Source organism: Acinetobacter qingfengensis (assembly GCF_008693185.1).
Classification (GTDB): Bacteria; Pseudomonadota; Gammaproteobacteria; order Pseudomonadales; family Moraxellaceae; genus Acinetobacter; species Acinetobacter qingfengensis.
On sequence record NZ_VXKN01000012.1, the window covers coordinates 1 to 57,671 of the forward strand.

The following is a 57,671-nucleotide window of genomic DNA, read 5'->3' on the forward strand; positions in this document are numbered from 1 at the left end:
GAACATTGTATTTATTACCAGTTGAAACTTTACCAAAACCAGATAAGTAGTATTGGACAACCTCAAGTTTAAATTCTTGAGAATATTTAGCCATAGAAAAGCACCTTTTCAAATTAGAACAAGTGTCTAACTTTTAGGGTGCAGTTCAAATTTCAATATGGGCTTTTGCCATAACAAGATGAGTTTTTCATCTTCTTACCGTTTAACTAAAGCATTTTATTTATGCATCAATATCTGCATTCAAGGCGTTTTCTTCAATAAAGGCACGGCGTGGTTCAACATCATCCCCCATCAAACAAGAAAACATACGATCTGCCTCAATCGCATCATCAATCGTTACTTGCAACATATTACGGTTTTCAGGATCCATTGTCGTTTCCCACAATTGCTCAGCATTCATTTCACCTAACCCTTTATAGCGCTGAATCATCATACCGCGACGGGAATCTTGAATAATTTGTTGCCAAACCTGATGGAAATCATTGACCAAAATTTTGCGTTCACCTTTTTGCAAATATGCTCCAAATTCCAGCAAACCAAACCAGCTTTTGGCACTTTTTAATAAACGTGCATATTCAGCCGACTGTAACAAAGTTGCATCCAATAAATAATGATGCGGTAAATTATGTACATACACCGTTACACGAGGGTAATACATGATTTTATGCTGTCCATCCATTTCCACCTCAAATTGTTCAAGTGAGATTTCAGGACGTAGACTTGGTTGCAAACGAGTTATAATTGTCTGTAATTGTTCAGCCCAAAGCTGAACATAAGATTGATCAAATTTTTGTTCAGCTTTAAACACATCAACTTCCAGTAAAGCATCCAGAATTGTGGCTGGATAACGCTGCGTCAAACGTGTAATACTTTTTTGTGAATGTTGATAATCTTTGATCAATTGTTCCAGCGCTGCACCAGTAATTGCAGGTGCATTTGCACTGATATGTAAAGCCAATTCATCAATCGCATTGGAAATCAAATAAGTTTCCAATGCATCATTATCTTTAAGATATTGTTCTTGTTTACCTTTTTTCAGTTTATACAATGGTGGTTGAGCAATATAAATATAACCACGCTCCACCAGTTCAGGCATTTGACGGAAAAAGAAAGTTAACAATAAAGTACGGATATGTGAGCCATCGACATCGGCATCGGTCATGATAATAATTTTATGATAGCGTAATTTTTCAGGATTATATTCTTCCCGACCAATCCCACATCCCAACGCAGTAATAAGTGTTCCGACTTCCTGACTGGAAATCATTTTATCAAAACGAGCCCGTTCAACATTCAGAATTTTACCTTTAAGCGGTAAAATCGCCTGCATTTTACGGTTCCGTCCCTGTTTTGCAGAACCACCTGCCGAGTCACCTTCGACTAAATATAATTCTGATAGTGCTGGATCTTTTTCCTGACAATCCGCAAGTTTACCCGGCAAACCAGCAATATCCAGTGCACTCTTACGGCGTGTCATTTCACGGGCTTTACGCGCTGCATCACGAGCACGGGCTGCATCAATAATCTTACCAGCAATTGACTTTGCCGCTTGCGGATTTTCCAGTAAATACGCTGAAAACTCCTTATTCATGGCTTGTTCAACGGCTGGTTTGACTTCACTGGATACCAGTTTTTCCTTGGTTTGTGAAGAGAATTTTGGATCAGGCACTTTCACCGAAATAATAGCTGTCAACCCTTCCCGCGCATCATCACCAGAAACATTCACTTTTTCTTTTTTCAGTAAGTTTTCATTTTCCATATAGCTATTTAAGCCACGTGTTAAAGCTGCACGAAAACCTGCCAAATGCGTTCCACCATCTTTCTGCGGAATATTATTGGTAAAACATAAAACATTTTCCTGATACGTATCGTTCCATTGCAATGCAACTTCGACACCAATCCCATTATCTGCATCAACAGTAAAATGAAAAATTTCATTTAAATGGGTCTTACCCTGATTGATATATTTTACAAATTCAGATAAACCACCTGCATAGTCAAACACTTGCTCAGAATTAACGCGCTCATCACGTAATACAATACGTACCCCTGCATTCAGGAATGATAATTCACGTAAACGTCTGGCTAAAATATCAACATTAAAAATAGTTTGGGTAAATGTTTCACCACTTGGCAAAAAGCGGACAGTCGTACCAGTTTCTGTTGTTTTACCGATTTCACGTAACGGATATTGCGGATCGCCATGACGGTATTCTTGTTCAAAAAGTTTACCTGCACGTTTAATATTTAAAAATAATTGGCTAGATAACGCATTGACGACTGAAACACCTACACCATGTAAACCACCGGAAACCTTATAACTGTTATCATCAAACTTACCACCCGCATGTAGAATGGTTAAAATAACTTCCGCTGCAGAAACACCTTCTTCAGGATGAATGTCTGTAGGAATTCCACGACCGTTATCAGAAACACTCACCGATTCATCCTCATGAATGGTGACAATAATTTCATCGCAATGTCCGGCTAAGGCTTCATCAATCGCATTATCTACAACTTCAAATACCATATGGTGCAAACCTGTACCATCATCAGTATCACCAATGTACATACCCGGACGTTTCCGAACTGCATCTAAACCACGTAAAACCTTAATGCTAGAAGAATCATAAGCTTTCTCTGTCGCTTGTTCATTGTTAGAGGTAGCTTGTTGTTCTGAACTCATGATTACTCCCTAGAGATGGAAAAATAACATAAAAATTTAACGATCAACCGGACAAACCTGTCCAGATTCCACAGCATAAAATTGGCATACAAATTCTGTCTGTTTCAGACAAGATTGCACAGCCTGCTGATCCAGTGTGGTCAAAAAAACCTGACTACCTAACTGATGCAAACGCTTAATTAATCGCTGTTGCGCCTGCGTATCAAGCTCTGCTGTCAAATCATCTAATAATACCACAGTTTCCTTATTAGACCTATGTAACATGGCAATTTGCGCAAGTTTTAGCGCAATAATCAGTAGTTTTTTTTGCCCTCTGGATAATACATCATCAGCATACCCAAACCCTGTTTTCAAACGTAAGTCTGCTCGATGTACGCCGTGCTGTGTAGTTTTACGTTCAATATCTTTTTGTAATTCTTGCTGTAGTTGCTGTGCCAATCCTATTTCTGTAGAAAATCCGGAAAAATACTCTAATTCAATGTTCATATCTGGCAATAAAATCTGTAATTCTGTCTGTACATCCTGTTGCCAACGATCAACGATTAATTCCCGCAATAAATGAATCCGTTCACCTTCTTGTGCCAAAATTTGATCCCATGCTTGAATTTGCTCTCTTGGTACAGGATAAAGTTTTAATAGGCGATTTCGTTGTTTTAAAGCTCGGGAGTAGTTTTGCCAAATCGGAAAAAAATCGGGTTCCACGTGAAACATCAGCCAGTCCAGCATTTGTCGTCTTGGTTTTGCCCCATGATCAATAATATCTGTACTTTGAGGTTCAATCACTTGTACCGGCAACAATTTTGCCAATTGTCCCTGTGTTGCCACACTATCCCCATTGACTTTCATCACTTGATCACCAGACTGAAATTTTTGCAAACCAATACGATAATCATAAGATTGAGCAAAAACCAATGTATCCTGCTGTTGGTACTGGATATAATGTCTGGGAACGTAGGTGCGGAAAGAACGTCCTGTCGCAAGCAAATGTATGGCTTCTAAAATGGAAGTTTTACCTGAACCATTTTTGCCATAAAAGACATTAAACGGCTGCAACTCATTGAGTGCAACCGTTTTTAAGTTACGTAATCGCTCAATACGCAGCTTTTGCAGCAGCATGATTAAACACGCATTGGCATAACAACATAAGTCTGACTTGGTTGATTAGGATCCTGCATCAATACAGACTGATTGGCTTCCGTCATTTGCATTTGCACATCATCACCATCCAGTGCATTTAAAATATCCAGAATATATTGGGCATTAAAAGACATTTCTAAAGTTTCACCCTGATATTGCATGGCAAAATCTTCAACAGCTTCATCTTGTTCCGGATTATTGGCACGTAACTGCAAAGAATCATCATTAAAATTCAAAAATACACCACGTAATTTTTCATTACTTAAAATTGCAACGCGTTGTAGGGATTGCTTAAATGCATCATGTGCCAGCGTTGCAATTTTATCACCACCCCGTGGCACAACACGGCGATAATCAGGGAATTTACCGTCAATCAGCTTAGTGGTGAAACGAACAATAATCGCAGTTTCTTTTTCTCTTGCAGGCAATTCAATGGTAACGTTGAGTAGTTCTCGTCCAATCAAAACATTTAATGGTAAATCTTCTACCGTAAGCAGACGCTGCAACTCTCCCACTGCCTTACGTGGAATAATAGCCTGTACTGCCTGCTGGGCAGTTGATTGTGCTTCTGCGTGACACAAAGCTAGACGATGGCCATCTGTAGTCACAGCACGTAATTGATTTTGTTCAATTTCTAGTAATGTACCTGTGAGATAAAAACGTACGTCCTGTACAGCCATAGCAAATGAAGTTTTTTCAAATAAGCGCTTTAATTCCCTTTGAGATACAACAACCTGCATTCCATTCACCTGCTCAGTTGCCAACAATGGATAATCTTCTGCAGGTAAAGTACCTAATACAAAACGACTTTGTCCAGATACAATAATACAGCGTTGATCATCAGTTACCTGTAGATCAATAATCGCTGCATTTGGTAATGATTTACAAATATCCATAAGTTTACGTGCAGGTACGGTACTTTCACCACTTTGCAAACATGCACCTGCTTCCAGCACAGCGCTGGCAACCAATTCAACTTCTAGATCCGACCCAGTGATTGTTAACTGACTTTCCAAAACCTGAATTTTAACATTTGAAAGGATATTTAGCGTGTGACGACGTTCAACTGCGCCCATAACATGTGAAAGTACATTCAATAACGTTTCTTTAGCAATCTTTAATCGCACTGCTTTACCCTCTTTCAAAATGACAAATTTGATCCTATTCTACCTGAATTTATCCAGAAGATATGCTGAAATTCTTATCAAAAAACAGGCTGCAAAACGCCAGCCTGTTTTTTCTTTGAGATCGTTGCAAGTTCAACAACTTTTGTCATAAAGATTACTGATTCAATAAAATAATGCCAATCTCAATTTTAATTGATCATTTTTGTTCAATATATATACTCAAATAGATATAGATGTATACATTTTAATCTTTTCAAGAATCAAACTCGCCCTTATATCCCATTGCAACTCGCCTTGAGTAGCTTGAAGAGGTTACTTCACTCCCAAACGCCTCCTACAATTTTTTGTTGGCCTAGCTGACAAAAAATTGTTAAATAATTATCAAACCATACAACAACCAATGCATATTTTGTTACCCTGCTAACGATAAACTGACAACAAAAATAGTCGCTTTTATTAAAAAACTTGCAATCGAATTTAGTCATCAGATGACTTAACTTTGCAACAATCGCAATAGATTTTTATAATCTTCATTAAATGCTGGATCTTCAGCACACAGGCTTTGAACCTTTTCACAGGCATGCATCACTGTACTATGATCCCGCCCACCAAAAGCCATGCCAATTTCAGGAAAACTATCTCCGGTTAATTCACGTGCCAATCCCATAGCCAATTGGCGTGGTCGGGCGTAAATTCGAGTACGTTTTGGCCCAACTAATTCTTTTAATGGAATACGAAAGTATTCACTGACCACACGTTGAATATTCTCTACGCTGATGGTACGGGCACGAATTGCCAACACATCCTTTAAGGATTCTCTCACCACATCCAAATCAATGGATGTTCCCTTGAATCTTGCAATTGCCACAACTTTATTCAATGCACCTTCTAATTCACGAACATTGGCAACCACCTGTTGAGCAATAAACAAAGCACAGTTACGAGGTAAATCGATATGATTACTTTCTGCTTTTTTCAATAAAATTTCGATACGGGTTTCAATATCTGGTGGTTCGATACCAACTGATAATCCCCATGAGAAACGTGAAACTAAACGTGGATCGAGTTCTGTTAATTCTTTTGGATAACGATCAGAAGTTAAAATAATTTGCTTAGATTCATCCAGCAAGGCATTAAAAGTATAAAAAAACTCAACCAGGCTCGCCTCTTTACCCGCCAATAGATGAATATCATCCACCAACATTAGATCCAGAGAACGACAATTCTTTTTAAATTCTTCAACTTTACCACGCTGCAATGAACTAACAAAATCCTGCACAAAGCTTTCTGCCGTCATATACATAACACGAGCATTTGGTCTGACTTGCAATAACGCATTCCCCACAGCCTGCATCAAGTGCGTTTTCCCCAAACCTGTAGGACCATATAAAAACAATGGATTATGTTGCGGCGCTCCTAACTGAGTGAGAACTTTACGACAAGTTTCTGCAGCCATCTGGTTTGAACGACCTTCTACAAACAGGGAAAACGTAAATAATGGATTAAGCTGGCGTTTTTTTGATTGTTTACTGGGTGTATCTGTAATTGTGCTTTTATTCACTACCGGACTAGGCATTACAGGCGTAGCACTGAGTGCTGCTGTCGTTGTTGCTGGTGTGGTATCTGCAGTTACAATTGCCCCAGGGCGAGAATCAACCAAAACTTCCACCTGACGAACCTCTCCTTGAGAAATTTGTTCCGCCAAAATAGAAATAAGTTCAAGATGATGTTCCTGAATATATCGTGTCCAGTAAGGATTAGGTGCAAATAGCTTTAAGATACTGCCATCTTGTTCAGCATGTAGGGGACGAATCCACATCGCAAAGACGTTCTCAGACAATTCTTGCCGCAAACGTGCTAAGCATTCAGCCCAAAGCATAGCTTTATCCCCTATCTGGTTTCACATCATTTAAATTCAAATTACCCTCACCATTTGGTAAGGGGTGGTCATTCTACCCAAGTTATCAACAACTGTCATATAAAGTCACGCTTAATCGCACAAATTATCCACAAGAGAACCACAAATTTAAATTTAAAACGCCTGTGGATAATTTCTCAAATAACCTGTGGATAAAATATTATGATAAGTTATCCACAATCCAGCACTCCAAATCCAACACACTTACCCACATGATAAGTTATTAATAAATTTCAAAAATATTACAAAATCCACAAATATTTAACACCCTAATAATAATAAATTTAAATTCTAAATTTATAAATTTATTTATATGAAGTTAACTTTTGTGGATAACCAGAATAATATGAATTTAAATTCAAAAGAAAGCACAATAATGTATTTTTTGAATTTAACCCCTGTTTTGTTATACACATATAATTCTAAATTTCACAAGTTATCAAAGCAAATAACAGTTATAAAAGTCACATTATCCACAAAAGTAAGCATATTTATAAACTTCGTTTAATTTTAACTCATTAATAAAAAAATAAATTTTAAGAAAATTTCAACTGTTTGTTACCTTCAATAAAAGTTAATAAGTTATTCTTAGGGTGAGAGCATAAAACACACATTTAAATTTAAACCTATTCAATTTCAAAATTAGATGTGGATATTTTTAAATTTAAAAAGCGGCACAAATGATTTGGTGGGTTTTTGAATTTAAAATTACTCACAGTTAAGGGGTGAAATGAATTTAAAACTCGAATTTTGAATTTAAAGTTCAAAAAACGGTAGTTTTATAATGTTTAAGGTGTTTTATCTGTGTTTTTGCATTGACACTTTGTATATAGACGACTAAAATTGCGCACCTTTATAGAAGATGATTGATTAGGAGTTTCACGATGAAACGTACCTTCCAACCAAGTGAGTTAAAACGCAAACGCGTTCACGGTTTCCGCGCTCGTATGGCAACTAAAGCTGGTCGTCAAGTGCTTGCACGTCGTCGTGCTAAAGGTCGTCACAGCTTAACAGTATAATTTTATACTGTTAATGTTGTACTGACACAGGTTGTATGGCACTTTATTCTTTTGGCAAAGACGTGCGTTTACGTTGCGCCAAAGATTATCAAGGCGTGTTTACTCATACTTTATTTAAAGTGCACCAACCTCACTTTTTAATTTTAGCCAGTTTGGCTACAGATATGCAAAGTCATCGCATAGGTGTAGTTGTGGCGAAGAAAAAAGTACGACGAGCACACGAGCGTAATCGTATTAAACGTATTAGCCGAGAAAGTTTTCGTCTAAACCAGCATCAATTGTCAGGTTTTGATATTGTTGTCATGCCGAAAATTGGTATTGAAAAAATATCTAATGCAGAATTGCATCAACAGTTAGACATGACATGGACGAAATTAAAACGTCTACTGACCAAATATAAGCTTCAACAAAATAAAGTTTTATCTACCAACTGACCAGTAGAGTAAAGCCAATGCAAAAACTATTACATTGGTGTATCCGCTTTTATCAAATTGTGATTAGTCCACTACTTGGACCACGTTGTCGTTATATTCCAACCTGTTCTCAATATGCAATCGAAGCGTTACGTGTGCATGGTACGATTAAGGGTGTATATTTAAGCAGCAAACGTTTATGTCGTTGTCATCCTTGGGGAGGATATGGTTATGATCCTGTGCCACCCAAAGCTGTAAAATTTATTTCGTTTAAATTTTTTGATTCTCAAATCTCTTACGTTTATGTACCCTTGCGTGAACGTCAACACGATTTAACCTCTAGTGAACATTTAGGGTAAAAGACTATGCAACAATGGGCCAGGTTTGCGATCCTCGGTGCTATGTTTGTGACAGCGTATTTGCTGATATTGGCCTGGCAAAAAGACTATGGCCAGAAAGCAGCAGATCATGTTGAACCACCAGCAGTGGTGGCACAAGCAGGTAATAATTCTGCCGATCTTCCAACTCAACAATCGAATTCAGCTGCAACAGATGTACCCCAGGCAAATAATACTGCTCAGGCGGCAACATCATCTGCGCAAACAACACAACATGGTTTAATTTCGGTCAAAACAGACTTATATAATGTTTGGATTGATCCTAAGGGTGGGGATATTGTTCGCCTTGAATTACTTTCCCATGAAAAAAGTAAAGACAGCAAACAACCATTTGTGATGTTGCAAAATGATAAAAATATCTATGTTGCACAGTCTGGTCTGGTTGGTCCGAATGGCCCAGATCAAAACAGCACAGGACGGCCATTGTATGAAACAGCTAAAACAGCTTATAGTTTAGCCGATGGTAAAGTCGAAACAGACAAAGAAGGTCAAACACATAAAGTCCTTGAAGTACCGATGGTATTTAAAATGGCCAATGGTGTTGAAGTCTTCAAAACCTATCGTTTTACTGAGGGCGCTTATCCAATTGGTTTAAAACAGACCGTGGTTAACCGCAGTAATGCAAATTGGCAAGGTCAATTGTTTGCACAATTAAAACGAGATGATGCGATTGATCCGGGTAAATCTAGTCAAGGTATTTTTACTTTGGGAACTTATTTAGGCGGTGCATGGGGAACGCCTGATGAGCATTATAACAAATTAAAATTTGCGAATTTTGATGATGAAAAACTAAATCAGCAAGCAAAAGGCGGCTGGATTGGTATTGTTCAGCATTATTTCGTTTCAGCCTGGATTCCTGATGTAGGATATACTGCACACTTGGAATCACGTAATAGTGGTAAGGATCATATTATCGGTTTCCGTTCACCAATGGTGGATGTGCCTGCTGGTAAACAATATGAATTCAAGGCAACGTTATACTCTGGTCCAAAAATTCAGTCAGAACTTAAAGATCTTGCAGTTGGTCTGAACCAGACTGTGGACTATGGCTGGTTATGGCCAATTGCCAAGCTTTTATTTGTTGGTTTGCAATTTTTCCACGGTATTGTTGGTAACTGGGGCTGGTCAATTATTTTATTGACAATTCTAGTAAAACTTATCCTTTGGCCATTATCTGCAAAAAGTTATCGTTCAATGGCAAAAATGCGAGTCATTGCACCGGAAATGCAACGGATGAAAGAAGAGTTCGGTGAAGACCGTATGCGCTTCTCTCAAGAAATGATGGCATTGTACAAACGTGAACAGGTAAATCCATTATCTGGTTGTTTGCCTTTGCTATTACAAATGCCGATTTTCCTTGCCTTGTATTGGGTATTGATGGAAAGTGTGGAATTACGACATGCACCGTGGATCCTATGGATTCAGGATTTGTCAGCAATGGATCCATGGTTTATTTTGCCATTAATTATGGGCGTGACCATGTTTATTCAGCAAATGTTGAACCCACAACCGGCTGATCCAATGCAAGCCAAAGTATTCCGCTTAATGCCGATTATCTTTACAGTATTTATGCTGTTCTTCCCGGCGGGTCTGGTTTTATACTGGGTGATCAATAACTCGATTACGATTTTCCAGCAATGGTTTATCAATAAAAACATTGAAAAGCAGCGCGCAAAAACTGCCGAGTAATTGTTAAAATATACTGAATCGAACCGCATAAGGTGATACCCTTATGCGGTTTTTTTATGGTGTGAATTTGTTTGAAATAGGGCGTAAATATGCTGATGACCAATACAACAATTGCTGCAATTGCAACACCTATAGGTCGGGGTGGTGTTGGGGTAATTCGTTTATCAGGCCCAAAAGCGTTTCATATTGCGGAAGTACTTACCCGTAAAAAACTGCCACAACTAAGAATGGCTGGATTTCGGCAATTTCTTGATCAGGATGACACCATTTTAGATGAAGGGTTATTACTGTGTTTTGCTCATCCAAATTCGTTTACTGGCGAAGATGTTGTAGAAATTCAGGGGCATGGTGGCCCCGTGATTTTAAATACTTTGTTGGCAAGAGTTTTACAACTAGGAGCAATTGCGGCTCAAGCTGGCGAGTTTTCAATGCGAGCTTTTGAAAATGGCAAAATGGATCTGGTGCAGGCTGAAGCCATCGCAGATTTGATTGATGCCAGCTCGCAGGCTGCCGCACGTTCAGCAGTACGTTCTTTACAAGGGGCTTTTTCTCAAAGAATTAATGCTGTATTGGAAAAACTCATTCATTTGCGGTTGCATGTTGAAGCTGCAATTGACTTTCCGGAAGAAGAAATTGACTTTTTAGCCGATGGTAAAATTCTCGCCTTATTGGATGATGTACATGATTCTGTACATCAGGTACAGCAATCTGCACGTCAGGGACAATTGTTAAGAGAAGGGCTACAGGTTGTGATTGCCGGGAAACCTAATGCTGGAAAATCCAGCTTACTCAATGCATTAGCTGGCGTAGATCGAGCCATTGTGACTGATATTGCTGGTACAACCCGTGATGTACTGCATGAAAAAATAACTTTAAATGGTTTGCCATTAACCCTTACGGATACAGCCGGATTACGTGATACAGGCGATGTCGTCGAAAAAGAAGGCATTCGGCGAGCTTATCAGGCGATTGAGCAGGCAGATTTATTACTTTTTGTTTATGATTTGAGTCAGGAAAGTCAACCATTAGCAATTGCTCAGCAATTTTTTGCTCAATATATGGATCCTAAGCGTCTTATCATGATTGCCAATAAGGTTGATCTCACTGATCAGACGATACAAGTTGATCAGTTTGAAGGATATCAGCGAGTTATTTTATCTGCCAGACAAGAGCAGGGCATTACTCAATTGATAGACGTTATTACGCGTTATGCCGGTTTTCAGCCAGAAGAAGATAGTTTTATTGCAAGGACACGTCATCTGGATGCCATGCAGCGTACACAAAACTATTTGTCCGAAGCACGTATTCAACTGGTAGATTATCATGCAGGTGAATTGGTTGCGGAGTCTTTACGCCTTGCACAAAATGCTTTGGGTGAAATTACTGGCGAATTTAGTGCAGATGATTTATTAGGTAAAATCTTTGGTAGTTTTTGTATTGGAAAATAATCATTTAGCCTGAAAGTTTTCTTGTTTTACTAAATTGATTGTGATAAATATATAAAAAACAATATTATGGAAGACTGGAAATGTCTTTTCAATTGGTTCCTTATCAATATCAGGCAACTTGGCAAGAAGCTTTATCGATTTATCTTTATGTAAAGATTTACATCAATCATGTGATTGTCAAAGATGTGACTATTCAGAATTATCCATCTTTTGAATTATATGATCATCATGTTAAAAAGTATACGATATGGTATCAAAATTCTAATCGCAAAGAGGATAAGATTAAACGATGGATTATGACTCATCATGCAGAAATTGCATATTTTCAGGAAAATTTTGGTCAAATCTTTCAGGCGAAAGTTGAATTTTGGCAGGATCGTAAAAAAACAGAATACTATAAAACAAAATTACAGCAGGCCTTTGAATTTGAAAATTTTATTGCCCATAAATTACAACAGGAATATGGTATTAATATAGAGCCCTATTTGACACCACAAGGGCAGTATGATTTGGGGGAAAACAAATTGGGAATAGAAATAAAAAATGATCAACTGATTAAAAAATATAAAAATATTTATATTGAGTATGCAGAAAAAGCCAGAGCTTCTAATGCAAACTATATTCCGTCAGGGATTTTAAAAAAAGATAATACTCGTTTTTTCTTGATTGGTGATGAACAAAAATTCTGGATTTTTAGAAAAAGTAGATTGCTGGAAATCTATTATGAAGAAATAAGATATCAACAACAGCAACAACGTTCTCGAAGAAAGATTCAATTTAAACAAAAAGAGACATCTAAAGGTTTTGTGTATCCGGTAATTGCTGCACAACATGAAGCAATCAGTTTCGAACAAATGGTGCAAGAGTTATTCTAAAAAACAGCCATGAAATCTGGCTGTTTATGATGTTGTTTCACGTGGAACAGAATGTAAAATGCTTATTTAACCAAGGCAAGAGCAGTTGTCAGTAATTTCCAGCATTTTGCAACGGTATCTACTTTAACACGCTCTCCAGGCGCATGTGCGCCTTGAATATCTGGTCCAAAAGATACCATTTGAAGCCCAGGATAGTGTTCAGCAATAATACCGCACTCCAGACCGGCATGAATAACTTTTAATTCAGGATGAATATCAAATGCCTTTTGATAAGCTTGTTCTAGGCATTTTAAGGCAGCAGATTGCGGATCGGGGGTCCAACCGGAAACTAGATGTGATAATTGTGCATTGATTGAAAATTTTGCAAAATGTTGTTGAATTTGTACTGCAAAATTTTTGACATCCTCATTTGCCATAGCGCGTACCATAATTTGAATTTGTGCCTGTTCTGTATCCAGACGTACCACGCCAATATTATTGGAGGTTTGTACAACATCAGGTAATGTTTGGCTCATGCTTGCAACCCCAAAAGGACAGTTGGCTAGAGCTTGGATCAAATCGTACTGTTGTTGTGGGTCAATGATGTGTTGAACTGGCTGGAGATGACGCTGTATTTCTAGGGTCAGATGATCATCAACATTTTTGAGCTTTTTACGCCAAATATCTTCAAAATCTTGGAGACATTGTTTGAGAGCGTGGGTATATTTTTCAGGGATGCCGATGGTTGCAATCGCTTCACGTGGCAAAGCATTTCGTGCTGTTCCACCACTAAATTTAACCAAATGACCCTGAAATTCATTTAAATATTGAGATAAAAATTGACTCAATATCACATTGGCATTGCCACGTCCCAAATGAATATCTACACCTGAATGCCCACCTTTTAAACCAGTAAGTTGTATATCGAAATATTGTAAATCCTGTGGTGGTCGGCAAACAGCAGTAGCTTGATAAATTTCTACATCCAGACTAGCAGCACAGCCTAAATAGAGTTGTCCCCATTCTTCGGTATCAATATTTAATAACCATTGACCAGTTAATAAATTTGGCTCAAGGTTTCTGGCACCACTCATGCCAGCTTCTTCATCAATGGTCAATAGCACTTCAATTGGCCCGTGTACAATATCCTGACTTTCCAGAACGGCAAGCGCCAATGCCACACCAATCCCGTTATCTGCACCAAGTGTAGTATTTTCAGCAATAAGCCAGCCATCTTTGAAAACCGGGCGAATAGGATCTTTCAAAAAATCATGATTTGTCTGACGATTGGCTTGTGTCACCATATCGAGGTGACCTTGCAAAATGACGCCAACTTTAGTTTCCATACCTTGGGTAGCAGGTTTACGGATAATTAAGTTGCCAATTTGATCGACTTGTGTGCTTAAACCAAGCTGAGTTGCCCACTTGATCAGGTGTTGTCTGAGTTGATGTTCCTGTTTTGAGGGTCTGGGAATTTCACAAAGTGTTTGAAAATGTTTCCAGACGATATGCGGTTCTAGGTAGGAGAAGTCATTGTTTTGCATTGTTATGATCCTGCAAATATTTTTGTCATCATAAAACAATCATATTGTATTGCACAGTTATAATGCTGTTGTAAGCTTAAGATTACACAAAATGCTGAAAATGTCGTATTGGATTATCCGGTAATTCTGAATACACTACAAAACATCAAGACATGACAGGATGTCAGTTAAAATCAAGCTTGCTGAGAAGCAGCAGTGTGAAAGGATTTCACCTGAAATAAGCTTGATATCAGGAAACAGGATGTTTCTTACTAAAGATTGCTGAGAAGCACAAAGCGAATGGATGTCGTAACAATCACAACCGCTCTAAAAGGAAAAGCCTGAGAGAATATCTTTCAGGCTTTTTTCTTGGGCAAAGCACCTATCTGCTAAGATGCTTATGGTTTACCAGATTTTTGTTATGCTTTAAGCTGTGATGATTCCTGATTGATCTGTTGTGAAGCCTGTCTCATGAATTTAAATCCATTACATTCTACCACTTTAGAAACTCCTGATTATGTACATTGGTTTCGTCATGCTGCGCCTTATATCAACACGCATCGTGGCAAAACATTTGTGTTGATGTTTGGTGGTGAGGCATTATTGGAAGAGAATTTTCAGCATATTATTCATGATGTTGCTTTACTACATGCTCTGGGTATTCATTTGGTGCTGGTACATGGCGCACGACCACAAATTAATGAAAATTTAAAGCAATTGGGTTTGGAAACGCCATTTTATCAATACCGCCGTATTACCACTCGTGTATCATTAAAAGCGGTATTGAATGCAGCAGGTTCTATTCGATTGCAAATTGAAGCATTACTTTCCATGGGATTAGCCAATTCTCCAATGTATGGTGCCAGAATTGATGTGGTATCCGGTAACTTTGTGACGGCCAAGCCGTATGGTATTCGTGATGGTATTGATTTTCAATTGACTGGTGATGTACGGTCTGTCGATTGTGAGGCTATTCAACGTAATCTTGATAATAATAATATCGTATTACTAGGACCAGCTGGTTATTCCACTACAGGAGAAGTGTTTAATCTGCGTGCTGAGGACGTTGCCATGCGGGTTGCTTGTGATTTAAAAGCAGATAAATTGATTTTTCTGGGAGAAAATACGGGTATTTTAGATCAAAAACAGCATTTGATTCGTGAATTATGGCCGCAACAAGCAGAACAATATTTAGCGCATACAGATCCGGATGCCACAGGATATTTGCATGTGATGAATGCTTTGTATGCATGCAAACATGGGGTAAATCGCTGTCATTTACTATCTTATCGGGATGATGGTGCTTTACTTGGTGAGTTGTTTACTCGTGATGGTGCCGGGACATTGATTACTGATGCACATTATGAGGAAGTTCGACAAGCAACTATTCATGATGTTGGCGGATTACTTAATTTATTACGTCCATTAGAACAGCAGGGTATTCTGGTTTATCGCTCTAGGGAGCGTCTGGAAAGTGAAATTGGATATTTTGCGGTAATTGAGCGTGATGGTACTATTTTGGCATGTGCTGCCTTATATCCCATTCCAATGACGGGACAAGAGCAAAAATCCGCAGAAATTGCTTGTGTAGCAGTACATCCTGATTATCGAAAATCTAATCGTGGTGCTAAAGTGCTGGAATTTTTACAATTACAAGCCAGACAGCAGCAGATTAAACGATTATTTTTGCTCACAACACATACAGGACACTGGTTTTTGGAGCAGGGTTTTGAAAAAGTGACTATTGAGGATTTACCGGCAGCCCGACAGGCTTTTTATAATTTTCAGCGTAACTCTCAGGTGTATTGTAAGATACTGGATGATTAACAGATTTTAATATGGTTTATTCATAAAAATGGCAATTTTCCCATGAAACATTGGACGAAAATAATTGTCTAAAAACGCAACGTAACACGAACACCGGAATTTATGGCACAATAGCCAAAATTTCATTGAGCGTGATTGTCATAAGCCATGAAGCTGCTACGTTTGCATGCACTTACTCCACATCATCAAATCCCACCAACAGCGGTGACGATTGGTAATTTTGATGGGATCCATTTGGGTCATCAAGCCATGATTCGGCAATTGATTAACGTGGCACAAGCTGAACAGCTGAAAGTATTGGTGATGATTTTTGAGCCACAGCCACTGGAATATTTTCAGGGTTATGATGCACCACCTCGAATTACTTCTTTACGGGAAAAGGTCGAATTACTGGCTGAGCTAGGCGTAGATTATGTTGTGGTGGCAAAATTTGATGATGCTTTTCGTAGCATGAGTGCCACACAATTTGCCAATATATTAAAACAGCAATTGAATGCCAAAACCTTGATACTTGGTGATGATTTTCATTTTGGTAAAAATCGTAGTGGGGATAGTGATTTCTTACGTCAATATGGGTTTGATGTGATCAATCTGGATACCATTAGTTTTGATCAACAACGTGTGAGTTCAACCCGTATTCGTCAGGTTTTACAACAGGGTGATTTAGCTTTGGCCGCACAATTACTTGGACGTCCTTACAGTATTACCGGACGAGTATTACATGGTGATAAAATTGGTCGTACATTGGATTTTCCAACCATTAATGTTGCTTTACATCGACATAAACCCTGTTTAAGCGGTATTTATGCTGTCGATGTGCAATGTATGGAATTGCCTTTAACTGAAAAAATTCAGCAGGCTGACTCAGGGCAAATGGGTATTCAAGGGTATTTATCTGAGAGTTTATTTGGCGCAGGACATATTGGAACGCGTCCCGCCATTCAACAAGATCGTCCAGAATGGCGATTAGAAGTACACTTTCCTGATGTTTCTGCTAATCTGTATGGCTTGTTAATGCGAGTGACATTTTTGCACTATTTGCATGGTGAAAGAAATTATCCATCGCTGCAAGCTTTAAAAGACGGTATTGCAGATGATGTTATCCAGTTACGGCAATACCGACTGGATACACCCCGATTTCCGTTTTAGCATAATAATGCAAAAACACAGGTTTCTAAATTGAAATAGTATTGTGTGAAAGATTGAATTTCTATATTTCGATCCCGCTATTTTAATGTTAGATGTTGATTAAATTTGAACGAGAACTGTCAGCTCCCGCTGATTAAATTGTGGAAGACAACGTGCATGAGCGATAAGCAAACTTCTGAAAATGCAGTGGATTATAAAGCCACGCTTAACCTTCCGAACACAGATTTTGCCATGAAGGCAAACCTTGCTGTTCGTGAAGCAAAATGGTTAGACGACTGGTATGCCGATAACATTTATCAGAAGATCCGTGCATCACGAATTGGCAAGAAAAAATATATTTTGCATGATGGTCCTCCTTATGCGAACGGCTCGATTCACTTGGGACATGCTGTTAATAAAGTGCTCAAGGACATTATTGTCAAAAGCCGTACACTGGATGGTTTTGATGCACCTTATGTACCGGGTTGGGACTGTCATGGGTTACCGATTGAACTTAAAGTTGAAGAAAAAATCGGTAAAGTGGGGCAAAAAGTCGATGCAGCGACATTCCGTAAAGCATGTCGTGAGTATGCATTAACCCAGATTGAACTACAGAAAAAAGATTTTAAACGTTTGGGTGTATTTGGTGACTGGGATAATCCATATTTGACCATGAATTTTAAACAGGAAGCCGACATTGTCCGTGCTTTAGGGGCAATTCAGAAAAATGGTCATATTCAACCGGGCCTGAAACCGGTCAACTGGTGTCTGGATTGCGGTTCCGCGCTGGCAGAAGCCGAAGTGGAATATGAAGACAAAAAATCAGATGCCATTGATGTCGGATTTAGTGTTGTTGATTTGTCGGACTTGTCTGCACGTTTGAATATTACGGTTAATCACCCAACAGATATTGTGATTTGGACGACCACACCGTGGACTTTACCTGCGAACCAAGCTGTTGCATTACATGCCGAAATTGATTATCAACTGGTACAAGTACAGACTGAGCGTGGTATACAAAATCTGATTCTCGCCAAAGATTTGGTCGCATCAGCCTGTGAACGTTATCAATTGGATAATCCGGCTGTTCTTGCTGATTTTACCGGTGCCAAACTGGAAAAACTCAGCTTACAGCATCCATTAATTGTGCAGCGTCAAGTTCCTGTGATTCTAGGTGAGCATGTGATTGCCACCAGCGGTACCGGAGCCGTACATACTGCACCGGGACATGGTGTGGACGACTATAAAGTTGGTTTACAGTATAATTTGAAAGTAGATAATCCGGTTGGTGGGAATGGTGTATATCTGCCAACTTCACCAATTTTTGCCGGTGAACATATCTATAAAGCCAATCCAAAAATTATTGAAAGTTTGCAGGCAGGTGGTCGTTTATGGGCACATGAGGTCATTAAACATAGCTACCCACATTGTTGGCGTCACAAAACACCGATTATCTTTCGTGCGACACCACAATGGTTTATCAGCATGGAGCAAAAAGAATTGCGTCAACGCTCTTTGGAGGCGATTGAGCATGAAATTGAATTTATCCCGGACTGGGGTAAAAACCGAATGCAATCTATGGTTGAAGGTCGTCCGGATTGGTGTATTTCACGTCAGCGTACATGGGGTGTACCAATAACTTTCTTTGTACATAAAGATACAAATGAATTGCATCCACGTACTCAGGAACTCATTGAAGATGTTGCTAGACTGATTGAACAGGAAGGTATTGATGCATGGTTTAATCGTGATGCATCAGATTTTTTACCTGAGGATGAAGCAACACAATATAACTGTGTGCGAGATACCTTAGATGTCTGGTTTGACTCAGGTACAACACATTATGCTGTATTGGATCAACGTGAAGAATTACAACGTCCTGCCGATTTATATCTGGAAGGTTCTGATCAGCATCGTGGCTGGTTCCAGACATCACTATTGGCCAGTGTAGCAATCAATCATACAGCACCTTATAAAGCCTTGCTTACACATGGATTTACTGTTGACGAAAATGGCCGTAAATTATCCAAATCTCTGGGTAACTATATTCCATTAGATGACATCATCAAACAATTGGGTGCTGATGGTTTGCGTCTATATGTGGCTTCTAGTGACTATCGTTATGAGATTGCAGCATCCAAGGAAATCTTTAATCGTGTGTCGGATAGTTATCGCCGTATTCGTAATACATTACGTTTCTTGCTGGCCAATTTAAACGGTTTTATCCCTAGTCGTGATTGTATGCCAGTTGATGAATTGATTGCTCTGGATCAATATATTTTGCAACGTGCCAGTGACGTACAAAATACAATTATCAATGCCTATAATGACATGAGCTTCCATGTGGTCGTGAGTAGCTTAACCAGTTTCTGTATTAACGATCTGGGTGGTTTTTATCTGGACATTATCAAGGATCGCCAATATACCACCAAAGCTGATTCTCAGGCACGCCATTCAGCGCAAACAGCACTGTATCATCTGGTTCAGGCTTTTGTACGCTGGATGAGCCCAATCCTAAGTTTTACTGCGCAGGAAGCTTGGGCATTGATACCTGAGCAATCTGAAGATTATGTGTTTACTTCCGAATGGTACACAATTCCTGTATCAACACAGACCAATGCGCTCAGTGAAGCTGATTGGCAAGCATTGTTACAGGTGAAATCCGCAGTAAATAAACAAATTGAAGTGGCTCGTAATGCCAAATTGGTGGGTTCTAATTTATCTGCAAAAGTCGAGCTTTGGGCAACAGATGAATTAAAAACCATTCTGGATCGTTTGGGTGATGAGTTGCGTTTTGTATTGATTACTTCACAGGTAATTGTTCGCCAGTTTGATGCTGCACAAGGTGAAGCAACTGATGTAGATGGTTTGCAGGTTCAGATCTCTGCGGCAGATGGTGAAAAATGTGCTCGCTGCTGGCATGTGTTACCTGATGTTAATACACATGCAGATCATGCAGGTTTATGCTCACGCTGTATCATTAATTTACCATCTGGTACAGGTGAAGTGAGAAAATATGCATAAAAAATCATCAGGCTGGCTGAAAATTTATCCTCATAATTTTATCTGGTTAGCACTTGCTGTGCTCACTGTGATTTTGGATCAAATCACCAAGCACATTGCCTTATCAAAGTTGATCTTTGAGGGCAATACTGTCAATGTGTTGCCTGTATTTAGCTGGACATTGGCTTACAATCCGGGTGCAGCCTTTAGTTTTCTATCTGATGCAGGGGGATGGCAGCGTTATTTCTTTACTTCGTTAGCAGGGATTGTATCGCTACTCTTTGTGTGCTGGCTGTTGCGTATGCCGAAACGACTCAAAGTCTTGCCTGCAGCGATTGCATTGATTTTAGGTGGGGCAATTGGCAATCTGATTGATCGTTTGACCACCCAACTTGTGAACTGGCAAGGTGAACAGGTACATGGTGTCGTTATTGATTTTCTACACGTACATTATGGTACTTGGCATTTTCCAATTTTTAATCTGGCGGATTGTGCCATAACCTTAGGTACAATCCTGTTATTGATCGACACTTTTTTCCTTGAGAAGAAACGCCAGCAAGTCACACATTGAGTAAATGGCATAATGACAGAAATTATTAACCCAAATGATGAAACCCGTATTGAAGACGGCGCACGTGTTGAATTGCACTTTTCTGTTGCCATTGAAGACGGAGTAGAAATTGATAATACCCGTAGCCGAATCGAACCAGTAAATCTGGTGATTGGTGATGGAAATTTATTGCCAGGTTTTGAAAAAGCATTATTCGGCTTACGTGCCGGCGATCGTAGAACCGTTCATTTACCACCTTCGGAAGCTTTTGGTGAATGGAATATGGAAAATGTACAGCGCTTTGATACGGTTAAATTTGAGCAGCGTCCGGAAGTTGGTCAGATGATTGAATTTGAAGATAAATCCAAATCGAGTTTATTTGGTGTAGTAAAGTCGATTGACGATAACATTACAGAAATCGACTTTAATCATCCACTGGCAGGTAAAAACATTACATTTGAAGTGGAAATTTTTAAAGTCACTCCTGTTGGTCAACAAGGGATTAAATTAATGTAACCAAAGCTGCTTCGGCAGCTTTTTTATTTCTTTTATTTTTAATTATTGAGTTTTATTACTTACATGGTATACCAACATTTTGTTTGAGCTAACCATGAATGAATATACGTCACCCATAAGATGATGATTTATCCTTTGTCACGATGACTTGAATCTGTTGCAATCTTTATTCGTGTATTGCTCAGCAATAAAAATTGAAATGATTAATCGCAATATAAGGGAAATTTGAACAATGTTGATTACAGATAAAACACGAGAACAGTGGTGGATACAAGATCGTTTGATCAGACGTTTGCAAGAACTTCAGCCAAGTGCATGGTTTAATCCAAACATTGCCAAAGTTGCAAGTGCATTGTCTGATGTGGGACTAACTCAGGTTGATGTTGATGCTGCGGAAGCAAGACTAAAACGTTTTGCAGCGTTTATTGCTCAGGTTTTTCCAGAAACTGCATGTAGTGATGGTCTGATTGAATCTCCGATTCAGGCTGTGCCGACATTGTATCAAGCGCTTTCCCAATATTATCAAATTGAGCAAATTGGTGAATTATGGTTGAAATTAGATAGTCATTTGCCGATTTCTGGTTCAATTAAAGCCCGTGGTGGAATTTATGAGGTTCTCAAACATGCAGAAACTTTGGCCATCAATGCAGGCCTATTGAGTGAACAGGATGATTATGCCAAATTAGCTACACCATCATTTAAGGCATTTTTTAATTGCTATAAAATTGCTGTAGGTTCAACAGGAAATCTTGGTTTATCTATAGGTATTATGGGTGCAACACTGGGATTTCAGGTGACTGTTCACATGTCATCTGATGCAAGACAATGGAAAAAAGATAAATTACGTGTGCATGGTGTACAGGTGATCGAATATGCATCCGATTATAGTCAAGCTGTGGCAGAGGGTCGTCGACAGGCTGAACAGGATCCATGTTGTTATTTTATTGATGATGAAAATTCTACCAATTTATTTTTAGGTTATGCAGTGGCTGCATTGCGTTTAAAGCAGCAATTTGCAGTACAAAACATTCCAGTTGATGCACAACATCCTTTGTTTGTGTATTTGCCCTGTGGTGTAGGTGGCGGTCCAGGTGGTGTGGCTTTTGGGTTAAAGCTGGTTTTTGGTGATCATGTGCATTGTATATTTGCCGAGCCAACCCATTCTCCATCTATGTTACTTGGCGTATATACAGGGTTACATGATAAAATTTCGGTACAAGATATTGGTATTGATAACATTACTGCTGCAGATGGTCTGGCAGTGGGACGTCCATCAGGTTTTGTCGGTAAAGCCATGCAGAGATTGATCGATGGTTATTTTACAATGCAGGATGAGTCACTTTATGCAATGTTAGCTTTGCTGGATCAGACAGAAGATATACAACTTGAACCTTCTGCGGTAGCAGGCATGTTGGGAATAAACCATGTACTTTCTATTGAACAACAGGATTATCGCGATAAGTTAGGACTATCATCACAATTACTGAAAAATGCACATCATTTGGTCTGGGCAACAGGAGGAAGTATGGTTCCTTTTGCTGAAATGCAAAATTATCTGGCCAAAGGAAGAAAAATTCTAAAGTAATAAATCTGTGGAGAAATTGACATGCCTGACTCAAACAAACTTCATCATCATTTAAATGCGTCACAATTTGCAAATTTGCATACTTTCTTTGTGGTTGCACGTTTTTTGAGTTTTAAAAAGGCTGCTGATTTTTTATGCCTTACATCGAGTGCAGTGAGTCATCGTATTCACCGTTTGGAAAATTCACTAGGTATTAAGTTATTTCAACGGCTTACTCGAAGTATTGTATTAACCCATGATGGTGAAAGAATTTTTAAAATATTATCCAAATCCATGATAGATCTGGATGAAGCCATGCAACCTGTCACAGAGGATAATATAGAAGGTCGTATCAGTGTCTATGCACCACCATCTTTTGCTCAATGTTGGTTGATTCCTCACTTTACGGAATTTTCTGAACGTTACCCTGGTTTATCCATAGATTTACGCGTGGGTAATGACACTATAGATTTTCGTGTACATAATATTGATCTTGCAATTGAGTATGCAATTGGTGACTTCATTGGTTTAAATAGTGAAAAAATTATGAGTGAACGGATTACACCTGTGTGTAGTCCGGCTTATGCTGAACAATATCATTTGCATAATCAACCGGAGAACTTATCCCAATGTGTATTGTTACATGATTCGTTTGCTTGGCCTCATGCCGCTTATGACTCAGAATGGAATGCATGGTTAAAACATATGCATTATGATATTCAATTGTCAGAAAAGTGTTTTAGTTTTGATCGATCCGATTTATGTGCAGTTGCAGCCATTCACCATGCAGGTATTGCAATCGGGCGTGAACAACTGGTACAGAAATATATCGAAAATGGTCAATTAATCGCACCGTTTGGTACCTTTAAAAAATTATCATCATACGGGTACTATATGGTTCATTCACAAATGAATCGATTACCATTAAAAACCCGAATATTTAAAAAGTTTTTATTAGAAAAAGCAGTATTACAGATCCATTAAAAAGCAGTAGTTGATGAGAGGTATGTGAGTATGATCATAAAAAATTACTATAATCAAAAAAATGTTCATTATTTATGTATTACAAAGCGTATGGTAATCTGAATTTTTGCGCTATGAGCCTTGTAAATTTTCACATAGCCCTTATATGGAATATGATAAACTTTAGTATTCCTCCTATCTTTTATGGAAATCGCTATGACTGCCGAAGCCCTGAATTTAACTGACAATGCTGCAAAAAAAGTACGTCAATTAAGAGATAGCGAAGGCAACCCATCTTTGATGTTACGTGTTTACGTTACAGGTGGTGGTTGTTCTGGTTTCTCTTATGGATTTAATTTTGCAGAAGCAAGTAATGAAGATGATGCAGAATTTCATAATGGTGATGTAAAAATGGTCGTTGACTCACTGAGCTATCAATATCTCATTGGCTCAACTGTTGACTATATTGAAGGTTTGGAAGGTTCACGATTTGTTGTACAAAATCCAAATGCAACAACAACTTGTGGTTGCGGTTCATCCTTTTCAATTTAATCCAGTCATATTTTTTTGTATAAAACCCCAAAATGGAACAGTATTTGGGGTTTTTTATTAACTTTAACGTTTCGCCTGCAAATAAAGTGGCATGACTTTAGGTAGTAAGGCTTCAATATTTTTAATCCGATTTTCAGGATTAGGGTGAGTACTTAATAGTTGTGATCCACCGGCTCCATTGGCAGCAATCATTTTCTTCCACAATGAAACCGCAGCCTGAGGGTTATAACCTGCACGTGCCATCAACTCCAGACCTAGCACATCTGCTTCGGATTCCTGTGTACGGTTATTGGGTAAACCAATGCCGATTTGACCTACAAGATTGGCAACTTGTGCCTGTCCTTCACTCATTCCCGTTGCAGCAGCAAGAATGCCTAGACCTGCCTGTTGTGCATAAGCACGAGATACATTTTCACGGCCATGTTCACGTAAGGCATGTGCCATTTCATGCCCCATAATGGCTGCAATTTCATCATCTGTAAGTTTTAGGCGATCAATAATCCCTGTGTAGAACATAATTTTTCCACCTGGGGCACAAAAGGCATTCAACTCATCACTTTTGATTAAATTGACTTGCCACTGCCAAGAAGCAGCTTCTGGACGTAATGTCTTTGCTTGCGGAATCAGTCGATTTGCAATACGTTGTAACCGTGCTTTTTGGGTACTATTGGTGTTCAATACCCCTTTGGATTTTGCTTGTGAAACCAATTGATTATAGTTTTGTGCCGATAATGCATTCACTTCAGATTCTGAAACTAAAAGTAATTGCTTACGGTCTACACCAGTGGTACTAGTTAGTGTTGTACTGGAACAACCTGAAAGTATAAGTGCAGCCGTTAATGTGGTGGTTGCTAAAACTCGCATATAAAATTCCTTTAACCCTTTATTTTATGCTTTACATAAAGTTTAAATAGAAACGAAATTAAATTTCGTAAAGAAATGCAAAAATGCAGATTATTTATTCACTTGATTGAAAAGCTTAAAAAAAGCTTGCAAGCATATATGAATACGTTATTATATGCGGCATGCGGGAATAGCTCAGTTGGTAGAGCACAACCTTGCCAAGGTTGGGGTCGCGAGTTCGAGTCTCGTTTCCCGCTCCAAATTCTTAAGAGGCCTTATCAGTTGATAAGGTCTTTTTTTATGGGTAGAATATATTATATACTCCGACACTATAATTTTTTATTAATATTTATTGTCTTCATCAAATTTAATACTTTAAACATTATTTTATGGGCCTATGGTCATTGTTAGTGTGTATATTTAAAGCACATTTATGCTACAAATTATTTTGTCATGATTAAATTTGAGAATGATGGCAAAGACAAATTTTGCATGCTATCGCATTAGTTTTAGGTTGTTTTTTTGTAGATCGTGATTTTTTTATTCTTAAATTTATTATTTTATGTAAATAATCACTTATATATTCTTACTTGAAGGAAATGTTAAATGCTATCCGGGCAGCAAGTTTTATTAAAATTAAGAAAAATGATTATTTCAGGTGAGTTGGTCGGAGGCATGCGTATTGCAGAAATTCCAACTGCTGAATTACTTGGTGTATCAAGACAACCAATTCGGGTGGCATTTCGTCTGTTAGAACAAGAAGGTTTGCTGATTAAAAATTCCACGCGTGGTTATATTGTGCGTGAAATTTCAAATGAACTGATTAGTCAGGCTTTGGAAGTAAGGGGCGTATTAGAAGGCCTTGCAGCAAAAACACTTGCTGAAAAAGGTATGTCTATAGAACAGCAAGCCACTTTATTAAAATGTATACATGATTCGGAAAAATTATTTGAAAAGGGAGAATTTGGGGAAGAAGAACTGGAAAAATATCATCAATATAATGAGATTTTTCACAGTACGATTATTCAGGGCGCACAAAATATTGCAATTATTCAAGCGCTCAATAAAAATAATCAATTGCCTTTGGCATCAGCAAATGCATTGACCTTCGATCATCAACATGCCCTATCAGAATATCGCCGTTTACAATTTGCGCATCTTCAGCATTGTTCGATTTATGAAGCCTTACTGCATCGACAAGCCGGACGTGCTGAAATTCTTATGCGTGAGCATAGTCGAGTTGTGATTTTTGCTTCAACTGTACAACCAATTTTAAATCCACAAACCGAAGAAAAAAGATAGCTTCTCGATCAGTTTATAACTTCTTTATAATTCAATCACTAATTTTGCAGTTTTCGCACGTGAACAACAGGGTGTAAATTGTGTATTTGCAGCATGTTCTGCATCTGTCATAAATAAATCACGATGTTCTGGAATACCTTCTATAACGTTTAATATGCATGTACCACAGATACCTTGCTCGCATGATAGCGGAATATCAAAACCATGTGTTATTAATGCTGTGGCAACAGTTTGATGTGCAGGGACTTCTATTGGTGTGTCATAACCTTTGATCTCGATTGTAAAGGCCTGATCACCTGATGTATCTATTTTTTCAGCAATAAAATGTTCTTGATGAATTTGTGCATTTTGCCATTCTGTTTGTCGTGCGGACTGGATGACAAAATCCATAAAACCATTTGGACCACATACATAGAGATGGCGTGTATCAGCGCGTTGTGCCAAGATTTCTGCCATATTTGCTTTGCTTTCAGGTTCTTCATTAATATGAAAATAAATCTGATCAGCAAAATGTGCGGTTAGATTGCCATAAAAAGCAATTTGCTCACGACTACGGACAAAATAGTGTAGTTCAAAAGAGATATTGTTACGTTTAAAATGATATGCCATTGCCAATATTGGGGTAATGCCAATACCTCCTGCAAATAGCACGGCACTTTCTGTTTCAGGATGTATCTCGAATAAATTGCGTGGCTGGCCAATTGATAAGATATCACCTTCATGATATTGCTCATGCATACATGCAGAGCCACCTCTAGAATTTGCATCATGCAAAACGGCAATCACATAACGATGTTGTTCACTGCAACAATTTGATAAGGAATATTGTCGTGTTAAACCATTTTTTAAAAATACATCAACATGTGATCCCGCACTAAAAGGAGTTAATGCGGTTGAATCAGTTGCAATTAACTCGAATGCACGAATTGTTGGTGTGAGTTGATGAATTTTATCAATAATGACATCCATGTCATGACTCCTTATATAATGCGAATATTGGGAAATTGCCGTGTTTGACCTGACGTTGGCAGTGTTGGCTTTTCGGCATCGAGTAAACGATCAATAATTTTGCGGGATTGCACACCGCCTGCATCAATATTCAGCATCAATAGTTTACGATTTGGATAATTGAGAATATTTTGTTGTTGGCGTTCAAGCATTTCCAGATCTTCAGTAAAAATTTTGCCTTGACCTTCACGAATACTACTGGTTAACTCTGGATTATCTGGCTGGAAATTACGTGCCATTCCCCAAAAATACCAATGTGACGTTTCTGTTTCTGGCGTAATAAAATCTACGACAACAGCAGATACTTTTTTATTTTTCGGTGCATCATAGCCACCATGACCAGCCAATGCCACCCCAACTTCGATATGTACATTACTTGGTGCATAAAAATGGCAACGTTGCCAACGATCAATTAAAGCCTCATCAGGCAAATAATTACCTCTTAATGCCATTTGCCAAAATGGGGGGGCATAAATATTCTCCATATAGCGTTCAGTAATGACATGATCACCTTCCACTTTGGTTGTAGGGGCAGCTTCATCAATTTCTTTTTGTCCGATACTGCTTGCATGTACATAGGTTTCGTGGGTCAAATCCATTAAATTGTCGATCATTAATTTATAATCACAGTGGATATGGAATAAACCGCCACCATAGCCCCACTCGGGATTATCGGCCCATTCAAGTTCGGGTAATGCGTTAACATCAGCCTCATCTTTATTTCCCGGCCAAATCCAGATAAATCCAAATTTTTCAATCACGGCAAATGTTTTATTGCATGGAAAACCATTGACTCTTTGACCTGGCATGGAAACAGTTTTTCCTTCACAGCCCATGACTAAGCCATGATAACCACAGACCAATTCACCATTTTCGACATAACCTAAAGAAAGTGGTGCACCGCGATGTGGGCAAAAATCCTCGACTGCAAATACCTGTTGATGATGACCACGGTAAAAAACAATATTTTCACCGCAAATTTTTCGTCCTAAAGGTTTATCTTGTACTTCTTCGGGGCGGCAAGCGACGTACCAAGCATTTTTGATAAACATTGTGATGACTCCTTATCACTTATTGGATCCAATTTATTGGATTTAATCGGTATTGGTCAAGTGATTTTTGTTTAAAATAAAGAAAGACACAAAATAACAGTTTATTATTAAAATTAAATATAGATTTATGTAGATATAATTCAGAAGCTTATAAAAATTAGATGGTAATTTATCTCTATTATATATTTTGATCTGTTGCTTTTTTGGATCCAATATTCTAATTTTATAAGATGAAATAGGAATTTCAGTTAAAAATCATTTTTTAGGCAATTATGGATATGGATATACATAATCACCCAATATTTCACCATGTATGGTGCAAAACGTGTGCTTCCGATCCAGATTGGGAGTACCTTTATGTCAAGTAATACAATTTTAACGCATATCAACCAACAGCCGATGACAATGTATCAATGGTTTGTGATCGGGATCTGTATTTGTTTGAATATTATCGATGGCTTTGATGTCATGGTTATGGCATTTACTGCGCCATCTGTGTCTGCTGAGTGGCATCTTAGTGCTTCACACGTGGGCATATTATTAAGTGCAGGTTTATTTGGTATGGCGGGAGGATCTATTTTTCTTGCGCCTTTTGCCGATAAAATTGGTCGTCGGAAATTAATTTTAACCTGTCTGGCAATTGCTGCTGCAAGTATGTTGGCTTCTGCTGAAGCGACCTCACACACTATGCTGGCAATATTCCGTTTTGTCACAGGTTTGGGTGTTGGCGGAATTCTGGCGAGTAGTAATGTGGTGGCAAGCGAATATGCAAATGTGCGATGGCGTAGTTTGGCAGTGAGTTTAATGTCCACTGGTTATGGAATTGGAGCCACATTAGGGGGAGTGTTGTCATTAACTTTAATTGGTGAGTTCGGTTGGCGTTCGGTATTTTTGGCTGGTGGTATAACAACAGTAGTGATGTTGGTATTGGCAATTTGGTTACTACCTGAATCATTGGATTATTTGTTTGCTAAACGTCCTAAAAACGCTTTATTGATTACAAACAAGATTTTGCAAAAAATGAAAATACAGACGATTGCACAATTACCTGATGCAGCAGTGTTAACCGTACAGCAAGAACAAACTGCCATATCAAAATTATTCCACGGCAATAAAGCACGACAAACCCTGTTGTTGTGGTTCTCGTTTTTTTTGGTGATGTTTGGCTTTTATTTTGTCATGAGTTGGACACCAAAAATTTTAATTGCTATGGGCATGTCGGCTAAACAAGGCGTGAGTGCCGGCATCTTAATCAGTATTGGTGGTATTTTTGGTGCAGCAATTATTGGTTTGTTGGCAGCTAAGATTCGTATTTTTTATGCATTGAGTTCATTTTTGGGTTTAACTGCCTTGTGTGTGTTTTTATTTGTGAGTGTGTCTGCTCAGGTGAGTACAGCATTTATTGTCGGTGTCTTTTTAGGTTTACTGATCAATGGCTGTGTTGCGGGTTTATATTCTATTTCCCCCACAATTTATGCAGCAGATGTGCGTAATCGTGGGGTTGGTTATGCCATTGGTTTTGGTCGACTGGGTGCAATATTATCACCGATTGTGGCAGGGGTATTCTTGGATCAGCATATCGCAGCAGCTACGATTTATGCTTATTATGGTGTGGTTTTCATTTTTGCCATTGTTTTAATTTTATTATTGAGCCGAGAAGTGAAACGTGAGCAACAGCAGATTGCTTAAACACTGGAAATGAAACAAGGTCTACTGATGTGGTCAGACCTTGTAAACTAGATGATTTAGACATTTAAGGCTTCGAGTTTTTTATCTGCTTCAAAGGGTAAGCCAACATAATTTTCTGCCAAAGAGCTTTGACCGGCATAAGATTCTAAAATATAACTTAGTTCGGCTTGTTTCATGCGGTGATCAAATTCTGATTCGTTATCAAAACGATGTAATAAATGCGTCATCCACCACGAAAATCGCTCAGCTTTCCATACTCGTGCCAGACATTTTTCTGAATATTGATTTATCCCTTTACTAGAATGTTGATTAAAGTATTGATCTAAAGCATCGGCTAAAAAGCCAACATCTGCTGTAGCGAGGTTTAAACCTTTTGCGCCTGTAGGTGGAACGATATGTGCTGCATCACCTGCCAGAAATAATTTGCCAAAACGCATTGGTTCGGTAATAAAACTCCGAAGTGGTGCAATGCTTTTTTCAATGGATATGCCTGTAATGAGCTTATTTCGACTATTTTCATCAAGGCGATTTTTTAATTCTTGCCAAAATGCATCATCTGACCAGTTTTCGACTGAGTCAGTTATGGGAACTTGCAAATAATAACGGCTACGGGTGTTTGAACGCATACTACATAAGGCAAAACCACGTTCAGATTGCACATAAATTAATTCATCTGCTACAGGGGGAACATCGGCAAGTACACCAAGCCAGCCAAATGGATAAACTTTTTCAAAAGTTTTAATTTTATCCTGAGGTACACTGGCACGGCATATTCCATGATAACCATCACAACCTGCGATAAATTGGCAGTCAATATGATAAGTTTGCCCATTTTTTTCAAAAGTAACGTAGGGATTGCTATCAAAATTATGAATATGTACATTTTGCGCATCGTAGAAACTTTGTAATTTTGCTGTTTGACGTGCATGCATTAAATCTTTGGTGATTTCTGTTTGGCCATAAACTGTAACTTGCTTGCCATCTGTCAGTTTGTTTAAATTAATTCTGTATTTCTTTTGATGGGTTAAAATTTCGATACCGTCATGGGTTAAACCATATTTTTCTAAATTTTCGGTCACACCAGCTTTTTTGAGTAAATCAACAGATACTTGCTCTAAAATACCTGCACGAATACGTGCGGCTACATATTCTGCACAACGTTGTTCGATGATAATGTGATCAATACCAGCTTTGTAAAGGAGTTGTCCAAGTAATAATCCTGCTGGTCCTGAACCAATAATAGCCACCTGTGTGTTTAACCTTTCCATGTCTTTGCATCCTTTTTGCTTGATCTAATAAGATGACTAAAACCTTACGATTTTCATTCATATTAGACCAGTTAGCTGCTCGTCATTTTGTCCGTTATTGATTATATTTGTCCGTATAATGGACAAAATATGGATAAAATTTTAAGTATGGACAAGCAAAAAAAGATTAATCCGATTTCATCAGAAGAAATTTTAAATGAACATTATATCAGTAGCCTTGCCAAAGGCATGCAGGTGCTAGAAGCCTTTGGTACCGAGCGACAACGATTGAGTGTGGGGCAGGTCGCTGCCAAAACCAAAATTAGCCGTACAGCAGTTCGTCGTTATTTGTATACCTTTAAATATTTGGGTTATCTTTCCAGTGATGGTACGCATTATTGGATTACTCATAAAGTACTAAGATTTTCAAGTGCTTACCTGAATTCTAGTTTTTTACCAAAATTAGCACAACCGTATCTTAATGCACTAAATCAGATGACAGATCTAAGTTTTTCGATTGTAGTTCTGGATGGTCATGAAGTTGTTCCGGTTGCACATAGTGTTATGCGTCAGAATGAGCAGTGCATCATGCCTTATGGAATTCATTTGGGTAACCGTTTACCTGCACATGCGACTTCGACTGGTAAATTACTTTTGTCTTATCTAAGTTCAGATGAGTTACAGCAATGGATCGAGCAGTTTGGTTTGAAACGCCTTACGCCATATAGCATTATCGATGAAGATGTATTTAAGCAGCGTATGATTGAAATTAGCCAGCAAGATTATTGTCTTTCAAAAGAAGAGCATGAATTGGGTGTTATCGCAATTGCCGTACCACTTTTATCTTCAACAGGTCATGCGATTGCGGCGCTTAATTGTATTAGTACCACTAATCAAATTGATGCACATGATTTATATGAACATATTTTACCAAAACTCAGGCAGACTGCTCAGGAAATCCGTTACGCCTTAAATTAGTTATTCATGATTTTGCGTGGTGTAATGCTTTAAATGATTGGACATGATGTCTAAATTATTTTTAATCACCATGGCGAGATTACTATCAATAGAGCCCAGCATTTGGCTTTCTACATGGCGAACAATTTCACGGCAAGCTTGTACTTTTTCCAAACCTAAAGCAGATAATTCAATCAGGATCCGCCGACCATGTTCCGGATCTGATCGCTTGGTAATCCATTGATGATTTTCAAGTTCTTGGATCACTTTGGTTGCTGATTGCGGTTTGATAAATGATAGCTCGGCAAGTTTGGCATTGGATAGACCGGGCTTACGTTGAATGACTGAGAGCATGGTAAATTGTGACAGTGAAATATTTAGTTTTTTCAACTCATCATTCAAAATTTTATTAATTAAACGATCAGTACGGGCAATTGCGTAACTTAAAGTCGTGCCGGATTTAGCGATGTTGGTATGCTCGGTCATTTTAATCAATCGTCCTAAACTAAATTATTGTAATAGCAGGGATAGGGTTGGGAATTAAAGCACAATTTATATCAAAATTAAATTCCTATTCAGCAAAATTAAATGTCATTAAAATATAATTTTTATCAGTCTAACTTATAATTAAGAAATTTAATAATTAAATTAATATGTTGATATTCAATAATTAAATTAAATTGTTAAAAATTAAATTTAATTATTGAATATAAGTCTGTCTTATATTATATTGAAAGCACAAACAGGATTGGTGTCAGTTTAGGAGTACAACATGACATACGAAAATAAATGGGAAACAGTGGAAGTTAAGGTTGAAAATGGCATTGCATGGATTACCCTCAATCGGCCAGAAAAACGCAATGCAATGAGCCCAACCTTAAATCGGGAAATGATAGATGTACTTGAAACTCTGGAATTAGATGATGAGGCACAGGTTCTGGTATTGACGGGTGCAGGGGATTCATGGACTGCAGGTATGGATTTAAAGGAATATTTTCGTGAAATTGATGCAAAATCTGATTATATTCAGGAACGTATTCGTCGTGACTCGTGTCGTTGGCAATGGCAATTATTGCGTATGTATTCAAAACCAACCATCGCAATGGTTAATGGCTGGTGCTTTGGCGGTGGTTTTTCGCCACTTGTTGCCTGTGATCTGGCGATTTGTGCCGATGAAGCAACTTTTGGATTGTCAGAAGTGAACTGGGGAATTCCACCGGGTAATTTGGTCAGCAAAGCCATGGCTGATACAGTCGGTCACCGTGCTTCTTTATATTACATTATGACAGGCAAGCCTTTTTCAGGACAGGAAGCTGAAAAAATGGGCTTGGTGAATAAAAGTGTACCGCTTCACCAACTCAAAGCAGAAGTCACCGAATTATGTCATGTGCTGTTAGAGAAAAATCCTATTGTTTTACGTTATGCAAAAAATGGTTTTAAGCGTTGTCGTGAATTAACCTGGGATCAGAATGAAGACTATTTATATGCAAAAATCGACCAATGTAGCCATCGTGATACCGAAGGTGGTCGTGCCGAAGGGTTAAAACAATTTCTGGATGAAAAAAGTATTAAACCGGGATTACAAAGCTACAAACGTAAAAAAACAGCTTAATACTCGAATGAGATGCACCAAAAAGGATATTGGTCATGCAAAATGTACAATTATTAATTCATGGACAGTCATTAGATGCAAGTCATGGGGCAACCTTTGAACGCATTAGTCCAATAGATGGCAAAGTCGCAAGTGTTGCGGCCGCAGCAAGCATTGAGGATGTTGATAAAGCCATTGAGTCAGCACATCAAGCCTTTGCAATGTGGTCAACATTAACACCAGCAGAGCGCCGATTACGCTTGTTAAAAGCCGCAGATTTGTTGAGTCAGAAAACACAGCAATTTATTGATGTTGCGGTAACGGAAATTGGTTCATCTGCGACTTGGTATGGATTTAATGTGCATCTTGCTGCCAATATGTTGCGTGAAGCTGCAGCGATGACCACACAGATTGATGGCAGTGTTATTCCGTCTGAGGTACCGGGCAGTCTGGCAATGGCTATACGTGTACCGTGCGGTGTCATTGTGGGCATGGCACCGTGGAATGCCCCGATTATTTTGGCTACACGTGCGCTTGCTATGCCACTGGCTTGTGGTAATACCGTAGTCCTTAAAGCCTCTGAATCGTGTCCGGCAACACATCGTTTATTGGGTCAGGTTTTGGCAGAGGCTGGTATTGGTGAAGGTGTGGTCAATGTGATTACTCATCGCGCTGAAGATGCAGCACAAGTTGTTGAACGGTTGGTCAGTCATCCACTGGTGAAACGTGTCAATTTCACAGGTTCAACCCGTGTAGGTAAGATTATTGCCGAAACAGCCGCCAAATATCTCAAACCGGTTTTACTTGAGTTAGGGGGTAAAGCGCCAGTTATCATTCTCAATGATGCCGATCTGGAAGAAGCGGTCAATGCAGTTGCCTTTGGTGCTTTTTTTAATCAGGGTCAAATCTGTATGTCAACTGAGCATGTTTTGGTACAGGCTGATATTGCCGATGTATTTACTGAAAAACTTACCGAAAAAGCCAGAACTTTGAAAGCAGGTGATCCAAGAATCGCAGAGAATCAACTGGGTACAATGGAAAGTGTTAAGGCTGCCCAGCGTATGCAGCTTTTATTACAAGATGCGCTGGATCATGGCGCGATACTACCTTTAGGTATTCACATAGAGGGTACTATTGTACAACCCAGTATTGTTGTTGATGTGACAAAACAGATGAAATTGTATGCTGAAGAATCTTTTGCACCGGTCTGTACCATTCAACGATTTAACAGCATTGATGAAGGCATTGCTTTGGCGAATGACAGTGATTATGGCTTATCTGCAGCAGTATTTAGCCAAAATATTGCTCAGGCACTTGCGATTGCCAAGCGTATTGAATCGGGAATCTGCCATATTAATAGTGCAACTGTACAGGATGAGGCACCAATGCCATTTGGTGGCGTGAAGCAAAGTGGCTATGGACGTTTTGGCAGTAAGGCATCTATTGCCGAATTTACAGAATTACGCTGGATTACAGTACAAACCGACTCCCGACATTATCCAATCTAAGCTGCCTGAGCCAGGTAGAAGAGATGCTCAAATGAATTAAGCCAAAATAATCATTTCGCATGATGCGATATATGGATGACATGAGGTTATCCGAATACATGGAGTATGCAATGGCACACGCAAAAACAGTTCCGCCAAATTATCCCGAGCGTTATGTGCGTTTGGGTAGCCATGAGATTAATTATGAATATAAAGATGGTGCACTCTATATTTATCCGCAAGAACAGTTGCAGGATTATCCACAAAAATTAACGGATTGCTTAATTCAATTTGCCAAAACACACCCAGATCGGATTTTTGCAGCGAAACGTGATGAAAATGGTGAATGGATCAAGCTTAGCTATGCGGAAGTTGCTCATCGTGCATGGCGGATTGCTCAGGCATTACATCAACGTAATTTGTCAGAAAATCGTCCCTTAATTATTTTATCAGGCAATGATCTTGAACATTTGGTTTTATCAATGGCAGCCATGTTCGCCGGTGTACCATTTTCGGCAATTTCACCATCTTATTCTTTGATTTCAAAAGATTTTGGTAAGCTTAAACATGTCATTGATGTTCTGACACCAGGTATGGTTTATGCCAATGATGGCCAGTTATTTGCCAAAGCCATTCAGGCCTGTGTCAATGATGATATGGAAGTGGTCACCAACTCTGGCAAAGTGGCTGAAAAATCGTGTACATGCTTTGCACATTTACTTGATACACCGATTACAGATATTCAAACCCATTATGCAACTTTGGATGAGCATACCATTGCTAAGTTTTTATTTACCTCTGGCTCTACAAAAATGCCAAAAGCTGTACCAACCACGCATTTGATGCTGTGTGTTAATCAGCAAATGTTATTGCAAACATTTCCAGAATTTGCAGATGAGCCTCCTGTTTTATTGGATTGGCTTTCTTGGCACCATACTTTTGGTGGTAGTCATAATGTCGGAATTGCTTTATATAACGGTGGGACGATTTATATTGATGATGGAAAACCCGTAACAGGTAAATTTGATGAAACAATCCGTAATTTAAAAGAAATTTCACCAACAGTTTATTTTAATGTACCCAAGGGCTGGGAAGAGCTCACCATTGCTTTGGAAAATGATCAGGAATTGCGTGATCGTTTCTATGCAAAAGTCAAAATTTTATTCTTTGCTGGTGCAGCATTATCCAATGCTGCCTGGGATCGTCTAGATCAAATTGCACAACAACATTGTGGTGAAAGTATTCGGATTATGAGCGGTTTAGGTATGACGGAAACAGCACCATCGTGTGCATTTACAACAGGGCCACAAGTCATGGCTGGTTTTATTGGTTATCCTGCTCCGGGATGTACCATCAAATTGGTGCCTACAGGCGACAAACTGGAGTTTTGTGCCAAAGGAAAGCATGTGATGAACGGCTATTGGCGCTTAAATGCCGATCAGCAAGTCAATGTTTTTGATGATGAAGGGTTTTATCACACAGGTGATGCCGTGCGTTTGGTTGATGCCAAAGATCCACGCCAAGGCCTGATGTATGATGGACGCCTTGCCGAAGATTTTAAACTTAATACAGGAACATTTGTGAATGTGGGTACCTTGCGTAATCGGGTTTTATTAACGGGAAATCAATTCATTCAGGATGTGGCGGTAACAGGCTGTAATCTGGCATCACTTGGCTTTTTAATATTCCCCAAAATGGATGCATGTGCCGAACTTGCAGGGCTGGATCGACAAAATAACAGTATTGAAAAAATTCTCTCCCATCCCGAAGTCCGCGAATGGTTTGTACAATTTTTAAAGCAATACAACCAACAGGCGACAGGCAGCTCCAACCGTGTCAATAAATTATATTTGATGGCAGAAGCACCTCAACTTGATGCTGGTGAAGTCACTGATAAAGGTAATTTAAATCAGGCAAGTATCCTCAAACACCGCCATGCTTTAATTGATGCTTTGTATGATGAAACCACAACGCATTCATTCATTATTCGAATTTAAATTGATCAAACATCAAAAAGGACATGATGATGATTCAGGATCAAGACTATGAATTATTTCGCAGTAACTTTCAGCGTTTTTTGGCTGAACATGTTGCACCGTATTATGAACAATGGGAAGAAGATGGCTTAATCCCACGTGAGCTATGGTACAAACTTGGCGAAAACGGTTTTCTATGCGTTGATGTGCCAGAACAGTACGGTGGTTATGGTGCACCGGTTAAATATTCCTTAATGCTTGTTCAGGAAACTGCACGTGCGGGATTTACCGCATTGGCGGTGGCGATAGGTGGGCAAAGTGAACTGGTTTCTCCCTATATTCAAAATATTGGTAGCGAACAACAAAAGCATGATTGGTTACCCAAGATGGTGACAGGAGAGGTGGTGGTTGCGATTGCCATGACGGAAGCCAATGCCGGTTCAGATTTACAGGCCATTCGTACTCAAGCTGTTCGTCAAGATGATCATTATATTATTAATGGTAGTAAAACCTTTATTTCCAATGGACGCCATGCCGATTTAATCGTACTGGTTGCCAAGACTGATGCAGCTAAAGGCGCGAAGGGAATGTCGATTTTTCTGGTTGATGCAACGTTGCAAGGGGTGGGGAAAGGCCGATCACTCAAAAAAATTGGTTTGCATGCGCAAGATACGCTTGAATTATTTTTTGATCATGTTGAAGTGCCTGTTAATCAATTATTAGGTGAAGAAAATCAAGGTTTTACTTATTTAATGCAAGAATTACCACGTGAACGTTTAAGCATTTCAATGATGGCTATGGGGTCGATTCAAGGTGCAATTGAATTGACTGCACAATATGTGCAGGAACGTAAAGCTTTTGGGCAATATCTAAGTCAAATGCAAAATACTCGTTTTGTCATTGCTCAGGCAGAGATTAAGGCCAAAGCTGCAGCAGCATTTTTGCAACAATGCATTAATTTATATCAACAGCAACAATTGAGTATTACCGATGTGGCTGCATTGAAATGTTTTATCACTGATGTACAAGGAGAAATCGTCGATCAATTACTACAACTTTTTGGTGGTTATGGCTATATGCAGGAATATCCGATTTCGCGGTTTTATGTGGATGCGCGTGTACAACGGATTTATGGAGGAAGCAACGAAATTATGAAAGAGATCGTTGCACGGTCTTTACTTGGTAAATAAGCAAAAGTGATTTGTTTATTGAAACACTTGGATGTGAATTTTATAAATTTTCAGGATGAAAATGATGCAAAAATTATTCATTATTCCGGCTTTATTGGCGGTATCTATGCCGATTTATGCTGACGGTTTTATTGATGACAGCTCAGTGAGTTTAACAGCAAGAAATTTTTATATGAATAAAAATTTCTATAACAATACGGTTAATCAACCTTCAGCAGTGTCATGGGCGCAGGGTTTTATTTTTGATGCAAAATCGGGTTATACAGCGGGTAAAATTCAATTTGGGGCAGATATGATTGCCACGCTTGGCATCAATATCAATTCCGACAATGCTGGTCGGGGGATGTATGTCGTGCCATCGGATGATACAAGAACATGGGGTGATGTGGCATTGACTGCGAAGGCGAAAGTCAGTCAAACCGAGCTAAAAGTGGGTGCACTGAATATCATGAATCCTGTATTTATTACCTCACCGGCACGTTTGTTACCACAATTATTTCAAGGAATCTCTTTAAGCTCAAAAGATATCGATAATTTTGAATTATCAGCAGCCTACGTCAATAAGGTTAATCATCGTGATTCAACAGATTGGGAAAAAATCAGCTTAGCCAATACCAATTGGCGTTTTAAACAGCAAGCCACAACGGATGCAGTATATTTTGCTGGTGGTTATTATAAATTTTCACCTCAAACCAAGGCACATTTGTTCTATCTTAATGTCGATAATATTTATGACCAAATTGAAGGTGGTTTGGAAAATACTTATCCGTTAACCGAAAATATCAATTTGCTCAGTGATGTCAAATATTATCGTAGCCGTGATATTGGCGATGCCAATGGCGGCAATATCGATAACGATATGTATATGGCAAACTTTGGCTTTCAGCGTGGTGCGCATAAATTATCTTTAGGGACGATTATCAATAGCGGCGAAACAGCTTTTCCTTATCTTTATAACAGTGAAGTTGGTGTTTTTCTGGATACATGGCCCAATGAATTCTGGAATGCGAAAGAGCATACCTACAGTATTCGTTATGACTATGATGCCAAAGCATTTATCCCAGGATTAAGGTTTATGACACGATATACCTATGCCAATAATATTCATACTACAAACAATCAAAGTTTGCCTGGTGGTAATCCTTATTTGCTTGGTGGCGATGATCTGCATGAAAGCGAGCTTGATTTTGATCTGATGTATCGGGTGCCAGAAGGTAAATTGAAAAATCTGGGTTTCCGTATTCGTCATGCCATTTCGGACAATAATATGACTTCAAGTGCAGCAATTAAACCGACAAGGGAAACACGTGTAAATATTGATTATACCTGGAAATTTAAATAAATCTCACGGTAAGGGAGTTGTATGATGTTTGATTTTTTAAAATTACCGCCAATACATCATTTTTTAGGCGGTCATGATATTGAATGGGATGCAGGACAACGAACTCTGCAGATCAAATATCAGACCCAGCAAAGTTTCACCAATCCTCGTGGCAGTATTGAGGGCGGTATGATCTGCGCTATTCTGGATGATGTGATGGGTGTTTTAAGTGCCTTAAATCATACCGAACGACCAGCCACAACAATTAATTTACATACAGATTTTTTTAGACCATGTCAGGTCGGTATAGTGGCAACCAAAGCATGGTTTATCAAGGAAGGGCAAAAAGTGCTGAGTATGGAAAGCGAAGCATGGCAAGACAACAAGTTGATTGCCAAATGTAGTGCAGCATTTTTGGTTTTGTAATGATTCATGTCAGCTTTGCTTTGATTGAAAAACAAAGCACAATGACAACATAGAATAAGGATTTTTTATGTTCACACATCCAATTCGAAGCGACATTGATAATTTACCAATGTCCAGATTTCAATGGCTCATTATCACGATTTGCCTACTACTCTATATCGTTGATGGTTATGACTTTATGGTGATGGCGTATGTGGCGAGTGCTGTATCAGGTGAGCTTGGTCTAAATGGTACTCAGGTCGGGACTTTAATTAGTGCCGGTATTATCGGTATGACCGTAGGTTCACTGTGTATCGCACCTCTTGGTGATAAAATCGGACGCCGTAATCTTGTGCTGATCAGTACTTTAATTTGTGGTGTCAGTATGGTGGCGGCAACATTTGCGCAGACCTTTAATGAACTTGCCATTGCGCGTTTTATTTCCGGTATTGGTATTGGCGGCATTCAAATTAGCTGTATGGTTTTAACTGCTGAATTTTCTGCCAAAAAAGTACGCGGGTTTAATCTTGCCCTACTTTCCGCTGGTTATGGTTTAGGAGCAACAATTGGCGGAATTTTGGCAGGTGTTTTTATTGAGCAGCATACTTGGCGGTATGCTTTCATGTTTGGTGGTGTTGCAACACTTGTTTTATTGCTGGTTGCTTATGTTTATATTCCAGAATCAATGGATTATTTATTGAATAAACAGCCTAAAAAAGCTTTGGCAAAAATCAATGCGGTGTTGGCAAAACTAAAACGTAAATCCATTACTAATTTGCCAGTAATTGCTGCCTCAGGACAGCAACAAGGTACAGTTAAACAATTATTTGCCTCACGTTATCTTGCACAGACTCTTTGCTTGTGGATAGCAATGTTTTTTCTACTTTATGGTTTTTACTTTGTCATGGGTTGGACACCAAAAATCATGGCACAATCTGGTTTATCGCCACAAGCTGGTGTACAAATCGGCATGTGGGTGAGTATGGGCAGTATTTTAGGTTCGTTAACACTTGGATTACTCACAACAAAATTTAAAATTTTCCATATTCAAGCGGTTTTCCTGTTTTGTGTGGCAATGACGATCTTTGTCTTTGTCAATATGACCAATCATCTGGATTTATTGCCCGTGATTGCTGTCATTTTAGGTTTTTTTCTCAATGGTTGTATGGCAGGAATTTATACTATTTCAGCAGTGGTATATGAGTCTGATGTTCGCTCTACGGGTGTTGGTTTTGCCACAGGTTTAGGGCGTTTTGGCGGTATATCATCACCAATCATTGCAGGATATTTTCTTGATCAGGGTATTACACCATTAAGTTTGTATGGTTCTTATCTCTTTATTTTTGTTATTGCAGCAATTGCAATTATGGTGTTAACGCGATTGTATTATCGTAAAAACCATACACAAACATCAGGTGAGATTGTTAAGTCATGAACAAAAAACCATTTCACTTTCAGGGGGATGTCGAAATGGTTTGCTTTAACAAAATACCAAAAGTTCAAATAAAATACATGGAAAGCCAAAATTCTTAGCTGAATGCAGCTCGTTGAAGCCAAGATTCAACTGAATACTCCGCATACAACAATCTATTCGATGACAGCAGAAACCAATGTGTGCATTTGATTTAAAAAATTAATTATTTTTCAAATTGGTTTATTGAATCAGATTTTTTAATTTCTGAAAATCAAGAATATAAATTTGATGGTATCTGACTTTAACAATACCTTCCTGAGTTAAAATAGCCAATTCTCTATTAATATTTTTCCTTGATGTATTGAGTAATTCTGCCAGATTTTCCTGACTCAGTTTAATTCTAATTTTAATGTTTGATTCAAATTGTATGGAAAAATACTCAATTAAATAAAGTAATTGTCTGGCAAGTTGTATCTGTAAAGGTTGAGTTGTCTGATAATAGCAATCATGATATTGATGATGTGAACGATTGCAGATTAACTCAAAAACAGCGTAAAGTACTTTCGGATTGCATTGAAGAATATTTACAAATATATCGCCCGGAATAATGGCAACAGTAGTTGGTTCGTGACTGATGTGGTCATGTCCAAAGCATTGATGGGTAATAATAGGCACAATATTGGTCAAGATACCGGCAGGTAAAAATTTATAAATATAGTGTTTACCTTCCGGTGAAGTCCATGCAGTTCTAATAATGCCATTGAGAATAAAGGTGACTTCATTACAAGTCTGGTCAGCAGTATAAATATAATGTTCAGCTGGATAATGTTGTATTTTTAGATTATGGCAAATATTTTGTTTTTGTTCTTCTGTACATAATTGAAAAAATTTATATTCAGCTAGTTGTTCAATCGCAAGTTGATAATAATTATTTGTTATTTTATTTACAGGATGGTTTGACATTCTACGCTCAATGATTTTATTGGTACCGCCACCGATGTCCAATAAAGGCAGATCATTAAAACTATTCATACTTGGCTACCTTACGCATTCTTTGATGGGTGATGATTTCAAACCATAAGTTGGCTGGGTAATGCATATTTCTACAATAAAATTATAACTGTATGATTTTACTTTAAAATTTATAAAGATGCCTTAGCTTATATAAAAATGAAAATAATTTTTTATTGCAGATGACTTCTTGAATTTTATGCCTTGAGTGGATGAAATTTATATATTTTTTATCACTATATAAATCACTAAATGCTAAAACATCTGGGGCAAAAGCTACAGATTAGGCATTTAGCTATCGTTTAAATTGTACTTCATATATTGGTATTTAGGGATTTGATTCATGATTGATAAACATGTTTTCAAGTCAATGCAAAATATTTATGGGGGAAGTTGATGAACAATATAATCCGATTTTATCAGTATTTCTTAATATTATGTTTACTCATGACTTCACAGACTATTTTAGCGCAATCACCGACAGTCATTCGGATTGCTTCGCCTGATGTTAGTGCTGGAAATAAACATGCTGGTGGTGGAGTAGTAGACGTTTTATATGTTAACCAGTGGCTGGAAAAAGAATTTGCCAAAAAAAATATTAAAATACAATGGCTATTTTTCAAAGGTGCCGGACCAGCAATTAATGAAGCTCTGGCCAATAAACAAGTTGATTTTGCTTTTTTAGGTGATTTTCCCTTGATCATTGGTAAGGCCGGTGGATTAGATACTCAATTGTTGTTGGCTGTAGGGCGTGGCAGTCCAAGTTATCTCGCCGTACGTTCTGATGTCAATATAAAAAAACTATCCGATCTTAAAGGCAAAAAAGTTGGTTTACTGCGTGGAACAGCAGATGAACTGGGTTTTATCACAGCATTAAACAGTCAAGGCATTAATTCTCGAGAAGTACGTATTATTAATCTAGATTTTAATGCAGTTAATGCAGCTTTAGTTGCCAAAAAAATTGATGCTTCGTGGGGGCCAGCAAGGTTTTTTGCTTTACGTGATAAAGGGGTCGTGAAGTTACCGGTAAATAGTAACCAGCTTAATGGTGCAGGTTCAATGCAAGGTGGATTGATCGGGCGCCGGGAATTTATTCAGATTCATCCATTAGAAACTCAGCAAATTGTGAATCAGGTTGTAAAAGGTTTGTACTGGTTATCCCAAGAGCAAAATAGAGTACCTCAAATTGCCCTGTTTTTTACTCAGGCAGCTTATCCTGCATCAGTTTATGCACAGGCATTACAGGCAACAAACTTAAAATTTGCGTATTCCCCATTACTGGATCCATATTATTTAAATCAATTACAGAACAAAATTAATCTTGCAAAAAATCAGGGCTTAATTAGAAAAAATATTGATGTGAAATCGTGGATAAATCCTTCATTCACAAATCAGGCTTTAAATTATTTGCAAATTAAAAACTATTGGCAAGCCACAGCGCAATATCAATCTCGCGAACGTAAATGATATTAGCCCATTATTTTATATAAAACTTATTTATGAACATTAAGGAAATCTAATGATATTATCTCAAGCTATTGCTCAACTAAAATTTACCAAGCAATCTCTTCGGTTTGGATTAAAGTATAGTTTATTAAGCAGCAGTATTTTATTTTGTTTACAACATGGCCATGCACAGCAGCAATCTGCGATAGAAACAGAAAATGTGGTAAATCAGAAAGATGTTGTACAACTGGAAACCGTTGTAGTGACAGCCACCAGACGAGAACAATCTTTACAGAAAGTGCCAGTTGCAGTCTCTATTTTGGGTGGTCGGGATCTGGATGAAAAACAGCAAAATTCACTGGAAGCCATTGTTAAAGAAGTTCCTTCAGTTAATTTTAATGCGACCTCAACCAATAAGGATTCATCATTATTTATCCGTGGTATTGGTACAATTTCAACATCACCAGGTGTAGAGCCTTCAGTATCTACAGTGATAGATGGTGTAGTGTTGAGCCGACCCGGACAGGCTACATTGGATTTATTGGATATCGACCGTATTGAAGTTTTGCGTGGCCCACAGGGAACATTATTTGGAAAGAATTCAACTGCGGGTGTCGTGAGTATTGTTACCAAAAATCCAACAGAACATCCTTCGGGTTATGTGGATGCTTATCTGACGGATGATCATGAACAACGTATCAAATTGGGGGCATCAGGGGCATTGATTCCCGGTATATTAAAAGCCAATGTCAATGCATTACTTAGTCATTATGAGGGGAATGTGTATAACTATTATAGTGGTAAGAATGTCAATGGTTATACAACTCAGGGCGTTCGCAGTAAATTTGAATATAATCCAAGTGATAATCTCACTTTGGGTTTATCTCTGGATTATGTGCACAAAGAAAGTAACGCACCATTAGGTGTTTTGGTGAGTAGCGATAACACTGATTATATACAGACAATTGCTCCGGTGGTTGCCAGTCAACAGAATCGTACGGTAAATAGCCGTGAGGAAACAGTTAATGATACTAATCAGGGCATTTCTCTTAGTGCAGACTGGTTTTTGGATCAGCACCAAATTTCCTCGATTACAGCTTTAAGACAATGGAAAAATGTACAATCTCCCAACTATAACTATTTGCCGCAGGCAACCACACAATTTGCATTACTTTACGATCGTGGAGAAGTAGATTCCAGACAGTTTTCACAAGAATTACGAATCGCCAGCTTAGGAGATGGTTTTGTCAATTATGTTGCAGGGCTATATTTTAGTAAAAATAATAATGATGAAAAAACCCAGCGTTATGCACACTGGTATGATACTGGTACGCAAGCCTATGCTGATGATTACGCCTTGGCATTATTTGGTACAAAAAGTACAAATTATGCAGTATTTGGTGAAGGCACCTGGAATTTGAGTGATAGATTGCGCTTGATTACAGGACTACGGATCACTCGGGATGAGCTTTCTTATTATCACCAACGGAATTCAACAATACCGGCAGCACTGGTTTCCCGTAATTCTATTCGTAGTTCAGTTGCCAATTCTGGTTCTACCTCAGAAACCGGAGTATCTGGGCGTACTGGTGTACAATTTGATATTTCATCGAATATAAATACTTACTTTACTTATTCACGTGGCTATAAAGGGCCAGCGTACAATGTTTATTTTAATATGCGTAATATTGATACGCCAGTTATTGACCCTGAAACCTCTAATTCTTACGAATTAGGTCTTAAATCACAGTGGTTGAACAATAAATTACGATTAAATTTAGCGGCTTTCTATACCGAATATGAGAATTATCAAGCCAATTTTCGTGTCGTTGACAGTGGTGGTGGGATTAGTACCCGTTTAATTAATGCCGGAGAAGTCTCAACCAAAGGTATTGAATTAGACGGTACATATCAAATTAATCCGAATTTGCGATTAAATCTGGCGGTGGCAAATATTCGAGCCCGTATTGATCATTTTCAATGTCCGCCAGCAGATTCAGCTTGCCCGAATGTCAATGGAAAACCTCTGCCGAATTCACCTGACTGGAAGTTGAATGCACAAGTTAGTCGGTATATTCCGATTGCCAATAATCGACGCATTGAGTTGTCGTCACAATATTCATGGCAAAGCAAAACACAATTTGATATTGGTCAGAATGAACAAACCATACAACCTCCCTATGGTATATGGAATGCCAGTATTGGTTTGAATGATACAGCATCAGATTGGAAAATAGCTTTACTGATCCGTAATGTTTTGAATAAATCCTATAATGCAAGATTAGCAACAGCTTCCTATGGTCTATTTCGTAATGTACCAAGAGATGACGAACGTTATTTTGGACTGTCTTTTAGAAAAGATTTTTAGTATTTAAATTTTAATCAAAGAAACACCATGATTCATGTGAGTCATGGAACAAAGAACATTTATTTGAATGATGGAAAATTCATGAAACCTAATTTTGTCATTATTGTTGCTGATCAATTGCGAGTAGATGCACTGTCCGTTTTTGGAAATCCTCTGGTGAAAACACCACATATTGATGCCTTGGCAAAGCAAGGAATTGCATTCTCAGAAGCATTTACCCAGCATAGCGTTTGTTCACCTTCGAGAGTATCTTTTATTACCGGACATTATCCGCATGTTCATGGTAATCGGACACTGGTGAATTTAATTAAACCCGATCAGGCGAATTTTCTAAAAGATTTTAAAGAACATGGTTATGATGTCGTACATATTGGAGAGAGAGGGCATACTTTTGAACCCCAAGCAACCGAACAATCTGTCACATATCATGGTTTTTCTGATCCAGCATTAGGTGATTTAAGAAGTTTTTTCAAAGGGACAATATTCAAGACAGATCCTGATGAAGTGCAACAGGCCATCAAAAAACATCCCTTATCCAGAGCTTTTTATCATGGACGGAAAGATAATACAGACCTAACGTTCGATGCTGCTTGTGTGGAAACTGTGCAACATTGGCTAAGTAAACCCAAAGATAAACCTTGGGTTTTGTATGTGCCATTATTTGATCCACATCCGCCTTTTGATGTAGAAGAACCTTGGTTTTCCATGTATGACCGGAATAAAATCGAATCTCCACGACAAGGTCAGGGGTATCAGCCAAAATATTTAGAGGCATTACGCCAAACCCATGGTTGGGATCAATATAGTGATGCAGACTGGAAAGAAATCAAGGCTGTATACTATGGAATGGTATCTCGCTTTGATGACCATGTTGGAAAAATCAGACAAGGGATTCTTGATCATCAACTAGATGAAAATACTTACTTTGTATTGTTTTCTGATCATGGTGAATATTTAGGTGATTATGGTGTAGTAGAAAAATGGCCAAGTGGTGTACATGAGTGTTTGACTCGCACACCGTTAATTATTTCTGGTAAAAATATTCAGCAGGGTAAAATTTCTGATGCATTAATTGAATTGATTGATGTATTCCCTACGTTGCTGGATCTGGCTGGTATTCAAAGCCAGCACCGCCATTATGGTAAAAGTTTTAAAGCATTATTATCTTCACCACAACTCGAACATCGACAGGCGGTATTTAGTGAAGGTGGCTTTAATGCCAATGAAAAAGATATACTTGAAGACCCTCCGTTTCCTTATGATTTAAAAGGTAAAGTACAACATATAAATCCAGAATTGGTTGGTAAAGTGGAATGTATTCGCACCCGTGAATGGACTTATGTCTGGCGTCTGTATGAACAGCATGAATTATATGATCGTCAGCAAGATCCCTACGAAACCATTAACCTAATTGATCAACAGCAATACAAACCGATCATTGAGAAATTACAACGGGAGTTATTGCATTGGTTAATTTATACAGCAGATGAGGTCTCTCCTTTACCTAAAAAATCTTCTATTCAGGTGAATCTGGAACGGCCCTGATCGTATGTATCATGGTTTTAATTAATCAATTTATTTAAAGGGACTGTACTAGATTAGCACATTGCTAATCTAGTACAGTCCCAAAAATTTTATTATATAAAGTATAAGTTGATGAAATTACGCCATACAGGATAGATATTCCAAATGTTTATTTAGTGGATATTTTACACTTTATAGAAGGCATAATTTGTGGATGAATATTTACCCACAGTCTAAAAACCAAGATTAAAATTTAAAAAAAGTTATCCTTAGGTTTTTCACAAGTTTATCCACATGCTAAGTTTTTAAAATTTAAATTCAAAATTATTTGGTCAAACTTAAGTTATCCACATGACTTTGAATTTAAAACTATCACGCTTCATTTTTATTTTTGAATTTAAAAATATACGGATAGATGGAGGTGACTTTGGTTTAAAAATAAAACACGCTATAATTCCATTCTCTCTTGTTAACCTAGCTCTAGGTCATCTTTTTATTCTTACCACTTAGCGGAAATATGCCAATGAATGCGGTCAATACAGCCGATGCTCAACCTTTAGTTGGAATTATTATGGGATCTCAATCGGACTGGGAAACGCTTGAACATACAGCCAATATGCTAAAACAACTGGGTGTACCATTTGAAGCAGAAGTTGTGTCTGCTCACCGTACGCCCGACCGTTTATTTGAATATGCAGAAACTGCACGACAACGTGGTATTCAGGTGATTATTGCTGGGGCAGGAGGCGCTGCACACTTACCTGGAATGTGTGCTGCAAAAACCGATTTACCTGTACTTGGTGTGCCAGTGAAATCATCGATTTTAAATGGTGTTGATTCATTGTTGTCTATTGTACAAATGCCAGCGGGAATTGCAGTTGGTACATTGGCGATCGGTCCTGCTGGTGCAACTAATGCTGCCATCATGGCTGCACAGATTGTTGGTCTAAGTCGTTCTGATATTGCCCACAATGTTGCAGAATTTCGTTTGGCTCAAACTGCCAAAGTTGCAAATAATAATATTCCCGGACAGGCTTAAGGAATTGTTGTGATGACAAAAACCACAATAGGTATTTTTGGTGGTGGTCAACTTGGCCGTATGATGGCACAAGCGGCTTTACCTTTGAACATTCAATGTATTTTTTTTGAAGCCAGTTTAGATTGCCCATCTGCTGCTCTGGGAAAAATTATTTCTGCAAAGAGTGATGATGCACTCAATAAATTCATTGAAAGTGCTGACGTTTTTAGCTTGGAATTTGAAAATACGCCATTAACAGATGTTGATATTTTAACCCAGAAAAAAAACTTGTATCCACCTCGTCAGGCTTTGGCGATTGCGCAAAATCGCTTATTAGAAAAAGCGCTATTTGACGAACTCAATATTCCAGTTGCAGCCTATCGTGCGGTTGATAGCTTATTAAGTCTAGAGCAGGCTGTTAACGATTTAGATTTACCGATTGTATTGAAAACTGCTACAGGCGGCTATGATGGAAAAGGGCAGTTTGTATTACATGAAAAAAACCAGATTGAACAGGCTTGGGCAGAATTGGGGCCCGCAAAAAGTTTAATTGCAGAAAGTTTTGTGAAATTTTCCCGTGAAGTTTCTATCATTGCAGTGCGTGGGCAAGATGGTGAAATCAGAACTTGGGATCTGGCGGAAAATCATCATCATCATGGTATTTTGTCGCATTCGATTATTCCAGCACCAAATAGTCAGGCATTGCAACCTGTTGCAGAAGATTATGTTACCCGCTTACTTAATCATTTAAATTATGTTGGTGTGTTGACCTTGGAATTATTTGTCACGGAACAGGGATTGTATGCCAATGAAATGGCACCACGTGTCCATAATTCAGGTCATTGGAGTATAGAGGGTGCTATATGTTCTCAGTTTGAAAATCACATTCGTGCCGTGGCTGGTTTACCTTTGGGATCAACCGAAACCCTAAAACCAACAGTGATGGTGAATATCATTGGCCAACATCCCAATTGTGCCGAAGTTTTAGCATTAACTGGCGCACATTTGCATTTATATAATAAAACTGAGCGTTGTGGACGTAAACTGGGGCATATTACTTTAATGCCAAATCAGCAAGAACAATTGAGTGATCTTTGTCGGAAACTTGCAGTAATTTTGCCTAATCCACTCGCTTTAACATCAGATATGTGTATAGATTAGGGTAATTATGAAGAAAATGTGTTGATTTGCTTATTTATTGATCAAAATGGTGATAAATAAAGTTGTTATTTCTGACTAATTTAGTATACTTAATTTCAACTTAAATTGATATTTAAAGTTTTATACGGTAACACACCCCTGTTACCGTTTTTTTATGCCTAAAATTTACTATTTCGTAATTAAAAACCTTCCCTCACATTTTAAAAAAAGATGTTATGATCAAAATTGTATTGAACATTTCAAAACATGCTTGTGTATTTAAAACCTCTATCTCAGGAAGTTGTAATGAAGATAAAAACGGCCATTCGTGGGCAATTTTTAGATATCCAAACACTGGTGCAGCAACCAGAAGATATTTCAGGACAAGTACGTCATATTGAAGATGGACTACTATTAATCGAAGATGGAAAAATTATTTGGTTTGGTACATGGCAGCAAGGTCAACAATACTTAACTGAACAGTTTCACGTGGAACATTATCCTGAGCAATTGATTGTTCCTGGTTTTTTAGATACGCATATTCATTTTCCACAAACAGAAATGATCGCCGCTTATGGTGAACAACTTTTGGAATGGTTAAATACTTATACCTTTCCAACCGAAATCCAGTATCAGAATAAAGACCATGCAGATCGTATGGCAAAAATTTTTATTGAAGAACTATTAAAAAATGGCACCACAACTGCTTTAGTATTTTGTACGGTGCATCCACAATCTGTAGATGCTTTATTTGAGGCTGCACAACCTTACAATATGCGTTTAATCGCTGGTAAGGTGATGATGGATCGGCATGCACCAGAAGCATTAACAGATACTGCGGAACAATCTTATCAGGACAGTAAGGCTTTAATTGAAAAATGGCATGAAAAAGGTCGTGCCTTATATGCAATTACACCACGTTTTGCTCCAACTTCGACACCAGAGCAGCTAGATAAAGCGGGGCAGCTAAAGGCAGAGTTTCCTGATGTGTACGTACATACACATTTAAGTGAAAATAAAAGTGAAATTGAATGGGTCAAAGCGTTATTTCCAGAGCAAAATGGTTATTTGGATGTTTATCATCATTATGGTTTAACCGGTAAAAAATCAGTTTTTGCGCATTGTGTTCATCTTGAAGATAGCGAGTGGAACTGTATGCATGATACTGACTCAGCAATTGCATTTTGCCCAACGTCAAACCTTTTTCTGGGAAGTGGCTTATTTCCGGTACAAAAAGCCTGGCAAAAACAGGTAAAAATTGGTTTGGGTACAGATGTTGGTGCTGGAACTTCATTTAGCTTATTACAAACAGCCAATGAAGCCTATAAAGTTCAGCAATTACAGGGTTACAGTCTATCGGCTTTTGAAGCCTTATATCATGCAACGCTTGGTAGCGCACATGCTTTGGATCTAGACCATCAGTTGGGTAATTTTAATGTTGGGAAAGAAGCTGATTTTGTCGTACTGGACTTGAATGCAACCTGTTTACAACAATTACGACAGAGTACTATCTCTAATATTGAAGACAAATTATTCACCTTATTGACTTTGGGTGATGATCGTAATGTATTCGCAACGTATGTTTATGGACAAAAAGTTTATCAAAAATCGTAAAAATTGGTGGTCGCGGTCAGTGACATTAAAAAAATGCTGCTGGCTTATTGGTGGTTTGGCAATTTTAATATTGCTTAAAAGTGATCAATCGTCAAAAAAAACGACAGAGTAGAGCGCAAAAACATGCATCTTATGCATGTTTAATCTAAAATATCACAGCATAATTTGATTACTAAAGGTAATGCCATGACTGTCAATTTGGAAGTAATGATTTCAGAACAAGAGATTAAACAACGTATTGCAGAAATGGCTGCTGAGATTAACCAGAAGTATGCTCAAAGTAATAAAGAGTTAGTACTTATCGGGTTGTTAAGAGGCTCATTTATTTTTATGGCAGATTTGTGCCGACTACTGGATAAAGCGCATGAAGTTGACTTTATGACAGTTTCTAGTTATAGCAATAACACAATTAGCGGTCGAGATGTCAAAATCTTAAAAGATCTAGATGGGCAGATTGGTGGTAAAGACGTTCTGGTCGTAGAAGATATTATTGACTCAGGAAATACTCTAAGCAAAGTCATTCAGATATTAGAAACACGTAATCCGAATAGTATTACGTTGTGTACATTGATTTCCAAGCCTTCACGTCGTGAAGTGGATATTGATGTGAGTTATGTTGGCTTTGATGTTGAAGATAGATTCATTGTGGGTTATGGCTTGGATTATGCACAAAAATATCGACACTTACCTTATATTGGTCTGATTAATGGTCTGTAGTTAAATTGTGAATTTTGGCTCACAAGAAAATAACATAAATTGTCTTTTTAACGTTGCTTTGTTTATTTCATAATCTGGTCAAGGATAACGATATTAAAGCAGAGGATAAAAAGATGATGTCATTAATTTGGGCGATTATTATTGGTTTTATTGCAGGTCTAATTGCGAGAGCTATTCATCCCGGAGATGATAAAGCAGGTTTTATCGTAACTACATTACTTGGAATCGCTGGTTCACTGCTGGCAACTTATGGTGGTCGAGCATTAGGCTGGTACGAACAAAGTCAGGCAGCGGGATTTATTGCTTCAGTTGTTGGCGCTATTGTGGTTTTATTTATCTACAATTTATTAGCGAAAAAATAATGAACATTGGTGGTGATATGATGAGGGATTGACTCTGGTTATATTGCCATCTTTGATTTATGCAAAACTTTCTAGACGTTTTAGATTTTGATTAATAATAAATAAAAGTTGATTAAGTTCCTGACGATTAATCCGGCTCTCAAACAAAGTCGTTAGCCATTTACTCTGATAAAGACGAATATCTTCAATACTCTGTGCTTGGGCAATGGAAATAATCAATTGTTTGGCCATGAGTCCACAGTATTGTTGTAAAGTGTTTTGCATTATTTTTTGAATCTCGGAAAACTGCATTTCCGGAATATTTTGTATTGCTGAAGTTGCAGTCGATTGTTCAGTTTTTTGAACTTGTAGATTGATCTGCTGACTTAATACTATAGCTTTTTCGGTTGGTTCTAAATGTTTGTCTAGGTCTATTTTAACTTCTTGATTTTCAGTTTTGATTAAAGATTGTTGTGTTCTTATGGATGGTACTTTTACAGGTTCGGTGCTTTGTTGCGGAACGATTAAGCCATGTTGCAATAAAATTTGATAATTTTCTTGATTGGCAATTTTATTTACAAGACCAGTATCGAGCTGATTAAGTTGAGCAGATTCCAGCAGTAATAACAATGTACGAGCACGTGCCGGTAGAGGTAATTTTCTTTGTTGTAATTCCTCTTGACCTAATGCACTACGTTGATAGGTTTGCATGCTGTTTGTCCAAGCCATCCCTTATAGTCCACATGAGCATAAGAGTTAAATATGACAATATTGTTACTTAAATTATTAAAAAATAACAATAAATTTGATCAATTTGGCATATTTATAAAAAACCTTGACGAGTTTGATTGCCGATTTAATCTTTCCGAGCAATAAATAAAATAATTCATATTTATGTATGGAAAAATAAATTATTGATGAATGCTTATGAAATTTAGGATATACCTATTCATGATAAGGATGATTTTTGCCATCAAGATTAAGGAAGAGTGTAATGCAAAAGCTATTTTTAGAAGATCTTCAAGTAGGGGATCGTTTTTTTAGTTCTGAGTATGTTCTTACTGCTGAAAAATTATTAAATTTTGCTCAGGTATATGATCCACAATTATTTCATCTGGATCCATTGGCGGCAGAAAAACATCCGGTATTTCACGATCTGGCTGGTAGTGGCTGGCAAACTTCAGCCATTATGATGCGCTTATGCACAGAGTGTTTTCCTGTTGCAGGCGGTTTATTGGGAATTAATGCCGAAGTGAAATGGAAGAAACCGACACGAATCAATGATCGGTTACGAATAGAAATTGAGTTATTGAGTATCAGGCCTTCAAATCATAGACCCGCACAGGGCTATGTGAGCTATCAAACCATAACCAAAAATCAGCATGATGAAGTTGTGATGGAGGCTACAGCGACTATCTTGGTCTGGAGTAAGTCTGCGACAACAATTCAGGACTATCTGGATTATGAACAATATTTGGACTCCTAGAGAAGTTGAAGATAAATTTTAGAAAACGGCATAAATTGTTTACAATGAGCCGTCTTTTATTCTGTATTGAAATGCCATGATTCAACTGCAAAACTTAACCATTCGCCGAGGTGCTCGAGTGTTATTTCAACATGCGAGCATGCAGATTCATCCTGGCTGGAAAGTAGGATTAACTGGTGTAAATGGTGCAGGTAAATCCTCACTTTTTGCAGCATTTCTAGGGCAACTGGGGGCAGATGAGGGGGAATTGCATCGTCCACAAGGTTGGGTCGTTGCTCACATGGCGCAGGAAGTGGAAGCACTGGATATTCCCGCATTGGATTTTGTATTAAGTGGTGACGAAGAATATTGGAAAATTCAGCAACAACTCGAACAGAGTGATCAACTTACAACGGACCAATTAACACAATTGCATGGTCGTTTTGATGAAATTCATGGTTATGTTGCGCCTGCAAAAGCAGCACAATTGTTGGCGGGTCTAGGCTTTTTGGAACACCAAATTCGTTTACCGGTACAGAGCTTTTCCGGTGGCTGGCGTATGCGTTTAAATCTGGCTCGAACTTTAATGAGCCGTTCAGATTTATTGTTACTAGATGAGCCTACCAATCATTTGGATTTAGATGCCATTCTATGGTTGGAAGACTGGCTAAACAGTTATCAGGGGACATTGGTACTGATTTCACACGATCGGGATTTTCTGGATGCAGTGACTGATCATATCTTACATATTGAAAATGCTGAGTTGACATTATACACGGGTAATTATTCTACCTTCGAAACTACGCGGGCAGAGCGTCTGGCACAACAACAACAGGCATTTGAAAAACAACAGGAAACCAGAGCGCATCTACAAAAATTTATTGATCGCTTTAAAGCCAAGGCAACCAAAGCACGTCAGGCGCAAAGTCGGATTAAACAACTTGAACGCATGCAATTATTAGCCCCGGCACATATTGATACCCCGTTTACTTTTAGTTTTCGTGAACCATCAAAAATGAGTTCACCATTATTGGTTTTACATGAGGCCAAGATTGGTTATGCAGATAAAACCATTGCTGAGCATATTAATTTACAAATTACCCCAAATACTCGTTTGGGTTTACTTGGAATGAATGGTGCAGGAAAATCAACTTTAATCAAAACGCTGGTAGGTGATTTACCATTATTATCTGGACAGTGTCAGGCATCAGAATTATTAAAAATCGGTTATTTTGCACAACATCAGATGGATGCTTTGGATGATCAGGCAAGTCCAATGTTACAACTGGCAAGAATTGCAGATAAAAGCATTTCTGAAGCCAGCCTACGTGCATTTCTGGGTGGATTTGGTTTTAATGGTGAGCGAATGGATACCGCTTGTGGTATTTTTTCAGGTGGAGAACGGGCTAGATTAGCCTTGGCATTAATTGTCTGGCAGCGTCCCAACGTATTAATTCTGGATGAACCGACCAACCATTTGGATTTGGATATGCGACACGCATTAACTATGGCATTACAGGATTTTGAAGGTGCAGTGGTATTAGTTTCGCATGAGCGTCAATTGATTGCTTCGGTCTGTGATGATTTACTATTGGTTCATGCAGGCAAAACCATGGATTTTGAAGGAGATTTACAAGATTATGCAAAATGGTTACGGGAAGCACGTCAGCAACAGCTCAATGCATTTAATGCCACTCAGTCAGAAAATATCAATGATCAACCTAAAGTACAGAAGCTTGATAAGGAACTACAACGTAAAGAAGCAGCACGGCGCAGGGAATTAACCCGTCCAATTCGGAAAAATATTGAAAATTTGGAAAAGAAAATTGATAAAGTTCAACCACGTCTAGTAGATGTGGAACAAACTTTAGCTGATAGCGCGTTGTATGATGCCAATCGTAAAGATGATTTGCTGAAATTCATGAACGAGCAAACAGCTTTAAAAACTGAGCTTGGACAGTACGAAGAAAAAATGCTGGAATTGATGCTGGAATTGGAAGAACTGGAAGCCAGTTTTAATCAATGAATAAACTTCTTACGAAAGAATTTCTAATGTTTTCAATATGCTCTTTTTAGATAAAATTTAAGGACTTTCGTAATAATATTGATTAAGGTGATAAAAAACATGGATGTTAAAATAGATTTAGCGACATCACAGCATTGTGCTGAGATTGTGCAATTGGTAAATCAAGCATATCGACCTCAAGATGCTGCGCAAAGTTGGACCAATGAGGCTGGTTTAGTGACAGGAAAGCGTACAAGCACTGCACAAATTCTGGCTTTATTAAAAGAACATTCTTATATTTTATTAATGTATCAAGGTGAACAATTACTCGCCTGCGTACATATCGAAAAATACGAAAATAAAGCCTGTATCGGTATGTTAACTACGCATATTGATTTTCAAAATCAGGGGATTGGTAAGGTGATGCTACAAAAAGCCGAAGAGTTTATTCGCCAGCAAATTGCCATAAACTGGATTGAAATGGCGGTGTTGTCCAAAAGGCCGGAATTAATTGCTTTTTATCAGCGGCGAGGCTATCAGCTGACTTGCCAGATATTGGATTATCCTGTGCATGCAGATATTGGCGTCCCTCTTAGCAAAGACTTAAAAGTCTTACAGTTATACAAAAAATTATGTGGCTAAACGATTTTAAATAATTACTATAAACCTTTTAAATCAAACGATAATAACTATAGGTTACATTGCTATCGCGATAGACATCGTGGCTACTTTGCCTAAAATCAGAAATCCATTGTGAACCGGAATAACCAGCAATATGCCCATAAGTATGACTGGCTGTGCGGTGGATAATATAAATATCACCTTTTTGCGGATTATCAAACGCTGGATTAATTTCTTTATAACCAATCTGTTCTAGTGTACCACCCCAGTCAGATGCTGCAATTGGGTGACTAATGATTTTTGCACCAGCGGTTTGAAGGGCAATGCGAATACTTCTTGCACAACGAGCAGAACTTCGTGTTGCTGTAATTCTGGAAAGTGCCCGGGTGAATTTTTGTATGTCCACACCAGATTTCTGTTGAGCAGATAAAATGGCTGCGTTTAGCCAGGGGTTATCGTGTTGATCTTCCGATGGTGCTGAACTCGCAATGATATGATGGGGATCGTTATACGATTGATCATAATAATTTGCAACATCGTGAATCATTTTTAATCACTATCTGACTTTGACGGTGTCTATAAATAACATAAAGCCTTGGCAGAG

48 protein-coding genes, 1 tRNA gene and 1 pseudogene are annotated in these 57,671 nt (G+C 38.3%); 36 read left to right on the forward strand and 14 right to left on the reverse strand.

Annotation, left to right across the window (positions count from 1 at the left end; translation table 11 throughout):
• The 5 genes and pseudogenes from F4V57_RS15065 to dnaA all read right to left on the reverse strand — a co-directional run.
• A pseudogene (locus F4V57_RS15065) lies at positions 1-94 on the reverse strand (helix-turn-helix domain-containing protein); the annotation flags it as partial.
• 126 nt (positions 95-220) lie between these two features.
• The gene (gene gyrB / locus F4V57_RS13050; RefSeq protein ID WP_070070597.1) at positions 221-2,686 is read right to left on the reverse strand and encodes a DNA topoisomerase (ATP-hydrolyzing) subunit B; all 2,466 of its coding nucleotides are present in this window, start codon (positions 2,684-2,686) and stop codon (positions 221-223) included.
• Between the two features lie 36 nt (positions 2,687-2,722).
• Positions 2,723-3,802, reverse strand: coding sequence for a DNA replication/repair protein RecF (gene recF, locus F4V57_RS13055; RefSeq protein ID WP_070070596.1), 1,080 nt, complete (start codon positions 3,800-3,802; stop codon positions 2,723-2,725).
• Positions 3,803-3,804: 2 nt separating this feature from the next.
• Entirely contained in the window at positions 3,805-4,950 is a 1,146-nt protein-coding gene (gene dnaN, locus F4V57_RS13060; protein ID WP_070070598.1) for a DNA polymerase III subunit beta, read from the reverse strand.
• A gap of 493 nt (positions 4,951-5,443) precedes the next feature.
• Positions 5,444-6,829, reverse strand: coding sequence for a chromosomal replication initiator protein DnaA (dnaA, locus tag F4V57_RS13065; protein ID WP_070070595.1), 1,386 nt, complete (start codon positions 6,827-6,829; stop codon positions 5,444-5,446).
• A gap of 923 nt (positions 6,830-7,752) precedes the next feature.
• Here dnaA and rpmH point away from each other — a divergent pair.
• The 6 genes from rpmH (at position 7,753) to F4V57_RS13095 (ending at position 12,710) form a co-directional block, all read left to right on the forward strand.
• Entirely contained in the window at positions 7,753-7,887 is a 135-nt protein-coding gene (gene rpmH / locus F4V57_RS13070) for a 50S ribosomal protein L34 (protein ID WP_000831329.1), read from the forward strand.
• Positions 7,888-7,922: 35 nt separating this feature from the next.
• The gene (gene rnpA, locus F4V57_RS13075; RefSeq protein ID WP_070071131.1) at positions 7,923-8,321 is read left to right on the forward strand and encodes a ribonuclease P protein component; all 399 of its coding nucleotides are present in this window, start codon (positions 7,923-7,925) and stop codon (positions 8,319-8,321) included.
• A gap of 17 nt (positions 8,322-8,338) precedes the next feature.
• A complete protein-coding gene (gene yidD / locus F4V57_RS13080; protein ID WP_070071130.1) occupies positions 8,339-8,659 on the forward strand; it encodes a membrane protein insertion efficiency factor YidD in 321 nt (106 codons plus the stop codon).
• A 6-nt stretch (positions 8,660-8,665) separates the two neighbouring features.
• The gene (gene yidC / locus F4V57_RS13085) at positions 8,666-10,387 is read left to right on the forward strand and encodes a membrane protein insertase YidC (RefSeq protein WP_070071129.1); all 1,722 of its coding nucleotides are present in this window, start codon (positions 8,666-8,668) and stop codon (positions 10,385-10,387) included.
• A 92-nt stretch (positions 10,388-10,479) separates the two neighbouring features.
• Entirely contained in the window at positions 10,480-11,835 is a 1,356-nt protein-coding gene (gene mnmE, locus F4V57_RS13090; RefSeq protein WP_141729303.1) for a tRNA uridine-5-carboxymethylaminomethyl(34) synthesis GTPase MnmE, read from the forward strand.
• 80 nt (positions 11,836-11,915) lie between these two features.
• Entirely contained in the window at positions 11,916-12,710 is a 795-nt protein-coding gene (locus F4V57_RS13095) for a hypothetical protein (protein ID WP_070071127.1), read from the forward strand.
• Between the two features lie 62 nt (positions 12,711-12,772).
• On the opposite strand, the gene F4V57_RS13100 is transcribed toward F4V57_RS13095, so the two are convergent.
• On the reverse strand, positions 12,773-14,233 hold the full coding sequence (locus F4V57_RS13100; protein WP_070071126.1) for an aminoacyl-histidine dipeptidase: 1,461 nt from the start codon (positions 14,231-14,233) through the stop codon (positions 12,773-12,775).
• 450 nt (positions 14,234-14,683) lie between these two features.
• Between F4V57_RS13100 and argA the strand changes: the two genes are divergently transcribed.
• The 8 genes from argA (at position 14,684) to erpA (ending at position 24,315) form a co-directional block, all read left to right on the forward strand.
• Positions 14,684-16,039 carry an amino-acid N-acetyltransferase gene (argA, locus tag F4V57_RS13105; protein ID WP_070071125.1) on the forward strand — a complete coding sequence of 452 codons (1,356 nt, stop codon included), beginning with the start codon at positions 14,684-14,686 and terminating at the stop codon, positions 16,037-16,039.
• A 147-nt stretch (positions 16,040-16,186) separates the two neighbouring features.
• Positions 16,187-17,188: a bifunctional riboflavin kinase/FAD synthetase gene (ribF, locus tag F4V57_RS13110; protein WP_070071124.1), complete on the forward strand. Its 1,002-nt coding sequence runs from the start codon at positions 16,187-16,189 to the stop codon at positions 17,186-17,188.
• 156 nt (positions 17,189-17,344) lie between these two features.
• Positions 17,345-20,191, forward strand: coding sequence for an isoleucine--tRNA ligase (gene ileS, locus F4V57_RS13115; protein ID WP_070071123.1), 2,847 nt, complete (start codon positions 17,345-17,347; stop codon positions 20,189-20,191).
• Positions 20,184-20,741 (forward strand): signal peptidase II, encoded by a 558-nt coding sequence (gene lspA, locus F4V57_RS13120; RefSeq protein ID WP_070071122.1) that lies wholly within the window; start codon positions 20,184-20,186, stop codon positions 20,739-20,741. The genes ileS and lspA overlap by 8 nt, the downstream gene beginning before the upstream one ends.
• 12 nt (positions 20,742-20,753) lie before the next feature.
• On the forward strand, positions 20,754-21,236 hold the full coding sequence (locus tag F4V57_RS13125; protein WP_070071121.1) for an FKBP-type peptidyl-prolyl cis-trans isomerase: 483 nt from the start codon (positions 20,754-20,756) through the stop codon (positions 21,234-21,236).
• A 232-nt stretch (positions 21,237-21,468) separates the two neighbouring features.
• A complete protein-coding gene (locus F4V57_RS13130; RefSeq protein WP_141729300.1) occupies positions 21,469-22,821 on the forward strand; it encodes a D-serine ammonia-lyase in 1,353 nt (450 codons plus the stop codon).
• A gap of 21 nt (positions 22,822-22,842) precedes the next feature.
• Complete coding sequence (gene dsdC / locus F4V57_RS13135) at positions 22,843-23,784, forward strand: DNA-binding transcriptional regulator DsdC (protein ID WP_070071120.1); 942 nt, start codon at positions 22,843-22,845, stop codon at positions 23,782-23,784.
• Positions 23,785-23,979: 195 nt separating this feature from the next.
• Positions 23,980-24,315: an iron-sulfur cluster insertion protein ErpA gene (gene erpA, locus F4V57_RS13140; RefSeq protein WP_070071119.1), complete on the forward strand. Its 336-nt coding sequence runs from the start codon at positions 23,980-23,982 to the stop codon at positions 24,313-24,315.
• Between the two features lie 63 nt (positions 24,316-24,378).
• On the opposite strand, the gene F4V57_RS13145 is transcribed toward erpA, so the two are convergent.
• The gene (locus F4V57_RS13145; RefSeq protein ID WP_070071118.1) at positions 24,379-25,179 is read right to left on the reverse strand and encodes a M48 family metallopeptidase; all 801 of its coding nucleotides are present in this window, start codon (positions 25,177-25,179) and stop codon (positions 24,379-24,381) included.
• A 163-nt stretch (positions 25,180-25,342) separates the two neighbouring features.
• On the opposite strand from F4V57_RS13145, the gene F4V57_RS13150 reads away from it, so the two are divergent.
• Positions 25,343-25,418 (forward strand) — tRNA-Gly (locus tag F4V57_RS13150).
• A gap of 346 nt (positions 25,419-25,764) precedes the next feature.
• Positions 25,765-26,460: a GntR family transcriptional regulator gene (locus tag F4V57_RS13155; RefSeq protein WP_070071117.1), complete on the forward strand. Its 696-nt coding sequence runs from the start codon at positions 25,765-25,767 to the stop codon at positions 26,458-26,460.
• Positions 26,461-26,484: 24 nt separating this feature from the next.
• On the opposite strand, the gene F4V57_RS13160 is transcribed toward F4V57_RS13155, so the two are convergent.
• Complete coding sequence (locus tag F4V57_RS13160) at positions 26,485-27,429, reverse strand: PDR/VanB family oxidoreductase (RefSeq protein ID WP_070071116.1); 945 nt, start codon at positions 27,427-27,429, stop codon at positions 26,485-26,487.
• Positions 27,430-27,440: 11 nt separating this feature from the next.
• Complete coding sequence (locus F4V57_RS13165) at positions 27,441-28,520, reverse strand: aromatic ring-hydroxylating dioxygenase subunit alpha (protein WP_070071115.1); 1,080 nt, start codon at positions 28,518-28,520, stop codon at positions 27,441-27,443.
• A gap of 357 nt (positions 28,521-28,877) precedes the next feature.
• On the opposite strand from F4V57_RS13165, the gene F4V57_RS13170 reads away from it, so the two are divergent.
• Positions 28,878-30,209, forward strand: coding sequence for an MFS transporter (locus tag F4V57_RS13170; protein WP_070071142.1), 1,332 nt, complete (start codon positions 28,878-28,880; stop codon positions 30,207-30,209).
• A gap of 56 nt (positions 30,210-30,265) precedes the next feature.
• On the opposite strand, the gene pobA is transcribed toward F4V57_RS13170, so the two are convergent.
• On the reverse strand, positions 30,266-31,477 hold the full coding sequence (gene pobA, locus F4V57_RS13175; protein ID WP_070071114.1) for a 4-hydroxybenzoate 3-monooxygenase: 1,212 nt from the start codon (positions 31,475-31,477) through the stop codon (positions 30,266-30,268).
• 147 nt (positions 31,478-31,624) lie between these two features.
• Between pobA and F4V57_RS13180 the strand changes: the two genes are divergently transcribed.
• Positions 31,625-32,434: an IclR family transcriptional regulator domain-containing protein gene (locus F4V57_RS13180; protein ID WP_070071141.1), complete on the forward strand. Its 810-nt coding sequence runs from the start codon at positions 31,625-31,627 to the stop codon at positions 32,432-32,434.
• Here F4V57_RS13180 and F4V57_RS13185 read toward each other — a convergent pair whose 3' ends face one another.
• Positions 32,435-32,899, reverse strand: a complete 465-nt coding sequence (locus tag F4V57_RS13185) for a MarR family winged helix-turn-helix transcriptional regulator (protein WP_070071113.1) — start codon at positions 32,897-32,899, stop codon at positions 32,435-32,437.
• A 286-nt stretch (positions 32,900-33,185) separates the two neighbouring features.
• On the opposite strand from F4V57_RS13185, the gene F4V57_RS13190 reads away from it, so the two are divergent.
• The 7 genes from F4V57_RS13190 (at position 33,186) to F4V57_RS13220 (ending at position 41,818) form a co-directional block, all read left to right on the forward strand.
• Positions 33,186-34,025 carry a p-hydroxycinnamoyl CoA hydratase/lyase gene (locus tag F4V57_RS13190; RefSeq protein ID WP_070071112.1) on the forward strand — a complete coding sequence of 280 codons (840 nt, stop codon included), beginning with the start codon at positions 33,186-33,188 and terminating at the stop codon, positions 34,023-34,025.
• A 35-nt stretch (positions 34,026-34,060) separates the two neighbouring features.
• Positions 34,061-35,512, forward strand: a complete 1,452-nt coding sequence (locus F4V57_RS13195; RefSeq protein WP_070071111.1) for an aldehyde dehydrogenase — start codon at positions 34,061-34,063, stop codon at positions 35,510-35,512.
• A gap of 110 nt (positions 35,513-35,622) precedes the next feature.
• Complete coding sequence (locus tag F4V57_RS13200; protein ID WP_070071110.1) at positions 35,623-37,488, forward strand: feruloyl-CoA synthase; 1,866 nt, start codon at positions 35,623-35,625, stop codon at positions 37,486-37,488.
• 29 nt (positions 37,489-37,517) lie between these two features.
• The gene (locus tag F4V57_RS13205; protein WP_070071109.1) at positions 37,518-38,657 is read left to right on the forward strand and encodes an acyl-CoA dehydrogenase family protein; all 1,140 of its coding nucleotides are present in this window, start codon (positions 37,518-37,520) and stop codon (positions 38,655-38,657) included.
• A gap of 64 nt (positions 38,658-38,721) precedes the next feature.
• Positions 38,722-39,999, forward strand: a complete 1,278-nt coding sequence (locus F4V57_RS13210) for an OprD family outer membrane porin (RefSeq protein WP_070071108.1) — start codon at positions 38,722-38,724, stop codon at positions 39,997-39,999.
• A gap of 24 nt (positions 40,000-40,023) precedes the next feature.
• Entirely contained in the window at positions 40,024-40,404 is a 381-nt protein-coding gene (locus F4V57_RS13215; protein ID WP_141729301.1) for a PaaI family thioesterase, read from the forward strand.
• A gap of 67 nt (positions 40,405-40,471) precedes the next feature.
• Entirely contained in the window at positions 40,472-41,818 is a 1,347-nt protein-coding gene (locus F4V57_RS13220; protein WP_070071106.1) for an MFS transporter, read from the forward strand.
• A 219-nt stretch (positions 41,819-42,037) separates the two neighbouring features.
• On the opposite strand, the gene F4V57_RS13225 is transcribed toward F4V57_RS13220, so the two are convergent.
• Positions 42,038-42,829, reverse strand: a complete 792-nt coding sequence (locus F4V57_RS13225; RefSeq protein WP_070071105.1) for a Crp/Fnr family transcriptional regulator — start codon at positions 42,827-42,829, stop codon at positions 42,038-42,040.
• A 426-nt stretch (positions 42,830-43,255) separates the two neighbouring features.
• On the opposite strand from F4V57_RS13225, the gene F4V57_RS13230 reads away from it, so the two are divergent.
• The 8 genes from F4V57_RS13230 (at position 43,256) to F4V57_RS13265 (ending at position 52,997) form a co-directional block, all read left to right on the forward strand.
• Positions 43,256-44,275 carry an ABC transporter substrate-binding protein gene (locus F4V57_RS13230; protein ID WP_227515726.1) on the forward strand — a complete coding sequence of 340 codons (1,020 nt, stop codon included), beginning with the start codon at positions 43,256-43,258 and terminating at the stop codon, positions 44,273-44,275.
• Positions 44,276-44,327: 52 nt separating this feature from the next.
• Positions 44,328-46,622 carry a TonB-dependent receptor gene (locus tag F4V57_RS13235; RefSeq protein WP_070071103.1) on the forward strand — a complete coding sequence of 765 codons (2,295 nt, stop codon included), beginning with the start codon at positions 44,328-44,330 and terminating at the stop codon, positions 46,620-46,622.
• Positions 46,623-46,703: 81 nt separating this feature from the next.
• Positions 46,704-48,167: a sulfatase-like hydrolase/transferase gene (locus F4V57_RS13240; protein WP_070071102.1), complete on the forward strand. Its 1,464-nt coding sequence runs from the start codon at positions 46,704-46,706 to the stop codon at positions 48,165-48,167.
• Positions 48,168-48,669: 502 nt separating this feature from the next.
• Positions 48,670-49,185: a 5-(carboxyamino)imidazole ribonucleotide mutase gene (gene purE, locus F4V57_RS13245; RefSeq protein ID WP_070071101.1), complete on the forward strand. Its 516-nt coding sequence runs from the start codon at positions 48,670-48,672 to the stop codon at positions 49,183-49,185.
• Positions 49,186-49,197: 12 nt separating this feature from the next.
• Positions 49,198-50,325 carry a 5-(carboxyamino)imidazole ribonucleotide synthase gene (locus tag F4V57_RS13250; RefSeq protein ID WP_070071100.1) on the forward strand — a complete coding sequence of 376 codons (1,128 nt, stop codon included), beginning with the start codon at positions 49,198-49,200 and terminating at the stop codon, positions 50,323-50,325.
• Positions 50,326-50,610: 285 nt separating this feature from the next.
• Positions 50,611-51,918 (forward strand): guanine deaminase, encoded by a 1,308-nt coding sequence (guaD, locus tag F4V57_RS13255; protein ID WP_070071099.1) that lies wholly within the window; start codon positions 50,611-50,613, stop codon positions 51,916-51,918.
• Between the two features lie 186 nt (positions 51,919-52,104).
• The gene (hpt, locus tag F4V57_RS13260; protein WP_070071098.1) at positions 52,105-52,635 is read left to right on the forward strand and encodes a hypoxanthine phosphoribosyltransferase; all 531 of its coding nucleotides are present in this window, start codon (positions 52,105-52,107) and stop codon (positions 52,633-52,635) included.
• A gap of 113 nt (positions 52,636-52,748) precedes the next feature.
• Positions 52,749-52,997 (forward strand): GlsB/YeaQ/YmgE family stress response membrane protein, encoded by a 249-nt coding sequence (locus F4V57_RS13265; RefSeq protein ID WP_070071097.1) that lies wholly within the window; start codon positions 52,749-52,751, stop codon positions 52,995-52,997.
• A gap of 57 nt (positions 52,998-53,054) precedes the next feature.
• On the opposite strand, the gene F4V57_RS13270 is transcribed toward F4V57_RS13265, so the two are convergent.
• Complete coding sequence (locus F4V57_RS13270) at positions 53,055-53,705, reverse strand: hypothetical protein (RefSeq protein WP_141729299.1); 651 nt, start codon at positions 53,703-53,705, stop codon at positions 53,055-53,057.
• 265 nt (positions 53,706-53,970) lie between these two features.
• On the opposite strand from F4V57_RS13270, the gene F4V57_RS13275 reads away from it, so the two are divergent.
• From F4V57_RS13275 to F4V57_RS13285, 3 genes are all read left to right on the forward strand, one after another.
• Positions 53,971-54,462 carry a MaoC/PaaZ C-terminal domain-containing protein gene (locus tag F4V57_RS13275; protein ID WP_070071095.1) on the forward strand — a complete coding sequence of 164 codons (492 nt, stop codon included), beginning with the start codon at positions 53,971-53,973 and terminating at the stop codon, positions 54,460-54,462.
• Positions 54,463-54,538: 76 nt separating this feature from the next.
• Positions 54,539-56,467, forward strand: coding sequence for an ATP-binding cassette domain-containing protein (locus F4V57_RS13280; RefSeq protein WP_070071094.1), 1,929 nt, complete (start codon positions 54,539-54,541; stop codon positions 56,465-56,467).
• A 99-nt stretch (positions 56,468-56,566) separates the two neighbouring features.
• Positions 56,567-57,088: a GNAT family N-acetyltransferase gene (locus tag F4V57_RS13285; protein WP_070071093.1), complete on the forward strand. Its 522-nt coding sequence runs from the start codon at positions 56,567-56,569 to the stop codon at positions 57,086-57,088.
• 28 nt (positions 57,089-57,116) lie between these two features.
• On the opposite strand, the gene F4V57_RS13290 is transcribed toward F4V57_RS13285, so the two are convergent.
• Entirely contained in the window at positions 57,117-57,614 is a 498-nt protein-coding gene (locus F4V57_RS13290) for a CHAP domain-containing protein (protein WP_227515725.1), read from the reverse strand.
• Between the last annotated feature and the right edge of the window lie 57 nt (positions 57,615-57,671).

Coding starts and splice junctions, on each gene's coding strand:
- gyrB (WP_070070597.1), bottom strand. CDS start 2,686: ATGAGTTCAGAACAACAAGCTACCTCTAACAATGAACAAGCGACAGAG.
- recF (WP_070070596.1), bottom strand. CDS start 3,802: ATGCTGCTGCAAAAGCTGCGTATTGAGCGATTACGTAACTTAAAAACG.
- dnaA (WP_070070595.1), bottom strand. CDS start 6,829: ATGCTTTGGGCTGAATGCTTAGCACGTTTGCGGCAAGAATTGTCTGAG.
- rpmH (WP_000831329.1), top strand. CDS start 7,753: ATGAAACGTACCTTCCAACCAAGTGAGTTAAAACGCAAACGCGTTCAC.
- rnpA (WP_070071131.1), top strand. CDS start 7,923: ATGGCACTTTATTCTTTTGGCAAAGACGTGCGTTTACGTTGCGCCAAA.
- yidD (WP_070071130.1), top strand. CDS start 8,339: ATGCAAAAACTATTACATTGGTGTATCCGCTTTTATCAAATTGTGATT.
- yidC (WP_070071129.1), top strand. CDS start 8,666: ATGCAACAATGGGCCAGGTTTGCGATCCTCGGTGCTATGTTTGTGACA.
- F4V57_RS13095 (WP_070071127.1), top strand. CDS start 11,916: ATGTCTTTTCAATTGGTTCCTTATCAATATCAGGCAACTTGGCAAGAA.
- F4V57_RS13100 (WP_070071126.1), bottom strand. CDS start 14,233: ATGCAAAACAATGACTTCTCCTACCTAGAACCGCATATCGTCTGGAAA.
- argA (WP_070071125.1), top strand. CDS start 14,684: ATGAATTTAAATCCATTACATTCTACCACTTTAGAAACTCCTGATTAT.
- ribF (WP_070071124.1), top strand. CDS start 16,187: ATGAAGCTGCTACGTTTGCATGCACTTACTCCACATCATCAAATCCCA.
- ileS (WP_070071123.1), top strand. CDS start 17,345: ATGAGCGATAAGCAAACTTCTGAAAATGCAGTGGATTATAAAGCCACG.
- lspA (WP_070071122.1), top strand. CDS start 20,184: ATGCATAAAAAATCATCAGGCTGGCTGAAAATTTATCCTCATAATTTT.
- F4V57_RS13125 (WP_070071121.1), top strand. CDS start 20,754: ATGACAGAAATTATTAACCCAAATGATGAAACCCGTATTGAAGACGGC.
- F4V57_RS13130 (WP_141729300.1), top strand. CDS start 21,469: ATGTTGATTACAGATAAAACACGAGAACAGTGGTGGATACAAGATCGT.
- dsdC (WP_070071120.1), top strand. CDS start 22,843: ATGCCTGACTCAAACAAACTTCATCATCATTTAAATGCGTCACAATTT.
- erpA (WP_070071119.1), top strand. CDS start 23,980: ATGACTGCCGAAGCCCTGAATTTAACTGACAATGCTGCAAAAAAAGTA.
- F4V57_RS13145 (WP_070071118.1), bottom strand. CDS start 25,179: ATGCGAGTTTTAGCAACCACCACATTAACGGCTGCACTTATACTTTCA.
- F4V57_RS13155 (WP_070071117.1), top strand. CDS start 25,765: ATGCTATCCGGGCAGCAAGTTTTATTAAAATTAAGAAAAATGATTATT.
- F4V57_RS13160 (WP_070071116.1), bottom strand. CDS start 27,429: ATGGATGTCATTATTGATAAAATTCATCAACTCACACCAACAATTCGT.
- F4V57_RS13165 (WP_070071115.1), bottom strand. CDS start 28,520: ATGTTTATCAAAAATGCTTGGTACGTCGCTTGCCGCCCCGAAGAAGTA.
- F4V57_RS13170 (WP_070071142.1), top strand. CDS start 28,878: ATGTCAAGTAATACAATTTTAACGCATATCAACCAACAGCCGATGACA.
- pobA (WP_070071114.1), bottom strand. CDS start 31,477: ATGGAAAGGTTAAACACACAGGTGGCTATTATTGGTTCAGGACCAGCA.
- F4V57_RS13180 (WP_070071141.1), top strand. CDS start 31,625: ATGGACAAGCAAAAAAAGATTAATCCGATTTCATCAGAAGAAATTTTA.
- F4V57_RS13185 (WP_070071113.1), bottom strand. CDS start 32,899: ATGACCGAGCATACCAACATCGCTAAATCCGGCACGACTTTAAGTTAC.
- F4V57_RS13190 (WP_070071112.1), top strand. CDS start 33,186: ATGACATACGAAAATAAATGGGAAACAGTGGAAGTTAAGGTTGAAAAT.
- F4V57_RS13195 (WP_070071111.1), top strand. CDS start 34,061: ATGCAAAATGTACAATTATTAATTCATGGACAGTCATTAGATGCAAGT.
- F4V57_RS13200 (WP_070071110.1), top strand. CDS start 35,623: ATGGCACACGCAAAAACAGTTCCGCCAAATTATCCCGAGCGTTATGTG.
- F4V57_RS13205 (WP_070071109.1), top strand. CDS start 37,518: ATGATTCAGGATCAAGACTATGAATTATTTCGCAGTAACTTTCAGCGT.
- F4V57_RS13210 (WP_070071108.1), top strand. CDS start 38,722: ATGCAAAAATTATTCATTATTCCGGCTTTATTGGCGGTATCTATGCCG.
- F4V57_RS13215 (WP_141729301.1), top strand. CDS start 40,024: ATGTTTGATTTTTTAAAATTACCGCCAATACATCATTTTTTAGGCGGT.
- F4V57_RS13220 (WP_070071106.1), top strand. CDS start 40,472: ATGTTCACACATCCAATTCGAAGCGACATTGATAATTTACCAATGTCC.
- F4V57_RS13225 (WP_070071105.1), bottom strand. CDS start 42,829: ATGAATAGTTTTAATGATCTGCCTTTATTGGACATCGGTGGCGGTACC.
- F4V57_RS13230 (WP_227515726.1), top strand. CDS start 43,256: ATGACTTCACAGACTATTTTAGCGCAATCACCGACAGTCATTCGGATT.
- F4V57_RS13235 (WP_070071103.1), top strand. CDS start 44,328: ATGATATTATCTCAAGCTATTGCTCAACTAAAATTTACCAAGCAATCT.
- F4V57_RS13240 (WP_070071102.1), top strand. CDS start 46,704: ATGAAACCTAATTTTGTCATTATTGTTGCTGATCAATTGCGAGTAGAT.
- purE (WP_070071101.1), top strand. CDS start 48,670: ATGAATGCGGTCAATACAGCCGATGCTCAACCTTTAGTTGGAATTATT.
- F4V57_RS13250 (WP_070071100.1), top strand. CDS start 49,198: ATGACAAAAACCACAATAGGTATTTTTGGTGGTGGTCAACTTGGCCGT.
- guaD (WP_070071099.1), top strand. CDS start 50,611: ATGAAGATAAAAACGGCCATTCGTGGGCAATTTTTAGATATCCAAACA.
- hpt (WP_070071098.1), top strand. CDS start 52,105: ATGACTGTCAATTTGGAAGTAATGATTTCAGAACAAGAGATTAAACAA.
- F4V57_RS13265 (WP_070071097.1), top strand. CDS start 52,749: ATGATGTCATTAATTTGGGCGATTATTATTGGTTTTATTGCAGGTCTA.
- F4V57_RS13270 (WP_141729299.1), bottom strand. CDS start 53,705: ATGGCTTGGACAAACAGCATGCAAACCTATCAACGTAGTGCATTAGGT.
- F4V57_RS13275 (WP_070071095.1), top strand. CDS start 53,971: ATGCAAAAGCTATTTTTAGAAGATCTTCAAGTAGGGGATCGTTTTTTT.
- F4V57_RS13280 (WP_070071094.1), top strand. CDS start 54,539: ATGATTCAACTGCAAAACTTAACCATTCGCCGAGGTGCTCGAGTGTTA.
- F4V57_RS13285 (WP_070071093.1), top strand. CDS start 56,567: ATGGATGTTAAAATAGATTTAGCGACATCACAGCATTGTGCTGAGATT.
- F4V57_RS13290 (WP_227515725.1), bottom strand. CDS start 57,614: ATGATTCACGATGTTGCAAATTATTATGATCAATCGTATAACGATCCC.